51 protein-coding genes and 7 pseudogenes (2 of these 58 running past the window's edge) are annotated in these 55,918 nt (G+C 63.6%); 37 read left to right on the forward strand and 21 right to left on the reverse strand.

What is annotated here, in order from left to right:
- The 4 genes in view from ACVMIM_RS09035 to ACVMIM_RS09050 are tightly spaced (at most 43 nt apart) and all read left to right on the forward strand, a layout consistent with a single transcriptional unit that may run on beyond the window.
- On the forward strand, positions 1-223 hold the 3' end of the coding sequence (locus ACVMIM_RS09035; protein WP_476111659.1) for an ATP-binding cassette domain-containing protein. 590 nt of this gene lie to the left of the window's left edge; the window shows 223 of its 813 coding nt (coding positions 591-813); its start codon lies off the left edge, out of view; its stop codon occupies positions 221-223.
- Positions 220-1,233, forward strand: coding sequence for an ABC transporter permease (locus ACVMIM_RS09040; protein ID WP_476111660.1), 1,014 nt, complete (start codon positions 220-222; stop codon positions 1,231-1,233). The genes ACVMIM_RS09035 and ACVMIM_RS09040 overlap by 4 nt, the downstream gene beginning before the upstream one ends.
- Positions 1,230-2,300 (forward strand): phosphotriesterase family protein, encoded by a 1,071-nt coding sequence (locus ACVMIM_RS09045; protein WP_476111661.1) that lies wholly within the window; start codon positions 1,230-1,232, stop codon positions 2,298-2,300. Before ACVMIM_RS09040 ends, ACVMIM_RS09045 begins: the two co-directional genes overlap by 4 nt.
- Positions 2,301-2,343: 43 nt before the next feature.
- On the forward strand, positions 2,344-3,117 hold the full coding sequence (locus ACVMIM_RS09050; protein WP_476111662.1) for a glutamine amidotransferase: 774 nt from the start codon (positions 2,344-2,346) through the stop codon (positions 3,115-3,117).
- A gap of 2 nt (positions 3,118-3,119) precedes the next feature.
- Here the strand turns inward: ACVMIM_RS09050 and ACVMIM_RS09055 are convergent, their stop codons facing one another.
- Positions 3,120-4,019 carry a ribokinase gene (locus ACVMIM_RS09055; protein WP_476111663.1) on the reverse strand — a complete coding sequence of 300 codons (900 nt, stop codon included), beginning with the start codon at positions 4,017-4,019 and terminating at the stop codon, positions 3,120-3,122.
- Between the two features lie 25 nt (positions 4,020-4,044).
- Here ACVMIM_RS09055 and ACVMIM_RS09060 point away from each other — a divergent pair, with 25 nt between their 5' ends.
- On the forward strand, positions 4,045-4,887 hold the full coding sequence (locus ACVMIM_RS09060) for a BtpA/SgcQ family protein (RefSeq protein ID WP_476111664.1): 843 nt from the start codon (positions 4,045-4,047) through the stop codon (positions 4,885-4,887).
- Between the two features lie 6 nt (positions 4,888-4,893).
- Positions 4,894-5,547, forward strand: a complete 654-nt coding sequence (locus tag ACVMIM_RS09065) for a TenA family protein (RefSeq protein WP_476117154.1) — start codon at positions 4,894-4,896, stop codon at positions 5,545-5,547.
- Between the two features lie 130 nt (positions 5,548-5,677).
- Here the strand turns inward: ACVMIM_RS09065 and ACVMIM_RS09070 are convergent.
- Positions 5,678-6,934: pseudogene (locus ACVMIM_RS09070) on the reverse strand (DUF2130 domain-containing protein).
- 987 nt (positions 6,935-7,921) lie between these two features.
- On the reverse strand, positions 7,922-8,173 hold the full coding sequence (locus ACVMIM_RS09075; protein ID WP_476111665.1) for an SDR family oxidoreductase: 252 nt from the start codon (positions 8,171-8,173) through the stop codon (positions 7,922-7,924).
- Between the two features lie 74 nt (positions 8,174-8,247).
- On the opposite strand from ACVMIM_RS09075, the gene ACVMIM_RS09080 reads away from it, so the two are divergent.
- The 12 genes from ACVMIM_RS09080 (at position 8,248) to ACVMIM_RS09135 (ending at position 20,808) form a co-directional block, all read left to right on the forward strand.
- Entirely contained in the window at positions 8,248-9,783 is a 1,536-nt protein-coding gene (locus ACVMIM_RS09080) for a sugar ABC transporter ATP-binding protein (RefSeq protein WP_476111666.1), read from the forward strand.
- Complete coding sequence (locus ACVMIM_RS09085; protein ID WP_476111667.1) at positions 9,780-10,772, forward strand: ABC transporter permease; 993 nt, start codon at positions 9,780-9,782, stop codon at positions 10,770-10,772. The genes ACVMIM_RS09080 and ACVMIM_RS09085 overlap by 4 nt, the downstream gene beginning before the upstream one ends.
- A gap of 20 nt (positions 10,773-10,792) precedes the next feature.
- The gene (locus tag ACVMIM_RS09090) at positions 10,793-11,797 is read left to right on the forward strand and encodes an ABC transporter permease (RefSeq protein ID WP_476111668.1); all 1,005 of its coding nucleotides are present in this window, start codon (positions 10,793-10,795) and stop codon (positions 11,795-11,797) included.
- A gap of 104 nt (positions 11,798-11,901) precedes the next feature.
- A complete protein-coding gene (locus ACVMIM_RS09095; protein WP_476111669.1) occupies positions 11,902-13,122 on the forward strand; it encodes a sugar ABC transporter substrate-binding protein in 1,221 nt (406 codons plus the stop codon).
- Between the two features lie 65 nt (positions 13,123-13,187).
- Positions 13,188-14,477 (forward strand): histidinol dehydrogenase, encoded by a 1,290-nt coding sequence (gene hisD, locus ACVMIM_RS09100; protein ID WP_476111670.1) that lies wholly within the window; start codon positions 13,188-13,190, stop codon positions 14,475-14,477.
- A 23-nt stretch (positions 14,478-14,500) separates the two neighbouring features.
- On the forward strand, positions 14,501-15,544 hold the full coding sequence (locus tag ACVMIM_RS09105; RefSeq protein WP_052467832.1) for a LacI family DNA-binding transcriptional regulator: 1,044 nt from the start codon (positions 14,501-14,503) through the stop codon (positions 15,542-15,544).
- Positions 15,537-16,151 (forward strand): hypothetical protein, encoded by a 615-nt coding sequence (locus ACVMIM_RS09110; RefSeq protein ID WP_476111671.1) that lies wholly within the window; start codon positions 15,537-15,539, stop codon positions 16,149-16,151. The genes ACVMIM_RS09105 and ACVMIM_RS09110 overlap by 8 nt, the downstream gene beginning before the upstream one ends.
- Entirely contained in the window at positions 16,123-16,998 is an 876-nt protein-coding gene (locus tag ACVMIM_RS09115) for an N-acyl homoserine lactonase family protein (RefSeq protein WP_040988847.1), read from the forward strand. Before ACVMIM_RS09110 ends, ACVMIM_RS09115 begins: the two co-directional genes overlap by 29 nt.
- A complete protein-coding gene (locus ACVMIM_RS09120) occupies positions 16,998-17,936 on the forward strand; it encodes a 3-hydroxyacyl-CoA dehydrogenase (protein ID WP_476111672.1) in 939 nt (312 codons plus the stop codon). Before ACVMIM_RS09115 ends, ACVMIM_RS09120 begins: the two co-directional genes overlap by 1 nt.
- Before the next feature lie 13 nt (positions 17,937-17,949).
- A complete protein-coding gene (locus tag ACVMIM_RS09125; RefSeq protein WP_476111673.1) occupies positions 17,950-18,699 on the forward strand; it encodes an SDR family NAD(P)-dependent oxidoreductase in 750 nt (249 codons plus the stop codon).
- Positions 18,700-18,739: 40 nt separating this feature from the next.
- Positions 18,740-19,744 (forward strand): 4-hydroxythreonine-4-phosphate dehydrogenase PdxA, encoded by a 1,005-nt coding sequence (gene pdxA / locus ACVMIM_RS09130; RefSeq protein WP_476111674.1) that lies wholly within the window; start codon positions 18,740-18,742, stop codon positions 19,742-19,744.
- Entirely contained in the window at positions 19,741-20,808 is a 1,068-nt protein-coding gene (locus ACVMIM_RS09135; protein ID WP_476111675.1) for a four-carbon acid sugar kinase family protein, read from the forward strand. The genes pdxA and ACVMIM_RS09135 overlap by 4 nt, the downstream gene beginning before the upstream one ends.
- A gap of 1,604 nt (positions 20,809-22,412) precedes the next feature.
- Here ACVMIM_RS09135 and ACVMIM_RS09140 read toward each other — a convergent pair.
- Both ACVMIM_RS09140 and ACVMIM_RS09145 read right to left on the reverse strand, forming a co-directional pair.
- Complete coding sequence (locus ACVMIM_RS09140; RefSeq protein ID WP_476111676.1) at positions 22,413-22,835, reverse strand: BA14K family protein; 423 nt, start codon at positions 22,833-22,835, stop codon at positions 22,413-22,415.
- A 30-nt stretch (positions 22,836-22,865) separates the two neighbouring features.
- Positions 22,866-23,288 (reverse strand): EF-hand domain-containing protein, encoded by a 423-nt coding sequence (locus ACVMIM_RS09145; protein ID WP_476111677.1) that lies wholly within the window; start codon positions 23,286-23,288, stop codon positions 22,866-22,868.
- 224 nt (positions 23,289-23,512) lie between these two features.
- Here ACVMIM_RS09145 and ACVMIM_RS09150 point away from each other — a divergent pair, with 224 nt between their 5' ends.
- The 5 genes from ACVMIM_RS09150 (at position 23,513) to ACVMIM_RS09170 (ending at position 25,885) form a co-directional block, all read left to right on the forward strand.
- Positions 23,513-23,947 carry an EF-hand domain-containing protein gene (locus ACVMIM_RS09150; RefSeq protein ID WP_476111678.1) on the forward strand — a complete coding sequence of 145 codons (435 nt, stop codon included), beginning with the start codon at positions 23,513-23,515 and terminating at the stop codon, positions 23,945-23,947.
- Positions 23,948-23,975: 28 nt separating this feature from the next.
- Entirely contained in the window at positions 23,976-24,359 is a 384-nt protein-coding gene (locus tag ACVMIM_RS09155; RefSeq protein ID WP_476111679.1) for a hypothetical protein, read from the forward strand.
- Positions 24,360-24,450: 91 nt separating this feature from the next.
- Entirely contained in the window at positions 24,451-25,047 is a 597-nt protein-coding gene (locus ACVMIM_RS09160; RefSeq protein WP_476111680.1) for an RNA polymerase sigma factor, read from the forward strand.
- Positions 25,044-25,484, forward strand: coding sequence for a hypothetical protein (locus tag ACVMIM_RS09165; RefSeq protein ID WP_476111681.1), 441 nt, complete (start codon positions 25,044-25,046; stop codon positions 25,482-25,484). Before ACVMIM_RS09160 ends, ACVMIM_RS09165 begins: the two co-directional genes overlap by 4 nt.
- A complete protein-coding gene (locus ACVMIM_RS09170; RefSeq protein WP_476111682.1) occupies positions 25,481-25,885 on the forward strand; it encodes a periplasmic heavy metal sensor in 405 nt (134 codons plus the stop codon). Before ACVMIM_RS09165 ends, ACVMIM_RS09170 begins: the two co-directional genes overlap by 4 nt.
- Before the next feature lie 909 nt (positions 25,886-26,794).
- On the opposite strand, the gene ACVMIM_RS09175 is transcribed toward ACVMIM_RS09170, so the two are convergent.
- Both ACVMIM_RS09175 and sdhD read right to left on the reverse strand, forming a co-directional pair.
- Positions 26,795-28,093, reverse strand: a complete 1,299-nt coding sequence (locus ACVMIM_RS09175) for an NAD(P)/FAD-dependent oxidoreductase (protein ID WP_476111683.1) — start codon at positions 28,091-28,093, stop codon at positions 26,795-26,797.
- Positions 28,094-28,365: 272 nt separating this feature from the next.
- Positions 28,366-28,758 (reverse strand): succinate dehydrogenase, hydrophobic membrane anchor protein, encoded by a 393-nt coding sequence (sdhD, locus tag ACVMIM_RS09180; protein ID WP_476111684.1) that lies wholly within the window; start codon positions 28,756-28,758, stop codon positions 28,366-28,368.
- Between the two features lie 85 nt (positions 28,759-28,843).
- Between sdhD and ACVMIM_RS09185 the strand changes: the two are divergent.
- Both ACVMIM_RS09185 and ACVMIM_RS09190 read left to right on the forward strand, forming a co-directional pair.
- Positions 28,844-29,071 (forward strand): annotated as a pseudogene (locus ACVMIM_RS09185) (cupin domain-containing protein); the annotation flags it as partial.
- Positions 29,072-29,077: 6 nt separating this feature from the next.
- Positions 29,078-29,254, forward strand: coding sequence for a hypothetical protein (locus tag ACVMIM_RS09190; RefSeq protein ID WP_476117460.1), 177 nt, complete (start codon positions 29,078-29,080; stop codon positions 29,252-29,254).
- A gap of 39 nt (positions 29,255-29,293) precedes the next feature.
- On the opposite strand, the gene cyoD is transcribed toward ACVMIM_RS09190, so the two are convergent.
- The 5 genes and pseudogenes from cyoD to ACVMIM_RS09215 all read right to left on the reverse strand — a co-directional run.
- Complete coding sequence (cyoD, locus tag ACVMIM_RS09195) at positions 29,294-29,704, reverse strand: cytochrome o ubiquinol oxidase subunit IV (RefSeq protein WP_476111685.1); 411 nt, start codon at positions 29,702-29,704, stop codon at positions 29,294-29,296.
- Complete coding sequence (locus ACVMIM_RS09200; protein ID WP_476111686.1) at positions 29,701-30,369, reverse strand: cytochrome (ubi)quinol oxidase subunit III; 669 nt, start codon at positions 30,367-30,369, stop codon at positions 29,701-29,703. The genes cyoD and ACVMIM_RS09200 overlap by 4 nt, the downstream gene beginning before the upstream one ends.
- Entirely contained in the window at positions 30,366-32,369 is a 2,004-nt protein-coding gene (gene cyoB, locus ACVMIM_RS09205; RefSeq protein WP_476117156.1) for a cytochrome o ubiquinol oxidase subunit I, read from the reverse strand. The genes ACVMIM_RS09200 and cyoB overlap by 4 nt, the downstream gene beginning before the upstream one ends.
- Before the next feature lie 2 nt (positions 32,370-32,371).
- The gene (gene cyoA / locus ACVMIM_RS09210) at positions 32,372-33,277 is read right to left on the reverse strand and encodes a ubiquinol oxidase subunit II (protein ID WP_476111687.1); all 906 of its coding nucleotides are present in this window, start codon (positions 33,275-33,277) and stop codon (positions 32,372-32,374) included.
- Positions 33,278-33,412: 135 nt separating this feature from the next.
- Positions 33,413-33,621 (reverse strand): annotated as a pseudogene (locus tag ACVMIM_RS09215) (hypothetical protein); the annotation flags it as partial.
- Between the two features lie 901 nt (positions 33,622-34,522).
- Between ACVMIM_RS09215 and ACVMIM_RS09220 the strand changes: the two are divergent.
- A pseudogene (locus tag ACVMIM_RS09220) lies at positions 34,523-34,664 on the forward strand (IS6 family transposase); the annotation flags it as partial.
- Positions 34,665-34,843: 179 nt separating this feature from the next.
- Here ACVMIM_RS09220 and ACVMIM_RS09225 read toward each other — a convergent pair.
- Genes ACVMIM_RS09225 through ACVMIM_RS09235 form a run of 3 tightly spaced genes read right to left on the reverse strand, consistent with a single transcriptional unit; the run spans position 34,844 to position 38,011 of the window.
- The gene (locus tag ACVMIM_RS09225) at positions 34,844-35,677 is read right to left on the reverse strand and encodes a TIGR01459 family HAD-type hydrolase (RefSeq protein WP_476111688.1); all 834 of its coding nucleotides are present in this window, start codon (positions 35,675-35,677) and stop codon (positions 34,844-34,846) included.
- Positions 35,678-35,691: 14 nt separating this feature from the next.
- Entirely contained in the window at positions 35,692-36,966 is a 1,275-nt protein-coding gene (locus tag ACVMIM_RS09230; RefSeq protein WP_476111689.1) for an FGGY-family carbohydrate kinase, read from the reverse strand.
- A 4-nt stretch (positions 36,967-36,970) separates the two neighbouring features.
- Positions 36,971-38,011 carry a class II aldolase/adducin family protein gene (locus tag ACVMIM_RS09235; RefSeq protein WP_476111690.1) on the reverse strand — a complete coding sequence of 347 codons (1,041 nt, stop codon included), beginning with the start codon at positions 38,009-38,011 and terminating at the stop codon, positions 36,971-36,973.
- A 189-nt stretch (positions 38,012-38,200) separates the two neighbouring features.
- Between ACVMIM_RS09235 and ACVMIM_RS09240 the strand changes: the two genes are divergently transcribed.
- The 8 genes and pseudogenes from ACVMIM_RS09240 (at position 38,201) to ACVMIM_RS09275 (ending at position 47,902) form a co-directional block, all read left to right on the forward strand.
- Positions 38,201-38,983, forward strand: coding sequence for a DeoR/GlpR family DNA-binding transcription regulator (locus tag ACVMIM_RS09240; protein ID WP_476111691.1), 783 nt, complete (start codon positions 38,201-38,203; stop codon positions 38,981-38,983).
- The gene (locus tag ACVMIM_RS09245) at positions 38,980-40,359 is read left to right on the forward strand and encodes an FGGY-family carbohydrate kinase (protein ID WP_476111692.1); all 1,380 of its coding nucleotides are present in this window, start codon (positions 38,980-38,982) and stop codon (positions 40,357-40,359) included. The genes ACVMIM_RS09240 and ACVMIM_RS09245 overlap by 4 nt, the downstream gene beginning before the upstream one ends.
- A complete protein-coding gene (locus ACVMIM_RS09250) occupies positions 40,356-41,912 on the forward strand; it encodes a sugar ABC transporter ATP-binding protein (protein ID WP_476111693.1) in 1,557 nt (518 codons plus the stop codon). Before ACVMIM_RS09245 ends, ACVMIM_RS09250 begins: the two co-directional genes overlap by 4 nt.
- The gene (locus ACVMIM_RS09255) at positions 41,909-42,907 is read left to right on the forward strand and encodes an ABC transporter permease subunit (protein ID WP_476111694.1); all 999 of its coding nucleotides are present in this window, start codon (positions 41,909-41,911) and stop codon (positions 42,905-42,907) included. The genes ACVMIM_RS09250 and ACVMIM_RS09255 overlap by 4 nt, the downstream gene beginning before the upstream one ends.
- Before the next feature lie 83 nt (positions 42,908-42,990).
- Positions 42,991-43,929 carry an ABC transporter substrate-binding protein gene (locus ACVMIM_RS09260; RefSeq protein ID WP_476111695.1) on the forward strand — a complete coding sequence of 313 codons (939 nt, stop codon included), beginning with the start codon at positions 42,991-42,993 and terminating at the stop codon, positions 43,927-43,929.
- A 70-nt stretch (positions 43,930-43,999) separates the two neighbouring features.
- Complete coding sequence (locus ACVMIM_RS09265) at positions 44,000-44,893, forward strand: sugar phosphate isomerase/epimerase family protein (RefSeq protein WP_476111696.1); 894 nt, start codon at positions 44,000-44,002, stop codon at positions 44,891-44,893.
- Between the two features lie 384 nt (positions 44,894-45,277).
- A pseudogene (locus ACVMIM_RS09270) lies at positions 45,278-45,403 on the forward strand (ABC transporter permease); the annotation flags it as partial.
- Between the two features lie 339 nt (positions 45,404-45,742).
- Entirely contained in the window at positions 45,743-47,902 is a 2,160-nt protein-coding gene (locus ACVMIM_RS09275; RefSeq protein ID WP_476111697.1) for an amylo-alpha-1,6-glucosidase, read from the forward strand.
- 324 nt (positions 47,903-48,226) lie between these two features.
- Here the strand turns inward: ACVMIM_RS09275 and ACVMIM_RS09280 are convergent, their stop codons facing one another.
- The 3 genes and pseudogenes from ACVMIM_RS09280 to ACVMIM_RS09290 form a co-directional block, all read right to left on the reverse strand.
- The gene (locus ACVMIM_RS09280; protein WP_476111698.1) at positions 48,227-48,400 is read right to left on the reverse strand and encodes a hypothetical protein; all 174 of its coding nucleotides are present in this window, start codon (positions 48,398-48,400) and stop codon (positions 48,227-48,229) included.
- Positions 48,397-48,771 (reverse strand): annotated as a pseudogene (locus tag ACVMIM_RS09285) (ABC transporter permease subunit); the annotation flags it as partial. The gene ACVMIM_RS09280 and the pseudogene ACVMIM_RS09285, both read right to left, overlap by 4 nt.
- A 736-nt stretch (positions 48,772-49,507) precedes the next feature.
- Positions 49,508-49,990: an IclR family transcriptional regulator domain-containing protein gene (locus ACVMIM_RS09290; protein WP_476111699.1), complete on the reverse strand. Its 483-nt coding sequence runs from the start codon at positions 49,988-49,990 to the stop codon at positions 49,508-49,510.
- Here ACVMIM_RS09290 and ACVMIM_RS09295 point away from each other — a divergent pair.
- Positions 49,953-50,273: a hypothetical protein gene (locus tag ACVMIM_RS09295; protein WP_476117461.1), complete on the forward strand. Its 321-nt coding sequence runs from the start codon at positions 49,953-49,955 to the stop codon at positions 50,271-50,273. The two genes, ACVMIM_RS09290 and ACVMIM_RS09295, sit on opposite strands and share 38 nt — an antisense overlap.
- Positions 50,197-50,367 (forward strand): annotated as a pseudogene (locus tag ACVMIM_RS09300) (FMN reductase); the annotation flags it as partial. The gene ACVMIM_RS09295 and the pseudogene ACVMIM_RS09300, both read left to right, overlap by 77 nt.
- Positions 50,368-51,038: 671 nt before the next feature.
- Here the strand turns inward: ACVMIM_RS09300 and ACVMIM_RS09305 are convergent.
- From ACVMIM_RS09305 to ACVMIM_RS09315, 3 genes are read right to left on the reverse strand one after another with little or no spacing between them, the layout of a single operon-like run.
- Positions 51,039-52,964 (reverse strand): (Fe-S)-binding protein, encoded by a 1,926-nt coding sequence (locus tag ACVMIM_RS09305; protein ID WP_476111700.1) that lies wholly within the window; start codon positions 52,962-52,964, stop codon positions 51,039-51,041.
- Between the two features lies 1 nt (position 52,965).
- The gene (locus ACVMIM_RS09310) at positions 52,966-53,934 is read right to left on the reverse strand and encodes an electron transfer flavoprotein subunit alpha/FixB family protein (RefSeq protein WP_476111701.1); all 969 of its coding nucleotides are present in this window, start codon (positions 53,932-53,934) and stop codon (positions 52,966-52,968) included.
- 3 nt (positions 53,935-53,937) lie between these two features.
- Entirely contained in the window at positions 53,938-54,702 is a 765-nt protein-coding gene (locus ACVMIM_RS09315) for an electron transfer flavoprotein subunit beta/FixA family protein (protein WP_476111702.1), read from the reverse strand.
- Positions 54,703-55,038: 336 nt separating this feature from the next.
- Here ACVMIM_RS09315 and ACVMIM_RS09320 point away from each other — a divergent pair, with 336 nt between their 5' ends.
- On the forward strand, positions 55,039-55,918 hold the 5' portion of the coding sequence (locus ACVMIM_RS09320; protein ID WP_476111703.1) for a substrate-binding domain-containing protein. Its footprint extends 281 nt past the window's final position; only the first 880 of its 1,161 coding nucleotides appear in the window; it begins with the start codon at positions 55,039-55,041; its stop codon lies beyond the right edge, outside the window.

A 55,918-nucleotide genomic window follows, 5' to 3' on the forward strand; every position in this document is an offset into this window, starting at 1 on the left:
GCTCGCCGTGGCGGAAGTTGAAGCAGTGCTGGCGCTGATCAACCGCGTCAAGGCGCGCGGCGTTTCGGTCATCCTCATCACCCATCGCCTTCAAGACCTGTTTCGGGTCTGCGACCGCATCGCCGTCATGTATGAAGGCGCCAAGGTTGCCGAGCGGCGCATCGGTGAAACGGACCTCGAGGACATCGTCAAGCTCATCGTCGGAGAAGGCGCACATCAATGACCGTCTACACCGAAAGAGCGAAAGGCTCGCCATGGGCCGACGTCCTGGCTGAGAACGCTCAGATCCTCTCCATCGCGATCTTCTTCTTCGCCTGCATCGTCTTCTTTGCCCTCGGCACGAGCACCTTCCTCACCATAGGCAACATTCTCAACATCCTGCGACAGGCTGCCCCCATCTTGATCGTCGCGGTGGCGATGACCTTCGTCATCATCACGGCGGGCATCGACCTATCGGTCGGCTCGCAGGTGGCATTGGTCAATGCGCTTGCTGCCATCCTGGTGGCGGCAGGCCTGCCGTGGCCCGTCGCGGTGTTGGCGATGCTGGTGCTCGGCGTGCTGATGGGGCTTGGGCAAGGGTGGTTCGTGGCCTATCAGGACGTGCCGGCCTTCATCGTCACGCTCGCCGGCCTCTCAATCCTGCGCGGGCTCGCACTTTACCTTACCCAAGGCTACTCGATCCCGATCGAGAACGCTCCGGGCTTCCTCATGCTCGGCCGCGGCCAAATCCTCGGCATCCCCGTTCCCGCGCTCATTGCTGTGGTCGTCGCCATCGTCGGCTATGTCACGATCCGCTCGACCCGTTACGGCCGGCAGGTGGTGGCGGTCGGCTCCAACATGGAAGCGGCGCGTCGCGTCGGCATGCCGGCGCGCTGGGTCATCGCTTCGGTCTATATGATCTCGGGCATCTCCTGTGCCGTCGCTGGCCTGCTTATCGCGGCTCGTCTCGGCTCGGGTTCGTCCAACGCGGCTGTCGGCTTCGAATTGCAGGTGATCGCAGCGGTCGTCCTTGGTGGCACCTCGCTCATGGGCGGGCGCGGCACCATCCTCGGTACCCTGCTTGGTACGCTCACGATCGCGGTGATAGGCAATGGCCTTATCCTGATGCACATTTCGCCCTTTTTCACCCAGATCGTCACTGGCGCCATCATTCTGATCGCCATCTGGCTGAACACCCGCATCTTCACTGCCAAGTTCCGGCTGCCGGGCAAAGCGGGAGGCAAAGCGAAATGACGGCTGCCCCGCTCTCCGAGGCGCATGTGCGCTCGGGCAAGGTGATGACGGTGGCCGGGCCGGTTCCGGCGGCCGACCTTGGCATGACGCTCATGCACGAACATGTGCTCAACGATTGTCTTTGCTGGTGGCACAGGCCGAAAGAGCCCGAACGGCAATATCTGGCCGGCGGTTTCGTATGCATGGAAATCTTGTCGGAGCTGCGCCAGGATCCTTTCGTCAACCGGCACAACATCAGGCTGGATGACGAGCCCCTGGCCGTGGAGGAGCTGAAGCAGTTCGCCGCCGTCGGGGGCCGCACGCTGGTCGAGCCCACCTGCCAGGGCATCGGTCGCGACCCGCTTGCCATGCGCCGGATTTCGGCGGCGAGCGGGCTCAACATCGTCATGGGCGCGGGCTACTATCTTGCATCCTCCCACCCGGCCAGGGTTGCGTCGATGTCAGCCGACGATATCGCTGCCGAGATCGTACGCGAGGCAGTGGACGGTGTTGACGGCACTGGAGTGAAGATCGGGCTGATCGGCGAGATCGGGGTTTCCGCAGACTTCACGAAAAGCGAGGAGAAGTCGCTCCGCGGAGCCGCCCGCGCCCAGCAACAGACGGGACTGCCGCTGATGGTGCATCTGCCTGGCTGGTTCCGTTTCGGCCACCAGGTGCTCGACATCGTTGAGGAGGAGGGCGCGGAGCTGCGCCACACGGTGCTGTGCCACATGAATCCTTCGCATGACGATTTTGCGTACCAATCGTCGTTGGCCGCTCGCGGCGCGTTCATCGAATACGACATGATCGGCATGGACTTCTTCTATGCCGACCAGCAGGTGCAGTGTCCGAGCGACGACGAGGCGGCGCGCGGCATCGTGCGCTTGATCGACGCCGGTTATCTGGATCGCATCCTGATCTCCCACGACGTGTTCCTTAAGATGATGCTCACCCATTACGGCGGCAACGGCTATGCCTACGTGCCGAAGCACTTCCTTCCGCGCCTGAGGCGACATGGCGTGGCAGAAGGCGCGCTCAAGCGGCTTATGCACGACAATCCTCGCTCGGTCTTCGACGCCACGGCCTGATGCTGGAAGGCCCTAATTTCCACTAAAGAAAGCGAAAGACGACATGACAAAGAAGGTTCTCCTGGTCGGCGAAAGCTGGGTAAGTTCAGCCACCCACTACAAGGGCTTCGACCAGTTCGGCTCCGTCACCTTTCACCTCGGCGCCGAGCCGCTGGTGGAGGCGCTTGAAGGCTCAGAATATGAGCTGACTTACATGCCAGCCCACGAAGCGGTGGAGAAGCTGCCCTTCGAAATGGCGGGGCTCGACCGCTATGACACCATCATCCTGTCCGACATCGGGGCGAATTCGCTGCTTCTGCCGCCAGAGGTGTGGCTGCACTCGCGCACCGTTCCGAACCGGCTGAAACTGCTCAAGGCCTGGGTTGAAAAGGGCGGGGGCCTGCTCATGGTCGGCGGCTACTTCTCTTTCCAGGGTATCGACGGCAAGGCCCGCTGGCGCCGCACGCCGGTGGAAGACACACTGCCGGTCACCTGCCTGCCCTATGACGATCGCGTCGAGATACCCGAAGGCACAGTGGCCGAGATCGTTGCCAGGGATCATCCGGTCATGGCTGGGCTGACCGGCCAGGCATGGCCGCCGCTGCTTGGTGTCAACGAGGTTGAACTTCGCTCCAATTCGAACGTCGAGCTGCTCGCGCGCCTGCCGCAGGACCAGGGTGGCTTCCCCCTGCTGGTGGTCGGCAGCTACGGCAAGGGCCGCACGGCGGCCTGGACGTCCGACATCGGCCCGCACTGGCTGTCGCCGGCCTTCTGTGCCTGGGAAGGCTACGGCAGGCTCTGGAAGAACATCCTAGGCTGGCTGACCGCCGAGCGCTGACCTCAAAGGTGCCCCAGGATCGCTCTCATCTCCTCGATGCTCGGAAAGGCGCCCAGCGCGCCTTTCCGCGACACGGTGAGTGCGCTCGCTCGAGCCGCATGGATCAGCGCCAGCTCGTCAAGGCGGGTGCCGCGCAGGAATGCGGAGGCAAGGGCTACGCCCATGAACGTGTCCCCGGCTCCGGTGGTGTCCACGACGTTGACCGACATCGCGGGCACCCGCAGTGGAGCGCCGCCGCCGCTGAGCAAGGCGCCGGCCGCTCCGAGCGTCAGCACCACGTCACCGACCCCGCGCGCATGCAGCACGGCGGCAGCCGCCTCTCCCTGCGCGCCGGTCAGTGCCTTCGCCTCCCCGGCATTGAGGAAGGCGATGTCGACCAGCTGCCACAGGTCCTGAAAGGAAGGTCTGAGCGGCGAGGGATTAAAGGCGGTGACGATGCTGCGCCGACGCGCTTCGCGCAGCAGCGCCTCCGTCGTCGCCTCGCTCAGATTGCCCTGCAAGACCGCCAGGTCACCCGGCCGAGCTTCACGGATGGCAAACAGGGCATCGGCGGGCCGAAGGTTCTCGGCCGCGTCCGTCGTCGTGACGATTGCGTTCTCCCCGTCGGGAGTTGTGAAAATGATGGAGAAGTCGCTGCTCCGGCCCTCCTGTCGCAGGAGCCTGCATTCGACTGGCTCGCCAGCGAGCCGTTCGGCAATGCTCTGGGCGCGGAAGTCCACACCCACAGGCGCTACGAGAGTAGTGCTCAGGCCGCAGCGGGCCATGACCACCGCCTGGTTCGCGCCCTTGCCGCCGATATCGCTGGAGCCGTGGCTGCCGAAGATCGAGGCACCGGCCATTGGCCACTGTTCGACCCGGATGGTCTCGTCGACCGCCACATTGCCTATGACATAAGCATGCATGAACACTCTTCCGAAGGACTTTGAAATGCAGCAAATTTCGGACAACCCCGCCAGCGCCATAAGGGAAATATTCGGGCGCGACAAGGCGCTGATCGGCATGATCCATTGCCCTGCCTTCCCCGGCGCGCCCCGCTATCGCGGCGCCGACATGAACACCATCTACGATGCCTGCATGTGGGATGCCGAAGCCCTTATCGATGGCGGAATGCATGGCCTGATGATCGAAAATCATGGCGATGTGCCCTTCTCCAAGCCCGAGGACATCGGCTACGAGACGGCTGCTTTCATGTCGGTCGTCACCGACCGCATAGCGCGTGCCGTCGGCGTGCCGCTGGGGATCAATGTGCTAGCCAATGCACCGATACCGGCCTTTGCGATCGCCCTGGCCGGGGGGGCGAAGTTCATCCGCGTCAACCAATGGGCGAACGCCTATGTCGCCAATGAGGGCTTCATGGAGGGCCGCGCGGCGGAGGCAATGCGTTATCGTTCGCTTCTCAGGGCGGAGCACATCAAGGTCTTCGCCGACAGCCACGTCAAGCACGGCAGCCACGCCATCGTCGCCGATCGCACCATTGCCGAGTTGACGCGCGACCTCGCCTTTTTTGATGCCGATGTCGTAATCGCAACCGGGCAGCGGACCGGAAACGCCGCGACCATCGAGGAGATCGAGGAGATCGCCGCCGCCACGCAACTGCCGCTGCTGGTCGGCTCGGGTGTGGACAAGATTAACGTCGTGGAGATCCTCAAGCGCACAAGCGGCGTCATCGTCGCCTCATCGCTGAAGGCGGGCGGCGTGTGGTGGAACCCGGTCGACGTCGAGCGCGTGCGTGCCCTCCGCGCCGCTGCCGAGCCGGTCCTGGGAGCCTGAGTGGTGATGGGCGAAACGCTGTCGGAGCGCATTCTGCGCGAAAACGAGATCATCTTCGACGCCATGGTTCGCCACCGCTTCACCAAGGATATCGAAGGCGGCCATCTGCCAAGCGAGGTGTTCGACCGCTATCTGGTCTACGAAGGCGGCTTCGTGGACACGGCCATCTCCATCTTCGCACTTGCCACTGCCAAGGCCAGCACGATCGAGCAGAAGCGCTGGTTGATCGGGGTGCTTGATGATCTGGCCAACCAGCAGATCGCCTATTTCGAACGGACGCTGGCGGCCCGCGCCATCGATCCCAGCACCTTCAATCTGCGCGATGCACGCGTGAAGGCGTTCTGCTCCGGGATGCTGGACATAGCCGAGAAGGGAGTATTCCTCGACGCCATCGTTGCGATGTTTGCGGCGGAATGGATGTACTGGACCTGGGCGAAGCGTGTCGCGGCCGCGGCCATCGCCGATCCTCTGCTCAAGGAGTGGGTGGCCATGCATGCCGGCGATACTTTCGCCAAGCAGGCTGGATGGCTGAAGCACCAGATTGACCAGGCAGGGGCCAGCCTCGTCGACGTAGAGCAGGCCCGGCTCAGCGCCATCTTCGGCCGCGTGCAGGCGCTGGAGATTGCCTTCCATGATGCCGCCTATGGAAGCGGTTCATAAGCGGCCTCGTGTAGACGTCGAGCGTCGGCCAAATGCTGTCGCCGGGACCGGCGCGACGCCCACGGGAGATGCCTACTGCCGGGCGCCTGGCTGGGGTGATGCCATTATCAACGTGAGCGCGGCAATGGTTTCAGCCCGGGAGGGGGCCTGCAACACTTAGTACTTCGAGGCTTTCAATCTCTTGCATCACCTTTCCAGCGATCCCTTGCAAGTCGCCATACATGCCGACTGTCGACTCGATCACCCCTTGGATTTGCGCTTCCCGTTTGGCCCACAGTCGGACGGTGGCTTTGCGCTCACGGGCAAGGTCGTCCTGCATATCGGAGAACTTCTCGACAATGGCCTCGATACGCTGCCTGAAACGCGGCCCGGTCAAATATTCATAGACCAGCTCCTTTTTTGAGGCTTGGCCGACCTGCACGAGCCGGGATTTACTCAACTCAATCAGCGACTGCCGTAGCATAACTGCGATCGGAATCGCGCACTTGGGATGAGCGACGTACACGCCCTCGACCAAGTCGAATGTCTCGACGCGGCGGGCAGAACCTCGGAAATCAGCAAAGCGATGTCTGCCTTCGCGGCTCGCTGATCAGTTCTCAACTTGGCCAGCCAACTCTGACTCCAATTCTTGGTGCGCTTTGACTCCCAAAGTATGGATCCGCATGGCTGACCGGCCGGACCCACGACCCGCTGGAGGAGGTCACCGCCGAACTCGCCTTTCGCCACCGGTTCGATCACATCAACCGGGAAACGACTGCTGATCAGTCCTTCCAGTTCCAGCTCCAGGGCTTCACCTTGCAATTGCTGGGAGCCCTGTTCAGCGCGGCGCTTTAGGTCCTCAATCTGGCGCTGCATGCCGGCGATCTGTTCCTCCTTCTCGACGATCTTCATTTTGAGACCGTCTCCGGCTTCAGATTTCGCCTTTGCACGAACAGCGTCTAATCCTTCCCGAACCTTCCGCTCGACCGTGAGAGCCAATTCCCGCCGCTCGTCCTCCAGCGCGCGCTGCTTCGTGAGACAACTCTGCCTGCTGCTTTTGCGCCTGCTCAAGCTTGGCATTGCGAGCCTTCAGAATCTCCTCCAGCTCGGCCACCTTGCGGTTGCGCTCGTCCAAGTCGGTGGAGAGCAAAAGCTTGGCCTTGTGATCCTCGTCGGCCGCGATGTGACCGCGCTCGATCCTGACTTTTTCGGCAACGAGGCGTTCGACGTCTTCTTTGGCAGCTTCAATTTCTTGGCGCTGACGCTCAAGTTCTTCCTCTCTGACGGCGATGGCTGCATTCGTCTGAGCGATGCGTTCTTCATGCTCCTCGCGCGTGGCGGCGATCAGCGGCGCCGCCAGAGATTCGTTGAGCTTGATGTCAGTCTTGCAACTAGGGCAGGTGATCATCGGCTCGTTGAAAAGCTTATCGCCGTGCAGAGTCTTGCTGACCGATTGATCGTCATTGGACGTCGCCTCGAAAGAATCGGTTTCCCATAGGCGATAGTATAGTGGATATGGCGCGGCCCGAACAGAACAAACTAAGAACACCGCTGACCATGTCGCTTGTCAAAACATGGCCGATTTCCGCTGGCGGCCCGCTGCGAGATCAAAGAGATGTGATCATTGCCAAGAGGAATTTCTTGACTTGCTATCGAGCGGGGCCGCGGTGAACGAGCGTGGGTTCGGGTAAGGCTTGGCGCCTAGCGCCGCGCGCGTGCGATACTGGTTGTCAGACCGATGCGCTTCTGTGGCCACTTCTCCGATCTCTTCAGTTGCACCGTATTCACAGATGCGGTGACCTATACGCGCTCCCAATGGTTCGAGACGATGAGAATACATTGAGAGGAACGACGATCACCGAACGGGCGGGGGCTTGGGGATGTCGGCGATCGTCGGAGCGCAGGGGGCCATGGAGGCAGCAAACTGCGTTGCGATAGGCCCTGGCTCAGTATGTTGTTGATTCGGCTCGGAAGTACACAAAAACTTCGAAGGGCGCGTCACTCGGCCGTTCTGCGAAGCGCAATCATCAAACGGGTTAATTCGGCCAGGCGCGCGGTGCCGGCGAGAAAGTCAAAGCTGCGTCGGGGTCTCAGCCGGTTTGCAGCGCTGCTCGTTCCATCTTGCTCAGGGAGGTGCTGAGGAAGCGCTTTCGACTTGTTCCGGACGAATCCGGGTTGGATCGCGTGGTGGACATGCTCGCGTCGTGATCATAGCGGCCTTCGAGCCCCGCCGAGCAGAACGCCTGGGGAAGCTGCCCCGAGTCCCGGCCTGGCGCCTACGTCCTTGGGCCGTCACAGCGACAGCCTTGAGCAATGCATGGCAAAGATTCCGCCGCGAGCCCCCTCTGAGCGATCATTGATTGGGGCAGTGGTGAAGATCAGGCGGGACATCTACTCACCGGCAGGTGTGTCCGCCATCGATGGGTAGATGGATCCCGGTGATCATCGACGCCGCGTCGCTGAGGAGGAACACGATCGGGGCGGCGACCTCATCCTCGGTTGCCCAGCGTCCGAGCGGCATCTGCTTCAGGAAAGAGCTTGAAGTTCCCGGAGGGATCTTTTTGGACGCCGGGGGATGGACGGCTACGCGCTGGGGCACTGCCTTGCCCCACGTTCTGTTCCGGCGAATCAGGTCGACGAGGAGCATTCCATTGTGAAACGGTGAGAACGTTCTCAGAGAACGTTCTCACCTGCAGCTGCGACCTTACCTTGGGAGGAGGTATGAGCACCGACGAGACCCGGCTAGCCGTCCGCATCGCCAAGATCGCGAAGTCCTACGGGCCGACCGTGGCGCTCGATTCCGTTTCCATCGATCTGCGCCCGGGCGAGGTCCATGGGCTGCTGGGCGAGAACGGCGCCGGCAAGTCGACGCTGGTGAAGATCCTCAGCGGCGTGGTGAAGCCGGACAGCGGATCAATGTCGATCTTAGGCTCGCCCTACACGCCGCACGGCATCGTCGATGCGCGCACGCAAGGCGTGGCGACGGCTTTCCAGGAGCTCAGCCTGCTGCCCAATCTCAGCATCGCCGAAAATCTGATGCTGCCGAAAATGCCAAGGGGCATGCTCGGCCTCGCGTCGCATCGCTCGGCCATGGCCTCCGCCGGCAGGATCCTCAGGGATTATGGTCTCGCGCATTTCGATCCCGACACGCCGGTGGGCGTGCTCTCGCTGTCGGACCGTCAGCGGCTCGAAATCGTCCGCGCCTTCACCCATGCCGCGAAATTGCTGATCCTCGACGAGCCGACGGCGGCGCTGGCCGACGTCGAATGGCTGTTCGAGCTCGTGCGCCGTCAAAAAACCCTGCAGACCGCCATCCTCTACATTTCCCATCGCCTCGGCGAAGTGCGCACCTTGTGCTCGCGCGCCACCATCCTGCGCAACGGCCGCAGCATCGGCACCGTCGAGCTTTCGGGCGCCTCGGACGAGAACATCTTCGAAATGATGGTCGGCCGCAGCGCGCGTGAGACGATCAATGCGCTGCCCAAAACCGGTGAGGCCGCGCCCGTCGCGCTCGGCGTCAAGGGCCTCTCGGGCGGCATCCTGAGCGACGTGTCGTTCGATGTCAGGCAGGGCGAGATCGTCGGCATCGCCGCGCTCGAAGGGCAGGGCCAGCGCGATTTGTTCAGGACGCTGATCGGACTTGCCAAGGCCAGGGGCGGAAGCGTCGAGATCGACGGCGTGCGCGCCCAGATCTCCAGCCCGGGAGCCGCGCTCCATTTCGGCAACGGCCTCGCCTACCTGCCCGAGGACCGCAAGTCGGAAGGCATCCTCGCCGGCCTCACCACGGCCAGCAACATGGTGCTGCCGATCATCTCCCGCATGGCGCGCGGCGGCATCGTCTGGCCGGCCGGCGAGCGTCGCGCCGCACGCGAAACGGCGGCCGTGGTCGACCTGCAGGAACGCTATCTGCATTTCAAGATCGACGAGTTGTCCGGCGGCAACCAGCAGAAGGCGCTGCTGGCGCGCGTCATCATGACCGGCGCGCGCACGCTGCTGCTCTTCGATCCGACGCGCGGCGTCGACGTCGGAACCAAGCAGTCGATCTACGAGGCGATCCGCAAATTCGCCGCCGATGGCGGCTCCGTGCTCTTCTATTCGTCGGAATTGCCGGAACTCGTCCACCTCGCGCATCGCTGCATCGTGCTCTATGGCGGCCGTATCTTCGCCGAGTACCAGGGCGACGCCATCGACGAGCAGACGATCCTTGGCGCGCTGATCGGCCACGCGCGCGGCGCGAAGACGGGAGTGGCGGCATGAGCGCGATCGCTGCAAATCCGGCACCCCGCCGTTCGCCCTTCTGGCGCGCTGTCATCAGCGGCACCGGCATCGTCGCGCTGATCTATGTGCTGCTCTACGCGCTCTATGCGTTCTGGCAGCCCGATGCGCTCTCGGTCTACACATTCACCGACCTCGTCAACAATTCGACGCCGCTGGCGCTGGCTGCGGCGGGCGAGACGCTGGTCGTCATCAGCCGCGGCTTCGACCTGTCCGTCGCGGGCGTCGTCTCGCTGACCAACGTGCTGATGGCCGTCTATCCGCTCGACGGCCCGGGCGGAGCGCTGGTCAGCCTCTTGATGTGCTGCGCCATCGGCGCCGTCGTCGGCATGATCAACGGCATTCTGGTCGCCAGGCTCGGGCTACAGACCATCGCGGCGACGCTGGGCACCATGATCGTCTGCCAGGGGCTGGCGCTGGTCATTCTCGACGCGCCCGGCGGCATGGTCGCCGACTTCGTCACCTATACCCTGACCGACACGCTCTTCGGCGTCGTCCCGATCGCCGGCCTGTTCCTGGTCGCCGCCATCGCGCTGTGGCTGGCCTTCCGGCGGACCAACACCGGCATCGGCCTTTATGCGATCGGCGCCGACGAGCAGTCGGCCCGTTTCTCCGGCGTCGCCGTCTCGGGCGTTCGCATCACCGCCTTCGTCGGCGCCGGCATCCTCTATGGCGTCGCCGGCTTCATGCTGAGCGCCCAGACCGCCACCGGCAATCCGACCGCGGGCACGCCGTTCCTGATGCTCACCTTTGCCGCCGTGGCGCTCGGCGGCACGCCGCTCAGCGGCGGCCGCGGCAGCCTCGTCGGCTCGATCCTCGGCGCCGGCACGCTCATGCTTCTGCAGAAGGTGCTGTTCTCGGGCGGCGTGTCGTCTTTTTACACCGGCATCTTCCAGGGCTTCGTGCTGGTGCTCGCGATCGTCTTCGGCAACACCGTGGCGCGCCTGCTCAGGAAGGACGACGCCCGGTGAACGCGCACAAGGACATAGCAATGCCATCCGAGGCCTCTTCCGACCAGCGCGGCAGGCAGAAGCTCGACCGGGAAACGGTGAACACGCTCGTCGTGTTCGGCTTGAGCATCGTGCTCATTGTCTGCTCGCGCTTCATCAGCCCGGCGCTCGGCTCCTGGAGCCAGGTGCTCACGGTGCTGATCCTCGCCTCGTTCCTGATCATCCTGTCCTTCGGGCAGGGCCTCGTCATCCTGATCGGCGGACTGGACCTCTCCATCCCGGCCCTCATCACGCTTGGCTGCGTGCTGACCACGACCTGGGTCGGCACGGGCGATGCCGGCGTCTGGTACATGTTGCCGGCAATCCTCGCCATCTGCGCCCTGGTCGGCGCGGTCAGCGGCATCGGCATCGTCTGGTTGAAAGTGCCGCCCTTCATCATGACGATGGCGACCTCGATCGTCGTCGCCTCGGTGGCGCTCGGCTATACCAGCGGCACGCCGCGCGGCGGTTCGCCATCGGCCCTCCTGTGGCTGATGAAGGCATGGTTCCTCGGCGTGCCGGTGGTCATCTACTTTACCCTCGCTTTCATCCTGTTCGGCTGGCTCCTGCAGAACTTCACCGCGCTCGGACGTCGGCTTCGCGCGCTCGGCACCAACAGGAACGCAGCACTTATCGCCGGCGTCGGCGTCAACCGGCTCGAACTCGTGCCCTATGCGGTCAGCGCCGCCTGCGCCGGCTTCGTCGGCATGATGCTGGTCGGTTATTCGAACGGCGCGACGCTCAGGATGGGCGACAGCTACATGCTGCCCTCGATCGCCGCGGTCGTGATCGGCGGCTCCTCGATCCTCGGCGGCAGCGGAACCTTCATCGGTACGGTCGGCGGCGCAATCCTTTTGACCACGCTGGGCACCATGATCTCCGCCATCGGGCTGAGTGAAGGATGGCGCACCATCATCGAGGGTGGAATCATCGTGGGAGCGCTGCTGGTGCTGCGCGGCGAGTTCCTGACCCACATCGGAAACCGGATGCTGACGCGAGGAAAATGACCATGCGCCCGCATGCCAATGATTTTTGTCCAATTGTGAGAACGTTCTCACAAGCTCTGGTCCGGCACCTGAAAGGGCCAAATTCCAAAGGGAGGTTGATGGAAATGAAGCTGTTGAAAAGACTGGGACTGGCCGCGTCGCTGACGCTTGCCACGACCGCGGGCGTAGCGACGGTCGTCGATCATGCCGAAGCGCAGGACAAGAAGCTCAAAGTCTACCTGTCGCTGAGCTACAGCGGCAACTCGTGGCAGTCGGAGGCCGCGAACATCGTCAAGGCGCTGGCGCAGACGCCGCCCTACGACAAGACGGTGGAACTGAAGGAGGTGATCTCGGGCACGGATCCGCAGGCGCAGATCTCCGCCTATGAAAGCATGATCCAGGATGGCGCCGACGGCATCATCAGCTTCCCGATCTCGTCGACGGCATTGAACCGCACCATCCATCGCGGCTGCCAGAAAGGCGTGCTCTTCTTCATGTATGACGCGACGGTCACCGAGCCCTGCGCCTACAATGTCAGCTACATCACCGCTGGCTTCGGCGAGAACACCGCCCAGGCGCTGGTCAACATCCTCGGCGGCAAGGGCAATATCTTCCTCAGCCGCGGCGTTCCGGGCAACTCGGTGGACAAGCGCCACACCGACGGCGCCATGCACATCTTCAGCCAGTATCCCGGCATCAAGGTGGTCGCTGAATACTATTCCTACTGGGATGACCGCACCACGCAGCAGGAGACGGCCAAGGCGCTCGCCGCGCATCCGGACGTCGACGGCATCTGGGCCCAGGCCGGAGAATACGGCGCCATCCAGGCGCAGCTCGACAAGGGCAACAAGCTGGTGCCGATGACCGGCGAGAACTCCGATGGCTTCCGCCTCGGCCTGGCCGATCCGAAGATGCAGGGCATGGGCCTCAAGGGCGTCTCGGCCGGCTCGCCGCCCGCCACCTCCGGCTACGCCTTCAAGCTGATGATGGAGATACTGACCAAGAAGCGCGAGCTGAAGCCGATGAACATCGAGTACCCGCTGCCGTGGGTGCCTGCCGATCAGGTCAAGCCTTGCAAGGGCGATACCTTCGCCGACGGCTGCAACGTCTTCCCGACCGACAAGGTGCCGTCTTCCTTCGTCACCGAGGTCTTCAATCCCGAGCTTCTGCCGGAACTGTCGCTGCAGTCGGCGCTGGAAGGCAAGCCGACGCCCGGAGCGACCATCCGGCCGCTGCCGGCGGATGTGAAGCAGGCGCCCGACGCGCCCGGCATCAACTGCTCGTCCTGCAAGGCCCCGGCCGACGAATACAAGCTCACCAAGATCGAGCCGACGGTTAAGCCCTGACGATCAGCAATGCGACAGATGGACGGCATCCTGCCGTCCATCCCACCCAAGACAAGGATGAGAAAATGCCGACCTTTCTGAAGCGGGGCAGGGATCCCGAAGCCGTCGCCCAGGGCGACGCGGTTGTCCGCACGACCGTCGAGACGATCCTCGCCGATATCGAGAAACGGGGCGACGCCGCCGTCCGGGAATTGTCGGAGCGTTTCGACAAGTGGTCGCCGGCAAGCTTCCGGCTGAGCGACAGCGACATAGAAAAGGCCATCGCCAAGGTCTCGCCGAGGGATCTGGAGGACATTCGTTTCGCCCAGGCGCAGGTGCGCAATTTCGCCGAGAAGCAGCGCGCCTGCCTGCAGGATCTCGAGGTGGAAACGCTGCCCGGGGTCGTGCTTGGCCATAAGAACATCCCCGTCGGGACGGTCGGCTGCTACGTGCCGGGCGGCAAATATCCGATGGTCGCCTCCGCGCATATGAGCGTGGTCACCGCAAGGGTCGCCGGCGTGAAGAAGATCATCGCCTGCGCGCCGCCGTTCCAGGGCGGGCCGCATCCGGCCATCGTCGCCGCCATGCATATGGGCGGCGCCGACGAGATCTACGTTCTGGGCGGCATCCAGGCCGTCGGCGCCATGGCGCTCGGAACCGAGACCATCGGCCGCGTCGACATGCTTGTCGGCCCCGGCAACGCCTTCGTCGCCGAGGCCAAGCGCCAGCTCTACGGCCGCATCGGCATCGACCTGTTCGCCGGCCCGACCGAAACGCTGGTGATCGCCGACGACAGCGTCGACGGCGAGATCTGCGCGACCGACCTGCTCAGCCAGGCCGAGCACGGCCCGACGAGCCCGGCGGTGCTTCTGACCAATTCGGAAAAGCTCGCTCGCGACACCATGGCGGAGGTCGAGCGCCAGCTGAAGACCCTGCCGACGGCCGAGATAGCCGCCAAGGCCTGGGCCGACTATGGCGAGGTGATCGTGTGCGATTCCTACGAGGAGATGGTCACGGAAGCCGACCGGATCGCCTCCGAGCACGTGCAGGTGATGACGCGCGATCCGGACTATTTCCTGAACAACATGCGCAACTACGGCGCGCTGTTCCTGGGGCCGCGCACCAACGTCGCCTATGGCGACAAGGTCATCGGCACCAACCATACGCTGCCGACCAAGAAGGCGGCCCGCTACACCGGCGGTTTGTGGGTTGGCAAGTTCATCAAGACCTGCACCTATCAGCGCGTCTTGACCGACGAAGCGAGCGCCATGATCGGCGAATACTGTTCGCGCCTGTGTGTCCTTGAAGGGTTTTACGGGCATGCCGAGCAGGCCAACATCCGGGTCCGCCGCTACGGAGGTCGCAACGAGGCCTAAGGCCGCGCGCCAACGGAGTTTTCATGTCGATCGTCGCCCGCAACAAGAACAGCAAGCCCCGCGTGACCGTAAAGGATCTGGCGCGCGATCTGGGCATGTCTGTTTCGACCGTCTCCAGGGCTTTTCACGCCGATGCCGTGATCGCCAAGGACACGCGGGACGTGGTGCTGAACCGCGCGCGGGAGATCGGCTATTCGCCGAATCCTTTCGCGCGCAGTCTCATCACCAAGAAGACCCGCATCGTCGGCGTGGTCGTGGCCGACATCACCAACCCGTTCTATCCGGAAGTGCTCACCCGGCTCACCACCGAGCTGCGCGCCATCGACATGAATGTGATGCTGGTCGCGGCCGACCAGTCGGGAGAGGTCGACCAGGCGCTGCGCCTTCTCCTCAATTACCAGCCCGACCTCGCCATCATCCTCGCGGCGACCTTGTCCTCGGAAGCCGCGCAGGAATGCCGCAAGGCCGGCACGCCGGTGATCTTCTTCAACCGGCTGTCGGCCGACGACCACGCCTTCGGCATCTCCTGCGACAACATCCTCGGTGGCCGCAGCATTGCCGATTATCTGGTCGACACCGGCCACCGGCGCCTGGCCTATATCGCAGCACTTGCGGATGCCTCGACCAATGTCGCCCGTCACCGCGGCTTCAGCGAGCGCGCGGTCGAACGGGGCCTTGCCGCGCCCGTCGTCATCGAGGCGGGGCAGTTCAGTTACCACGCCGGCTACGAGGCTGCCCGCAAGCTGCGCGACCTCAAGGAGATGCCCGACGGCGTGTTCTGCGCCAACGATATTCTCGCCATCGGCTTTCTCGACGGCGTGCGGCGAGAGCTCGGCCTCGGCGTGCCGGACGACATCTCGATCGTCGGCTTCGACGACATCGAGATGGCTCACTGGCCCTCGCATGGGCTGACGACCGTCCAGCAGCCCATCGAAAAGATGCTGGAGGCGACGGTCTCGCTGGCCAAGGAGCTTGGCACGAATGCCGGCAAGGAGCCGGTCGTGCAGATGATTCCGCCGGGCTCCGTGATCGAGCGCGCGACGACGCGCCGGAGGCATCATGGCTGAGATGTCGGGGAAACTGTTCTTCGAGCGCGCGGTCACCGTCCACCGCTACGATTGCGAGGTGACTGCGTCGCCGCCGTCGGACGTCGAAGGCGGGGAAGCCAGGCAGGCGATCGAGAACAATCCTGCAGCCGACGAGGTCGTCGTCCGCTACGTGATCGCCTGCCGCCCCGTCTATGACGGCTTGCGCCGGCTGATCGGGCAGGTCGCCGGCCTGCTGGTCCTGGCCGAGGCCGGCGGCCGCCGCGACGTGCTCGACCTGCCGGATATCCCGGCCGCACGCGAACGCTGGGCCGAGGTCGAGCAGCGGCTTCGCGCCTTGCAGGCGCCGAGCGGCCTGAAGGGTCATCTCGACCGCCTTGCGACCGCGCATGCGACGCTCGGCGAAGTGCTCGAGCATTTCGGTCTGGCCCGGCTGCAGCGCGACTGGCAGCAGCATCTCGACCGGGCAGGAGACAGGATCAAGCACGCCTGTGCCTGGCTGCAGGCGGCGTCGGAACCACGCGCCGGCATGACGCCGGTCGACTTCAATCACGCCTGCTGCAGTTGTGCGCAGCGCTGGCGACATCAGGGAGGAAACGATGGGCCAATATTCGATCTGGGTGCTTGAGTACAGCTACGTCACCAACTACCACAAGAGTGGCGTGCTCTACGGCGCCCACAACCAGGGCTACGTCAAGCTTCCCTACTGCTATGCGCTGATCAAGGGCAACGGCCACGTCGCCATGGTCGATGTCGGCTACAACAACAAGGATTACGGCAAGCATCTCGGCGACAAGTTCGGCGTCGAGAACTGGCATTCGCCCGAGACCGTCCTCGGCGAGATCGGCCTGGCGCCGAAGGACGTCGACACTGTCTTCATCACGCACGCCCATTTCGATCATTTCGGCAATGTCGAGGACTTCCCCAAGGCAACCTTCTACATCCAGGAGAAGGAGATCGCGAAATGGGTCTGGGCGATGTCGTTGCCGGACCGCATGCGCTGGATGAACGTCGCCGTCGATCCGGGCGATATCGTGCGCGGCGTCGACCTTGCCCGGCAGAAGCGGTTGGTGACGCTCGATGGCGCCAAACAGGACGTGCTGCCGAATGTCGATCTCAATCCCGCCTTCGACAGCCACACCTATGGTTCGATGTGGGTCACTGTGCGCAACGGCAAGGAAGACACCTGGGTGCTGGCGGGCGATCTGGTCTATGTCTTCGACAATATCGAGGGCTCGGGAGCCGCCGTCGATATCGAGACGCTCTATGTGCCGGTTGGGCTTGCGGTCGGCAGCCAGACCAATCTCGTGCTGGCGACCGAGGAGATGATGAAGCAGGTGAATTACGAGGCGCGCCGCGTCATTCCCATCCACGAAGAACGGCTGAAGGACCGCTTCCCGTCGCGCATCACCAAGGATGGCCTGCGCATCACTGAAATCTGCCTCGCGGACGGCGAGAAATCGCGGGTGCAGTAATGGAGGCAATCCGCAAGGTCGCCATCGTCGGGGCGGGGCTTGTCGGCCGCGGCTGGGCGATCGTCTTCGCCCGGGCGGGGCATGACGTGGCCATCTACGATGGCAGCGCCGATATCCGCGCGGCGGTGATCGAGAGCATCCGCGCCAGTCTCGCCGACATGCGGGAAGCCGGGCTGGTCGACGCCACCGATCCGGTCCTGCGGCGGTTGCGCATGGTCGACACGCTGGAGGCTGCGGCCGCCGGCGCCGACTATATCCAGGAGTCGGTGCTCGAACGGCGCGATGTCAAGCAGGCCGTCTGCCTCGAAATCGACCGGGCGATGCGGCCGGACGCGGTCGTGGGCAGCTCGAGCTCGGGCATTCCGGCCTCGGCTTTCACGGAGGGATGCGTCAACCGGGCCCGCTTCCTCGTCGCGCATCCCGTCAACCCTCCGCACCTGATCCCGCTGGTCGAACTTGTTCCGGCGCCATGGACCGACGCCGGCATTGTGCCGTGGCTGCGGGCGCAAATGGAGCAGGTGGGCCAGGCCGCCATCATCGTGCGCAAGGAGGTCGACGGCTTTGTCCTCAACCGGCTTCAGGGGGCTTTGCTCAACGAGGCCTGGGCCTTGTTGGAGGAGGGCGTCGCAAGCGCCTCCGACATCGACCTGACCGTGTCGCACGGGCTCGGCTACCGCTGGTCCTTCATGGGTCCGTTCGAGACGATCGACCTCAACGCGCCGGGCGGGATCGCGGATTACGCGCGGCGCCTGGGGCCGCTCTACCATGCGATCGCGCTGGCAAGGCGCGATCCGGCGCCGTGGTCCGAAGCGCTTATCGCCAAGGCCGAAACCGAGCGCCGCGAGAAGCTGCCGGCATCCGACTTGAGCGAGCGCAGCGCCTGGCGCGACCGCAATCTCATGGCGCTGGTCGCCCACAAGCGACGCACCGGCGTCTGACACGGAGACCGTCATGGCGGCAATGCTGCAAGACAAGGTTGCCCTGGTGACCGGAGCGACCGGCGGAATCGGGGCGCGGATCGTGTCCAGGCTCGCGCAGGAAGGAGCCTCGGTCGTCGTCGGCTACAACAGCTCGCGCCAGGCGGCCGAAGCGCTGGTCTGGACGCTGGCGCCCGGCGATCACATGGTCGCCGAGGCGGCCGTCACCGACAGCGGCTGCCTTGCGCGGCTGGCCGGCCAGATCGGGCAAAGATTCGGCCAGCTGGACATCCTGGTCAATTGCGCCGGCATAACCCGCTTCGTGCCGCATCCAGACCTCGATAGCCTGGATGACGCCTTGATCGACCGCATCCTCAGCGTCAACGTACGCGGCGTCATCGCTGCGACGCGGGCGATGCGGCCGCTGCTCGACCGCACCGGCAACGCCATTGTCGTCAACATCTCGTCGATCGCGGGCGTCACCGCCATGGGCAGCAACATCGCCTATTGCGCGTCCAAGGCCGCGGTCGACAATTTGACCAAGTCGCTGGCGCGCGCGCTCGCGCCGAAAATCAGGGTCGTCTCCGTTTCACCGGGCGTCGTCGACACCGATTTCATCAAGGGCCGCGGCGAATCCTGGCGCGATGAACAGGCGAGCCGGACGCCGCTCGGGCGATTGGGCACTCCCGACGACGTCGCCGAGGCGGTCCTGGCGGCCGCGGCGCAGCTTCGCTTTGCGACGGGCGTTATCATTCCGGTCGACGGCGGGCGGCCTTTGGCGTGATTATGTCTTCAACGCTCGTACGGCCCCTGGAGAGAACTGAATGACCGCAACCATTGCCATCACCGTCGGCGATCCGGCGGGCGTCGGACCCGAGATCGCACTCAAGGCCGGCCGGCATTTCGCGCCGCAACTCGAGACCGGCGCCTTTCGGCTGCGCCTCATCGGGTCGCTGGCGGCGCTGGGCGAAGTGGCCCGGTCGCTCGACCTGCCGTTGCCCGCCGTCGCGCAAGCGGACGAGCCGCTCGGCGTCTGGCCGATCGAGGGCTCCGCCGTCGCGATCGGCCAGGTATCCGCGGAAGGTGGCAGCCAGGCCTACAAGGCCGTGGCCGAGGGCGTAAGGCGCACGATGGCGGGCGAGGCGTCGGCCATCGTCACCGCGCCGCTCAATAAGGAATCGCTGCACCTGGCCGGTCATCGCTTCCCAGGCCACACCGAGCTGCTGGCGGCGCTGACCAGGGCGCGTGACAGCGCGATGATGCTCGCGCACGGGTCCTTCCGCGTCAGCCATGTCACCACGCATATCGCGCTTGAAGATGTGCCGAAACGGGCGACGGAGCCACGCATGCGCCGGGTTCTCGACCTGACCATCGAAGCCTTGAAGCACCTTGGGATCGCCGCCCCCCGCGTCGCGATCGCCGCGCTCAATCCGCATGCCGGTGAAGGCGGCATTTTCGGCACCCACGATATTCGCGTCACGGAGCCGATCGTCGCCGACTACCGGGCGCGCGGCCATGATGTTCATGGTCCCGTCCCGGGTGACACCGTCTTCGTGAAGATGCGCGGCGGCGCCTATGACGCGGTCGTGGCCATGTATCACGACCAGGGTCATATTCCGGTGAAGCTGCTCGCCTTCCAGATCGACCCGCAAACGGGGGAATGGCTCGGCCTGAGCGGGGTCAACATCACGCTCGGCTTGCCGATCGTGCGGACCTCTGTCGATCACGGCACCGCCTTCGACATAGCCGGCCGCGGCATCGCCCGCGAAAGCAGTCTCATCGAGGCGATTGACTACGCCTTGTCGCTGACCGCGGAGAAGGCGGCGTGAAGCTTGGCCCGATCGGGCGCGGCGTCGGCAAAGATGTCCTGATCGTCGCGGACGACATCACCGGCGCGCTCGACACGGCCGGCTATTTCGCCACGCCCGAAAATCCGATCCAAGTCTGGCTCGATCCGCCGCCCGCCATTTCCGGCGGCAATGCGATCGACCTCGATACACGCGATCTCGACGAGGCGGCGGCTTCTAGACGTGTCGCCGATATTTTCGCCGGCCGCGAACGAGGCGTGCTGTCGTTCAAGAAGATCGACAGCGTCATGCGCGGCCACCCGATCGCGGAGGCCGCCGCCGCCTTTCGCGCCGGACGGTTCCGGCGGGCGCTTTTTGCTCCCGCATTTCCGGCGATGGGCAGGGTCACGGTCGACGGGCGGCAGCTTGTGCTTTCGCCGGACCGCAAGGCGCAGCAGGTCGGGCCGGCCCTGGTCGATGCATTGTCGCGCCACGGCATCTCGGCCGCGATGCTGGGCAAAGGTGCTGCGCCGGGCGGATTTGTTGTCGCCGATGCTTCCAGCGACACCGAGCTTGCGGATGCGGTCGCTGCGTTCGGGGCGGGCGACGACGATCTCTGTATAGGCACCGGCGGGCTAGCCTCGGTGCTGGCCGGGTGGGTTTCTCCCGGTCCGCAGCCGCCGGCGCTCGATCTCGCGATTTGTGGGACAAATCACCCGGTGACGCTGCGCCAGATTGCGGCGGTTCCCCGGCTGCGGACGCTGGTGATGGACGGCGGTGGCCCCATGCTGCCCGAGTCGCCGGTCGTGCTGGCTGCTCCCTCGAATGCGGTCTCGGTTCCGGAGGCGCGCGCCGTGATCGAGCGGTCGCTCGATCGGCTCGTGGCTACGATCCCCCGACCTCAAGCCGTGCTGGTGACAGGCGGTTGGACTCTTCGATTGCTGGCCAGCATTTGCGGAGCCGCTTATCTGCGATGTGAGGGGCTCTATGAGCCTGGGGTCGCGATAAGCCGGATGGTTGCGGGCGCGTGGAATGAGACGATTATTGTCTCGAAATCCGGCGGCTTCGGGCGCGACGACCTCCTGGTTCGGCTGCTTGCCCCATGACAACGATAGCAAGACCGCAGGCACCAGGTGCCTCGCGCAGGCGAGGAGTTCGGCCACATCAATAATCTTCAGAGTGCCGCAGCGTAGAGCGCAGCCCACCGGCGATGTACACCTTATCCTCCCAACAGGCCACGACGAGTTACCGGTCCTATTTCATCGGCCCTCGATCGAGCGGTCGACATCCCGTAGGTGCAGCCACGACCTGAGAGTCGGGTTGCGGCCCCAAACAGGACGCTTACCACCTCGACGTTTAGCAAGGCCATGGCGGACTAAGCGTCTTTTGCACGGGTACGGTCTTGGGAGCTACGTGCTTCTGCGGAGGCACTGGATGTCGGTGGTGAGCACATCGAAGTGCCCTTGGACAAACGTGTTCTTGATCTCCGAAGGCGCTATATTCAAGCTTCTGCTGCGGAGGCCGTTCTGGTGGAATCGAAGGCACAGTTTGGCAAGTCGCCAACCTTATTGATTTGCGGTCCGCGCGACTCTCGGCGGTTCAGTGCCAAATGTAAGGTTTGGCTTATATTTGTATTAGCTTATATTAAGTTCTGTAAATCCGAAACAATTCAATTAACCTCTTCTGAAATTCAATTAACCTCTTTCTAAGTTGCGCCGTGTGTGATGTTCTTAACAGAACTGTTTTGCAGTACCGATTCGGCTGTCCGTGGAAAGCTACGTTCTCCTCCGGAGAGACAGGGGCGATCATGGTTGGGGAGGCGGGAAGGGTGAGGAGAGGGCATGCTGGGCCGGATCAAGCCAGCAGCGGGGGACCGCAGAAATAGTCGACTCTGGCGGAGCCGATTTAGGCGGGCTGCGATCCGTGGCGTTTGGTCAGCAGGCTGTGCAAGGACCTAGCGAAGATCATTCCTTTGCAGATTTGACAACGCAGGCTGGAAGCCAGCTTGCCGGCGCCTCATGGGCAATCCTTTCCCGCAAGCGCGAGCTTCGCACCAGCCCGATTGCGGGCCTCATCATGGGTCGGATCAGCCGGGCGGTCCAGCCTATCACATCTAAGCGAAATGCAGGCGCCGTGATGGTCTCCATCGGGCGCGGCCGCCGTCAGTTTGTCGCCGGGGGGATCGAATGATCGAAATGCTCTGCAATCCCGAGACTACGGGCCGATCGACGAGGCTATCGGCGGCACAGTCGCGCTACACTACATCTCGCCTGCTGCGCGGCGGCCGCATTACGAAGTGGAAAGGCGAGGCGGCGAGTTGCGCGCCCTGTATGGCGCAACCGGTTCGGACCGTTTCGCGGGCCTGGGCGAGTCGACTGTTTCCCGCCGTGGCGGTCGCTGCGCCATTACGTGCACGGCACGGTCATGGTGCGCGTCGACGGTTCGGAGACGCACCATGACAGTGATCGGGCAACCGGCCGGTATCTGCTCCCCCGCCTTAAACTCCGTCACCCCGACGACCCCGCCGAATCCCGGCTTGGCGCGATGGTTGCCGATCGTCAGCCGCATTCGGATCCGAATCCCTCGCGAAGCCAAAGGCTGGCCGCACTCACGACTTGGTAGGAAGCAGGGGCTATGACCGCACTGGCGGGCATGGAGGGGTTTTTTGCACGAGGGCTCCTTCCGAGGCTGATGATCGGCGCGCTTGTTTTCAGCTATAGGGCGACCAGCATTGGCGCCGAGGCCCCTGGAGAGGCTGGTAGCTGTTGTCCCAGGCGCGATAGGAGCGGTAGCGGTCAAAGCACCAGCGCACATGGGCGGCCGCCAGGCGCGCCGCGGGCGGCCGCGGTGGCGCGACCGTGGCGGCCGCCCCGCCGGCCGCGAAGGCGGCGGCCGGGAACCAGTAGCCATTGTAATAGCGATAGCCGGGCCGCGCCCGCCAATAGCCCCGGTAACCATTGTAGTAATAGGCGCCGCCGACGACGTAGAAGCCGCGGCGGTACCCGACGGGCGTCGCCTGGCTGGTTACGGATGCCTTATCCGGGGCGGGCACGATCGGAACGGCTTCGGCCGGCGAGGTCAGCATCGATGCGCCGAGCACCAGGCCGCAAAAAGCTGTCGCTATCCATTTCATCGTCTCTCTCCTTGTTCTGTGTGGTGGGGATCACTTGCGCTTCAGCGCCCGAAGTTCGGAAATCGAGAGCGCGCCGTCGCCATCGGTGTCCGCCTGCAGCAGCCGGTCGGGAATGGCGGCCGTGAATTCGTCTCGCGAAATCTTGCCGTCGCCATTTCGGTCCATGCGGCTCGCCTCGGCCTGCAGCCCCGCGAAGCGCGCGGCCTGGATATCGTGCTTCGCCTTGACCTGCGCCACGGCCGCGCGCACCTCGTCGGGGTCGAGCACGCCGTTGTGATTAGCGTCCAGCCGGCCGAACATCCGCGCCCGCGCCACCTGGATCTCACTGAATTCGAGCTTTCTGTCGCCATTGGTGTCGGTGCGCCGGAACGCTTCCCGGGCGCCCTGGTCGGCGGCGAAGGCGCTGCAGCCGCACAGAAGCAGCCCGGCGAGGGCCGTCACAATCTTGGTCATCTGGGTCTCCGCTGTAATCGACGGCCCGCCGCGGGCCGTCCTTGCAGCGCCTCCTACGCACGAGTTCGAAGGCTCCTACGCGCCGCCCGCGAATTTTCGCGGCGCGCGGGCGCCGCGCTATGGCGGCCGCCAAAAAAATCCGGACGCCGGCGTAGGAGCACGAACCGGGCTGCGTATTGGCCGACAGTCGCCCCCCGCGACGTGACATTTCGAAAGGATCAACCATGAAACACCCAGCAATTCTTGCGGGTCTGCTTCTCGGGCTCGCTCCGGTCTGCGCCGCCGCGGCGCAGGACATGCCCGGCCACCGCATCCTGCAGCGCCTCGACACCAACGGCGATGGCTCGATCTCGAAGGACGAGATACTCGCTGCCCGCGAACGTCTCTTCAAAAGGCTCGACCGCAATGGCGACGGCGTCATCGACGAGAACGAGATCGGGACCGCCCGCCAGGCCATCGATGACCGAGCCCTGGCAGCCGAGGCCCGCCTCGGCAATCGCTGGCACCGCATGGACAAAAACACCGACGGCAAGGTCACCGAGAGCGAATTCCAGGCCAGCACGCCGCTCTTCGATCTCGCCGACCGCAATGGCGACGGCAGGCTATCCGCCGATGAGATCGCGGCGGTCCGCAAGATCGTGGCTGCGCACGCCAATTGACCAACCTGCCTTCCAGAAAGGAAATGACATGCTTTCAAGATTCAAACTTCCGCTGCTTTGCCTCGGCGCGATGGTCGTCTGGTCGGCCGCTTCCCCGGCCTCGGCCGAGGAGTGGACGCGCAAGACCGTGCATGGCGGCGAACTGAGCCGCAGCGTCAGCAAGGACGGCAACGTCTATACCGGCTCGACCACGCGGACCGGACCGAATGGCGGCACCTACACATCGAATTCAACCTGCAAGGCCGGCGTTGTTGACCGCTGCTCTAGGAGCTATTCTGCCACCGGGCCCAACGGCAAGACCGTTTCAGGTCAGCGATACAGCGCGGCCGGACCGTTTCGCGGCCGTTCCGTAGGCAGCTTCACGGGCCCGAACGGCAACACGGTTCACGGCTTCCGCCGTTGGCGCCGCTGACATCTGGTGGGGGATTTGACGTCGGAATTCGTTTTTCTGCCGGGCCGGATCGTCGCGGATTTCGCTCTCGCCGCCGGAGGCCCCTCGACCGGTGCCCGCTGTCGTGCGGGATGAAGCCTCCAAGGGCGACGAGGATCTGCTGGCCCGCATCGCTGCGGGCAGCCAGGCGGCTTTGTCCGAGCTCATGGCCCGCCACGGCCGTGGGCTGCGGATATTCGCCACGCGTTATCTCGGCCATGCCGCCGATGCCGAGGACGTGGTGCAGGAGGTGTTCGTGACCGTCTGGAAACAGGCCGCGCGCTTCGATCCCGGCAGGGCGCGCGCCTCGACATGGCTCTACCGGATCACGGCCAACCGCTGCATCGACCAGCGCCGGCGTCGCACGCTGCGCAATTTCTTCGGCCTCGATGACATCGCTGAGGAGTCGGCCGCGCCGGAAGCGAATGCCGAGACCGCGACGGCGGCGAGGCAGGAGCTGGCGATCGTGCGCGATGGCCTGTCGCGCCTGCCGGAGCGCCAGCGGATGGCGCTGCTTCTGAGAGCCGTGGGCGAGCTTGACGTCGCGGCGATAGCCGAGGTGATGGGCGCCAGCGCGGGCTCGGTCGAACAGTTGCTCGTGCGCGGGCGCCGCGCGCTCAGGGATCATTTGGCAGATGCGGCCGGGGGCCGCGAAAGGAAGTCCTCATGACACGCGAGGAATTCGAGATAAACCGGCGCCGCTTCGGCGACGACATCGATGCCTGGCCGGCGCCCTTGAGAGGGCCCGCCCTGGCATTCATGGCGCTTGACGACGATGTCGGCGCCGACGCGGCGCTCGACAGGCTCGTGCGGCAGGCCGCGCTGGTCGAGGGCGACGATCGCGCTTTGGCGCGCAAGGTGCTGGCTCGCATCGATCGCGGCGCGGCGCGTCCTTCGCTCCTGCCGCGCTTCCTCGTCGCGCCAGCCGGCATCGCCGCTTGCGCCGCGGCCTTGCTTGTCACCGCGACAATCGCCGGTTACCAGGTGGCGCGTCTTCAGGACCAGTCGCAGGATTTCGAACTTCTGGCGCTCGCCGCGGGCGCCAGGCTGCCCGATGACGGCGGACCGCCGATCGCCGGCGATGTGGGTGAGGGGGACGCGCTATGAACGGCCGTTCGTGTATCTGGACCGCGGTGCTGGTCGTGCTCGCCCTTTCGCTCGCGCTCAACTTCTTCTTCGTTGGCTATGCCGCGCACGGCCTGCGCCAGGCGGCGGTCGCGCGCGGGTTGCTTGCGGAGGTCGCGGGCGCCTACTCGCCAGAGGTGCGCAAGGAGTTCCGGACGGTCATGCGCGACAACCGCGCTCGCACGTTCGAAGCCCTGCGGCAGCTGCGCACGGCGCGCGCCGACCTGGCTGCGGCCGAGAAGGCGCAGCCTTTCAACGAGGCGGCAGTCAGGCACGCAATGGCCGAGGTGCGCGCCGCCACCACCAATCTCCAGGCAACGGTGCAGGACTACCTGCTTGCCGCCATGAAGAACGTCAACGCAAAGCCGGCCGGGGGAGGGTGAGCCATCGCCCGGCTACGCAAGAACGATCCTCAATGGCCGCGCCGCTCTACAGATGGGCCACGATCGAAGACCATTGTCCGTCCGGCGTGCTGATCAGCGAAGACCAGGTGAACGGCCATTACGCCCGGAGCCGCTCGCCGAGGCCGAGGCGATACTCTTTGAGATGCCCGGGTCGATCTCGCCAGCTGAGTGAGTTGCGACGAGAAGCGTTCAAGGCCTTCATGATCGCATGACCGAGGCATCGCCGGCGAAACTGCTGCGGGGGAGTGAGTCGCACACACCCCGGCGGCTCTTCCCATTGGCCACGAGCCGCGCTGCCAATGGGGAACAATTCGCCCCAGCCGAACTTTGGTGACTTCGTTGTGAAGGTGCCGCATGGAAAGTGAATTCGACCAAGTTCCGTCAGTCGCGAAGGCTGTGGAAGCCTTCGTCACCTCAAGGAGACGGAGTTCCGTGGTGTCAACCGGGGATGGAATAGCAATGGTCCGAAGGTTGGCGTCACTATGTGAGCATACGGATAGTGAGCTCGCCGCGTTGGTGGCGGCGGTAGCGGTTAGGCATGGAAGGATGGTAGCGTTCGATCACGAAGAGAACGTCCCAGAGCAGACCTGTGCATGGTAGAGCTTATCGGGGCCTCCTTGGCTGCATCAGGAGATGCTGCTGGAATGTGCTGCGGCTTCCGCCGGCGTCCCACTGCTTGCTTACTCGGTCTATCCGCTCCTGGACAGTTGGGACTGGGAGACGGCGCTGTCGGTGCCCCGGCCGCAAACTCTCCTGAACCCAGGCGGCATCTTCACGCTGTCTCTTCAACCGCGACCGTTTATCAGGCCGCTCATTCACTCGCTGAAGGCCGGTTTCCAGCCCTAAAACGCACTCTCGAGGAAGAGCACATCTGGACCGCTCGGCTCCCTAACGGATCGACCGATCCAGCAAGGCCCGCTCCTCGGCAATCAACCGGGCCCCGCGCTCATAGGTAAGATAGCGCCAGAGCCATTGGATCGAGACCTGGACGCGGTGCTGAAAACCAACGAGGAGGTAAACATGAACGATCGCCCAAGCGGACCAAGCTAGCCAACCTTTCAGTTTCAGTTTGCCGGATTCAAAAACTGCGGCGTGACGCCCCACAATCGCTGTGTTGCCGCGGTTCCTAAACGCAAAGGCGGGAAGCTTCTCACCGGTGTCTATCGCCCGGGCCAATGCCTTGCCGAGATGTGCGCCCTGCTGCTTGGCTACTTGAGCAAGTCCCGGCAATGGCCGTTCGTTCTCGTCAACAAAACGCGCGATATCACCAACCGCATAGACATTCTCATGCCCGACCACCTGCAGGTCCGGTCCAACTTGTATGCGGCCGTTACGATCGAGCTCGGAACCAAGCTGGGTAGCCAGGGGAGAGGCGGCTACCCCGGCCGCCCAGAGGGTCAAGGCAACTGGGATGACCGCGCCGGCGACCGTGATTTGCCGATCTTCGATCGCTTCGACACGCTTGCCCAACGTCACTTCCACCCCAAGCCGCTGCAGGCGCAGCCGCGCATATTCGGAAAGCTCCGCGGCAAACCCGCCAAGAACCCGGTCGCCGGCTTCTACAAGTATGATTCTTGCCTTCTCAGGCCGAATGTTTCGGAAGTCGCGAGCCAGGGTGTGCCGACTAAGTTCGGCGATCGAGCCTGCGAGTTCCACGCCCGTCGGACCACCGCCGATTATGGCAATCGTCATCAGGCGCGATTGCTCGATCGGATCGGTGGTACGTTCGGCGTGCTCGAAGGACATCAGGAGGCGTGAGCGGATCGTCCGCGCGTCTTCGATGGTCTTCAAGCCGGGGCAAACCTGTGCCCAACGTTCCTGGCCGAAATAGAAGGGTTGCGAACCAGTGGCAAGGACCAGGAGATCATAAGGAACCGTGCTGCCATCGGCCAACATCAAAGTGCGGGCCTCGGTATCGATCTCGGTAACATCTCCGAACAGCACCTGAACCGAGCGGTAGCGTCCCAGGATCTTCCGGATTGGCTCGGCGATGTCAGGCGCCGATAAGGCGGCGGTTGCAACCTGATAGAGCAACGGCTGGAAGAGATGATGATTGTGGCGGTCTATGATAGTCACGCCGATGCCGGCCTTGCCAAGCGCCTTGGCAACCTCGAGCCCGCCAAAGCCACCGCCGACGACGACGATCCTGGGCACCATGCCTTGTCCGCTCTCGGTGGGGAGCTTCATCTTGGGTCACTCCGTAGGATTATCCAAAAGGTCAGGTCGCAGTGCCAGCCGCTCAGTGATCCCCCCTTTCTGTCCGCGACATGCAGGAGCCCTGTCGGGGCTGGCGAAGCCCTCTAGAGCCGTCGGCAATGTCGCATTGCGCTCCCTTGGCCGACGATTGGAATGATACGGCGCTACCAACCGAAGAAAGGTATGGACGCTGGCCTTTAAAAGCGTTCGCAACGACGACAATCGTTCCGTGCGTGCGCATGGCTTGGCAGTGTGGACCCCGCCTATTTGAAGGCAATAACGAGAACGGCGAAGGTACTCACGAGCGCTACTGCCCAGCAAAATGACCAATTCGCAATCAGCAGCAAAGATTTCAGCGTGGTTGCGTGGCAGTAGTCTTCGATAATTGATTGCATGCCCAGTCGCATGTGTATGGAGTTGACGAGAACGAAGGCAATTACCGCCGGTGCGACGTAGATTGACCCTATTGTTGCGATCACGACCTCCCGAGGTTCGCCTATCAAAGTGATAGCGACCGCGACAACATAAATCCCGATGATCAGCAGCACCGCCGACGTGAGCCGCTCCATAATAAATGTCTCGGTTCCGTGTTTGGCGGATCCCAAGCCCCGAACACGAGAGATCGGCGTTCTGATTGGAATGCGTTTTCCTGCCATGTCTTTTCCAACACTTGTGGGAGGCGCCAATTCTGCCCGTCACAGCGAGCGCCCAAATCGAAGTTGGGAGCTCTCTTGGTCAATGATGCCGCCGAACCCCGCATATAGACAAAGGTTCCAAGGCAAACCGCGACCCGGTTTGAAGCCGCTCCGCCATCACGTGGGCGCGTGGCGTCGAGAGACCGAAACCTTCCGGGTCATCCGCGGTACATATCGTTTCTGGTGCGGGGAGGACCAGTTCGACGCAGTTCCTGGAACAGTTGTGCACCCCCCGAACGTTCGCCACGCCTGGAGAAACATCAGCGATGAGCCTGGGCAGATGTTCGGGATCGTGACGCCAGGCGGCTGTGAGCAAATGTTTATCTATCGAGCAGTCCCGAGCAGACACCCCGAGAAGATAGCGGCTATTGAGGCAAGCTATGGCATCGAGAATGACGAGACGATTGCGCTCGCAATGACGCTCCCCGAAACTGACGCTCCGGCTTCGGATGATTGACCGAACGACACCCACTTAACCTCCGTTGGATTTCTGGCCCTATGGCATCATCTTGGCTTGGTGGGCACTCATCGGAGCCATATTGTGGTTGAGGTGGGTCATGATCCACACGGAACCGAGCACGACAAGGGCTACAATCAAAACGCCGAAAGCGAGGGCGAGGACATTGTTCGTATTGTCGGGCCCCGTGGTGATGTGCAGGAAGAAGACGAGGTGCACGCCCATTTGCGCGATGGCTAGCACCGTCAGGGCCGAGATCACCGCTGGCTGGTAGATCAGGTCGGTTTGCGCGGCGAAAAATGAAGCGACGGTCAACAGGGTCGCCAAGCCGAAGCCGAGCAGGTAACCCGCAAGGCCTCCGACGAGCTCGTGTTCCTCCATGCGCTCTTCACCCGGTGCCGCGTCGCGATGATCGAGTGCCTGCTCGTTTCGAGTGTCCGTTTCGCTCATGGTGATGCTCCCAGGAGGTAGACCAGCGTGAAGATGGCGACCCAGATGATGTCCAGCGCGTGCCAGAACAGGCTGAAGCAATGCACCCGGCGCAATATTTCGGGCCGGAACCCCTTCACCCAAAGCTGAGCCATCATTGTGCCGAGCCAAAGCAGGCCGAGCCCGACATGGGTGCCGTGGCAGCCGACGAGGGCAAAGAAGGCGGAAAGAAAGGCACTGCGCGACGGGCCGGCCTGCTCGTTCACCATCGCTGCAAACTCCTGCACTTCCAGGAACAGGAACGCCGCGCCAAAAAAGCCGGTGACGAGTAGCCAGAATTGCGCGGCGGCCATCGATCGGCGATGCGTCGCAAGCATTGCCAGGCCGCCGGTGAAGCTCGATGTCAGCAGCAGACCGGTCTGCGCCGCGACGCGCGTGAGCTCGAACAGATCCTTGCCTGTCGGTCCGTCCGCCGTCGCCTTGGAGAGGACAGCGTAAGCGGCAAAGAAAGCCGAGAACATGATGATGTCCGACAGGAGGAAGATCCAGAATCCGTAGGCCACGGTGACGAATTTCGAGGCCGGTCCGCCTTCGCCATGCCCGGTCGCCGAGAGCAGGCCATGGCCGTGGCTGCGGCCCAGCCGATACGGATCGCGTGGTACGCTGCCGGCCGTGATGTCACTCATCCCGGGCGCTCCCGTCTACGCATCCATGCAAGCTGCGCCGCCCGGCTGGCGCGATCGATGCGCTCGACCTCGCTGGCGGGAATCTCATAGTCGCCATGCTCGCGCCATGCGAACACGACGAAGGTGATATAGGCGCCGATGAATCCGACGATCGCCAGCCACCAGATGTGCCAGATCAGCGCGAAGCCGATCAGCGTGCTGAAGAAGGCGGTGACGAACCCCGTCGGGCTGTTGCGCGGCATCTCGATCGGTTCATAGTGCTCTTCGGTTTCCGGCGTCTGGTCGTCGACCGCCCTTTGCTTGATCGTCCAGTAGGGCTCCTCGTTTTCGACATGCGGCAGCCGCGCATAGTTGAACACGGGTGGCGGCGAGGGCGTCGACCATTCCAGCGAGCGACCATCCCACGGATCCCCCGTCTCGTCGCGCAACGCGTCGCGATGCCTGATCGAGACGACGAGCTGCGTGACCTGGCATGCGGCGCCGACGATCATCACCGCAATGCCGAAAACCGCCACCATCAGCCACGGTGTCCAGAGGTCCATGTCGATGTGCTGCAGGCGGCGGGTCATGCCGAGCAGGCCGACGATGTAGAGCGGCACGAAGACCAGCATGTAGCCGGCGAGCGTGAACCAGAATGCTGCCTTGCCCCAGCCTTCATGCAGGCGGAAGCCGAAGGCCTTCGGGAACCAGTAGGTGAAGCCGGCAAAGGCGGCGAAGAGCACGCCCGAGATGATGACGTTGTGGAAATGCGCCACCAGGAAGAGCGAATTGTGCAGCATGAAATCGGCCGGCGGAACGGCGAGCAGCACGCCGGTCATGCCGCCAATGATGAAAGTGGTAACGAAGCCTAGCGCCCACAGCATCGGCGTGTCGAAGCGCACGCGCCCGCCATACATGGTGAAGAGCCAGTTGTAGATCTTGACCCCCGTGCCGACAGCGATGATCGAGGTCGCGATGCCGAAGGCTGCGTTGACGTCGGCGCCGGCGCCCATGGTGAAGAAATGATGGAGCCACACCATGAAGGAGACAATGCAGATGAACATGGTCGCGGCCACCATGGAGCGGTAGCCGAAGAGCGGTTTCGACGAAAAGGTCGAGAAGATTTCCGAGAAGATGCCGAACGCGGGCAGTACTAGGATATAGACTTCCGGATGGCCCCAGGCCCAGATGAGGTTGACGAACATCATCTGGTTTCCGCCGCCTTCGTTGGTGAAAAAGTGGAAGCCGAGATAGCGATCGAGCGTCAGCATGGCGAGCGTGGCGGTGAGGATAGGGAAGGCAGCCACGATCAGCAGGTTGGAAGCGAGCGAGGTCCAGCAGAACATCGGCATGCGCAGATAGCTCATGCCCGGCGCGCGCATCTTGAGGATGGTCGTCACCAGGTTGACGCCGGTGAGCAGGGTGCCCACGCCCGAGATCTGGATCGACCAGAGGTAATAATCGACCCCGACGCCCGGCGAATAGGTCGTCTCGGAAAGGGGAGCGTAGGGCAGCCAGCCGGTGCGCGCGAACTCGCCGACGACGAGCGAAATGTTGACGAGCAAGGCGCCGGTCGCGGTCAGCCAGAAGCTAACCGAATTCAGCGTCGGGAATGCGACGTCGCGAATCCCGAGCTGGAGAGGCACGGCGAAGTTCATCAGCCCGATGACGAAGGGCATCGCAGCGAAGAAGATCATGATGGTGCCGTGAGCGGAGAAGACCTGGTCGTAATGCTCCGGCGGCAGGTAGCCCGGCCCGTGAATGGCGAGCGCCTGCTGGGTGCGCATCATGATGGCGTCGACGAAGCCGCGCAGAAGCATCAGCGCCGCAAGCACGATATACATGACCCCGATGCGCTTGTGGTCGACGGACGTTATCCACGCGCGCCAGAGGTAGGGCCAGTAGCCTTTCACCGTTATCCAGACCAGCACCGCGGCGGCCGCCAGGAAGACGACAATCGCGGCACCCAGCGGGATGGGCTGATCGAAGGGAATGGCAGACCAGTCGAGCTTGCCGAGCATCGTCATCCTCCCATTTTCGGCTGCGGCTGTTGGGCAGGCGCCGGCATCCCCGCCTTGGGCTCGGCCTTGGGGCTCACCTGCGGCTCGCCGCCGGCCGTTTCGGCGGGACCCGGACCGGGGGGGAGCGTCTGGCGCACGATCGCGTCGAACAGGCCATCCTGCACAACACCGAACGAGGCCGGCGGAGCGTTGATGCTCTGCCGGGCAAGCTCGCCATAAGCGTGGGCGTTGAGCACGCCGCCGCCGCCATGCAACGAAGAGGCCCATCGCGCAAATTCGTCGGGCGACACGGCGCGCACGCGGAAATTCATGTCCGAGAAGCCGTCGCCGCTGAAATGCGCCGAGAGGCCGAAATAGTCGCCTTCATGGTCCGCCTGCAGATGCAATTCGGTCTGCATGCCGTTCATGACATAGACCATGCTGCCGAGCTGCGGCACGAAGAAGGTGTTCATCACGCTGGCCGAGGTCAGCCTGAAATGCACAGGAACACCGGCAGGGATCACCAGCTGGTTGAGCGTTCCCACACCCTGGTCCGGATAGAGGAACAGCCATTTCCAATCGAGAGCCACCACCTGGACATCCAAGGGCCGCTGGCCGGACTTGATCGGCCGGCGCGGATCGAGATGGTAGGATCCGTAATAGATCAGTCCGCCAAGGAAGAGGATGGTGAGCGTCGGGATCGACCAGACGATCAGCTCGATGCGGCCGGAATAGGTGAATTCCGGATCGTACCGCGCCCTGCGGTTCGTGGCGCGGAATATCCACGCAAAGGCCAGCAATGCGACCAATGTCGGGACGACGATGACCAGCATCACGACAAGCGAGTTCAGAAGGATGGTCCGGTTGCCGGCGCCGACCGGTCCCTGCGGATCGAGCACGCCTCCAGCGCAGCCAGCCAAAAAAGACAACGGAGCTAGTACGGCTCCGAGGCCCTTTGTCCCACTAGCTTTCGATAATAACACTGGACGATGCCGGGATATCTGGACGAGGTTTCACGCGCCGGGACTAACCTGGCGACGTGCCGAATGTTCCCTAGGCCGGCGTTAGCCCGGAAGCGCGTAGGCAATTATAGCGTCTCCCGCCTTTGTGCCGGTCGATCCATGTCCGCCTGCAACAACTACCAGATATTGCCGGCCGTTCGCGGCTTGGTAGGTGGATGGTGTCGCTTCCCCGCCCGCTGGCAGGCGGCTGCGCAGATCTCGAGCCCCGTTCGTAGATCATAGCCGCGAACATAGTCGTCCATCGTACCGCTCCGCTCGGATGGTGAGTTTTTGTTGCGTGAATCCTTAACCGGAATAGGAATTAGCGAAAGACAATCGGCGAGGGGGCTCGTGCCGATTTACCAACAAGCTAAAGGAGGCGGCATCTTCAGTTCTTCAGATCTCGCCCTGCTCGGCCGCGAATTCGATAAATTGAAGAACGAACATCAATCCCCGAGCGACGTGAAGCTCTGGCGTCTCGCCTTCTGGCCAACTACCTGCCAGGCATCAGAGACGAGGCGGAGCTGCTCTCGGTATCCAAACTGCCGCTCGGGCGCTAGATCATCTGAACGCAAACCAGAACTCAGCGGAGTCGGCCTCGTCGGTACCTCGTATTCACTCCATTTCTTCCTGTTCCTCGCGGACTTCGCGACCGGTCCCTAAGCGCGCGGCATCCAGGGCGTTTCTGCGACCGCAATTTGGTGGCCTCTGACCACTTCGCCTTCCATGATCTCCACCACAAAGCTCTTCATACTGCGCTCCGTTCGTCGCAGATGAACGACGACTTCCAAAGCTTGTTCCTATGTGGACTGGCTGGCACAGGACCGAATAACTGGAAGCGGTGTTCCCTCAGGTCGCTTTGTCGACCAGCGGAATCGTCCGCTTCGGAGGGATGTAGCGCGTGACCAGCTTGAGGGTGTCGGCATTCACCGTCACGGGCGCCCCGGGATTGACAGCCACCTGGCTCCCATCGACTCGCGTCACGTCGCCGTTCTATCGGCTGGCCTTTCGTCACATTCCTCAAAGAGATGTGGCTGCGAAGAACCGCTATCAACATGGGGCGAGTCTGTGTTGGATCGCATCGTGGAGGGTCCTCGAGAACGCGAGCGATAGACCGGCATCGATAATAGTATGCTCGCGCGGGCTCGATCCGCGACAGTTGGAGACGGCGTTCGCCCGGCGCGGCCGATGCTCGGCTTCAAGTCGTTCGCAAGCGCGACTGCAACCTGGCCGGGTCGAGATGTTCCATATGATGCGCAAACGACAGGCGAGATACGCCTACAATCCTGATCCGTCTATCGCTGGACAGTTTGAATCATTGCCGCGGCGTCAAGCTCTTGGTGCCAGTTTCTGTGCCGGGACTGAAATTTGCAACGGAGCCGAAAAGCTCGCCACCGCTACCATCAGCCGAGGCTCGCCGTCTGGCAAACACTCTCGCCGGGAGACCGCGAATAGCCGTCTGGATTGGATCAAAATCGATGCTGCAATTCCCCGTCAACGCCAGCGAAACGCGTCCAGTATGTAGTCGGGCCACGCGCCCAGCTCTTGGAAAAGTCCGGCAAGGCCGCCGCTGTCGGCCAATATCCCGGACAGAACCAGCGCGGTCGCCACGCCGGCGGCTTGTCCGCCGGCGATATCGTGCTCGACACTGTCGCCGACACAGATCACGTCGCCACGATCCGGATTTCCCGCAAGCGCGAGCGCCGCTTTGTAGATCGCCGGATAGGGCTTGCCGATACGGGTGACGTTGCCGCCGAGGCGTTCGTAAAGGTCGGCGATTTCGCCGGCGCCGAGGCGCGGCCCGACTGCGGTCAGCATTATCCGATCCGGATTGGTGCAGAAGCACGGCACCTTCCGCGCCGCCGCCGGGCCGAGAAGCCCGCGGTAGTGATCGATGCCGTAGCGGTCGCCTTCGCTAGCCGCGATCAGCACCAGTTCGGCGTCGTCGCCGCGCTCGGTCAGAACGAGCGGCAGGCCCTCGATCGCAGAGCGGTCGCCATCGCGGCTGATCAGCAGGCATCTTGTGCCGGCCCGCAGCGTGCCTCCGCGCGCCATGTCCGTGAAGATGCTCCAGGCCACTTCGCCCGATGAGACGAAATGGTTCCAGCTTCCCGCCTCGAAGCCAAGCCTCAGCAGCCGCCTCTCATTGGGCTCCGCCCGCTTGCCGGAGTTCGAGATCAGCGCGACCGTCTTGCCGGCCCGCTTCAGCGCCGACAGTGCTTCGACCGCGCCAGGGTAAGGCTGCTGCCCATCATGCAGCACGCCGAACTGGTCGAGCAGGAACACGTCGTAGCGCTCGGCGAGCGCGCCGATCCCGTCTAGATGCATGGCGTGTTTCAGACTCACAACAGCCCCGCTTCGCTTGCACCCTTGAGCGCCAGCCGTGCCGTACCGGCCGCTGCCTCGTCGGAGAGCGCAGGCCGGAATTCGACGCCGAGCTTTCGTTGTCGGATTGCGGTCCAGGCGGCATTGGCGGCGCCACCGCCGACGCTGCGCACCGATGTCAGCCGGGGTGCGCCGAGTTCGGCAAGCCTCCGGTAGCCGAGCTCTTCGACGGCCGCGATCCCCTCGAGCATCGCCTTCAGATAGTCGGCGTCGGATTGTGGTCGGGGCAGGAGCTGCGGCTGCAGCGCCGGATCGGCAATGGGAAAGCGCTCGCCGGGCGAGCCGAGCGGATAATAGTCGAGGCCGGTCTCCGTGGCGGGATCCATCGTCGCGCTGAGCTCGATGATGCGGGCAAGCGAAAAATGCTGCGCCAGCACCTTGCCGCCGGTGTTCGAGGCGCCGCCCGCCAGCCAGGCTTCGCCAAGCCGGTGGCTGTAGATGCCGTAGCGCGGCGCCGAAATCGGCCGGTCGGACAGGACCTTGATGGTCAGCGACGATCCAAGCGCGGTGACGCCGTCGCCAGCGGTCGCCGCGCCCGTCGCCAGGAAAGAGGCGCAGCCATCGGTTGTGCCGGCAACCAGCGCGACGTCGCGCGGCAGCCCGAACAGATCGACGGCGGCGGCCGTAAGCCTGCTGGTCACGGCGCCTGGCCTGACGACGGTCGGCAGAAGCTCCATGCGCATGCCGGTCGCCGCGATCCATTCCGGCCAGCGGCGCGCCTCGGCGTCGTAGCCGGTCTTCAGGCTGTTGTTCTCGTCACTGACGTCGAAGCGGCCCGAGAGTTGTCCGGCGATCCAGTCTGCCTGGTGTAGCACGGCATGGATGCCTGGCAGGCGCTGGAACCAGAGCGCCTTTGCGAGACCGGATGTCGCCCCATGCGCGGCGCTTGCTTCCGGCGCCGCGCCGTCGATCGCGGCAAGGATGGCCGCATCCGGAACCTTGTCGTTGTACATTAGCGGCTCGGCCAGAGGCCGACCGGCGGGGTCGATCGGAAGCAAGGTGCCGGACGTGCCGTCCACCGCGATTGTCCGCACCGCTCTGCGATCGATTTGCGAGAATAACTCCTGCAATGTCGCTCCGACCGCGGACCACCACACGGCGGGATCGCGGCCGTTCGCTCCTAAGCGCTCGAGCGGCGCGGCGGCGGTCGCGGCGATGGAGAAGTCCGGACGCATCGCAACGGCGCGCGATCCGGACGTGCCGATGTCGATGCCTATTGCAAGCGGCACCATTCACCTAACCCGCGGCGTTGAGTTTCTGGCGATACTGCTCTGCATCCCAGTTGACCAGCTCGTCATTCTCGGCGGCGGTGAGATAGTTCAATCGCGCCGCGATGTCGATGCGCGCTGTCACGTCGGCGAGGCAGCGCTGCATGGCGTCAGCGCCGGAGCTGGCGTCGCCGCGCATCAGCACGCCGGCGCCCGAAAAGAGGATCGCGACGGGGTTTGCGCCCAGCCGCCTCACGACGTCGGCGACCTGTTCGCCGGGCCTTGCCACCACGGAGCCCCGGCCAAGGAAGATGACGTGGTCCGGATAGAGGCTGCCGGCTTCTGCGATGCGGCAGCTGTCCGGGTCGAGCGCCACCGCATGCGCCTCGACATCCGCCGGTAATCGGTAGCCGCTGCCGCCGGCAAGCGCCGTCAGCGCCGCGATGTCCGGAACCGCCGCCTGCCGCGTCTGGCGGGCCAGGAGCGATCTTACCCGATGCAGCAGGCGCTCCGCCTCGGCCACGGTATCCGCCGCGACGACCAAGCCATGATTGCCCAGGATCAGCACGTCGACCCCCGGCCGGAGGCGTTCGGCAATGCTCTGGGCAAGCGGCAGGCCCGGCCGGCGATAGGGGACATACGCCCACGCGATCCCCTGAAGACGCCGCCCGACCTCGGCCTCGCAATCGGCCTGGACGGCAAGTGAGATCGTCTCGACGCAGTGGACATGCAGCACCACCCGCTGCGGCATCAGCGCATGCACGGTGGTCTCGATCGATGGCCGCAAACCGCGCGGATTGAGGGCATCGATCGCGAAGGCTTGCGGCTTGTCGGCGCTCGGATCGCGTCTTTCCACCGCCTCGATGAGCGGACCCATCGCCACCGGCACCATGATGTCGTCGGTCAGCGCGTCCTTCAGCCATGTGCCGGAGGCCTTTATCCACAGTGTGTCGCCTGCCTTCAGCGACGTGTTGCCGCCGGCTGCCTGGGTCAGGTGCGGATCGGCGCCGATGCCGGCCGAAAGCGCCCGCAAGGCATCCAGCTCCTGCGCATCAACTGTGGTCGCCATGGCGATCTTCCCCCAACGGCTCGGTCGGTCTCGCACGATCTCCCGTCAAGGGAGAACGATGCTGATATCGCAGATGCGATCGATCTACGTCAACTGTGATCTACTATCATCAAAACTGGCTTGCAATCCGCCCGGTGTTGAGTAAGTTGCGCCAATTGCCGTGCAAATGGCATTGTCGGGAGGAAAAAATTGAGCGACTCCGGCCGCCAGCGTCAGATCGTCGAGCTATTGCGGGACCGGCCGTTCGCTTCGGTGCGCGAGCTGCAGGAGCGGCTTGGCGTCTCGGCGGCGACGATCAGGCGCGACATCGACAAGATCGACGAGGCCGGCGAGGCCAGGAAGGTCTATGGCGGCATCTCGGCGCTCGATGGCGCCTCGCAAGCCGGCATCGCCTATGCCAGGCCCTATGACGAGAACCGAGATCTGGCGGTCGATGCCAAACGGCAGATCGCCGCTGTCGCCGCCACCATGGTGCGCGACGGCGATGCGGTCATCGTCCATGGCGGCTCGACCTGCTTCCATCTCGGCGTCAAGCTCGCCGACCGCAACATCCGCCTCTTCACCAATTCCATGCCGCTCGCCGCCTATCTCAGCGACCATGGCCACTGCAGCCTGACCATCGCCGGCGGCGATCTGCACCGCGAGCCCGGCATCATCCATTCGCTCACTCAGGCCACGCCCTTCTATGCCTCGAAGTTCTTTCTCGGCGCGCAGGGCCTCGGCCATGAGGGCGTGCTGGAATCGCATCCGCTGCTGGTGCGCTCGATCGTCGATCTCAGTCTCTGCGCCGACCAGATCGTGGTGCTCGCCGACAGCCGCAAGCTGTCGATCCATGCTCGCAACGTCGCGCTGCCGCTGTCGCGCATCGGCACGCTGGTGACCGACGACGGCCTTTCCGACGCCGATGCGCGCATGCTGGAAGATGCCGGCGTCACCGTGCGTATCGCCTCGCCTTCGGGAGCCGTCCAGTGAAGTTGGCGGTGCTCGATTTCGGCAAGACCAACTCGAAGCTGTTCGTCTTCGGCCAGGACGGGCGTATCCTCGACGAACGGCGCACGAAGCCCGACTGGATACGCAAGAACGGCCTCAGCGTGCTTGACGAATCGGCCCTACGTGACTGGGCACTGGAAGCCGTCGACGAAGCCGCCGATGCCCACGGCATCGAAGGTCTGATGGTGTCCGGCCATGGCTGCACCTTCGCGCTGGTCGACGATACGGCGCTGACGCATCCAATCCTCGACTATGAGCAGGAGCCGCCGGCCGCTATCGCGGCGCGGATCGATCGCCGCATTCCCGATTTCGCCGAGACCCTTTCGCCCCGCCTTCCGCTCGGCTTCAACTATGGCCGCCACATGCTGTGGCTGAAGGAAGTGGAGCCCAGCGCCTTCGCGTCGGCGAAGGCGATCCTCGGCTATCCGCAATATTGGAGCTGGCGCTTCGGCGGGCGCGCCGTTTCGGAAGTGTCCTATCTCGGCTGCCATTCGCATCTGTGGGCGCCGCGCAAGCGTGACTTCTCCTCGCTGGTCGATGCCGAAGGCTGGCGTGGTCAAATGCCTGCCTTCGCGCGCGCCGGCGCCGTCACCGGCGAGCGGCGCTTTGGCCGGGCCGGCAAGCCGGCCGCCATTCACAACGGCGTCCATGATAGCAACGCCGCGCTCCATGCCTATCGCCGGCAGGAACTCGGGCCGCTCACCGTAGTGTCGACCGGCACCTGGGTGATCGTGCTCAACCCGGACTGTCCGCTCGAGGCGCTCGACCGCGAACGCGACATGCTGGTCAATGTCGACGTCGACGGCGGCCCGGTGCCCACGATCCGCTTCATGGGCGGGCGCGAATTCGCAGCGATCAGCGGCAACTGGCAGGGCGCGATCGCGCCGGCCTCGATACAGCGCGCGATCGACTCCGGCGCCATGGCTCTGCCGAGCTTTGCCCCGGGCGGACCGCTGCCAGGCCGGACGGGCGAAATCGTCGGACCGGTTTCAGATGCCGGGGAGCGGGCGGCCGTGGCACTGCTCTATGTGGCATTGATGATCGATCTGTCGCTCGATCTGATCCGTTCAATCAACACCGTCATCGTCGACGGCGGGCTGAACACCGGCGGTCTGCTTGCTGCGCTCCTGGCTGCGCTGCGGCCGGGCCAGGCCTTCATACAGGGCGCCACCCTGGAAGGCAGCGCCACGGGCGCCGCGGCGCTCGCCTTCGAGAGCGTTGGCCGCGAGTTCGCCGCCGAGACTCCGGAGCCGGTACGCGCCGCGGACTTCAAGGGTCTGGACCGCTATCGCAACGACTGGCGCGGCCTCGTTGCCGGGCGCGATCTTGCTGGCGCAGCGGCAGGAGGTGCGCAATGAGCGCCGCCGCCCGCATCGAGACGCCGCAAAGTCCGGTGCTGGAGATGCGCCACATCTCCAAGACCTTCGGTCCCGTCCGCGCCTTGCAGGACGTGTCGCTCACCGTCAATGCCGGCGAGCTGCATGCGCTGATGGGTGAGAACGGCGCCGGCAAATCGACGCTCATGAAGGTACTGTCCGGCGCCTATCGGCCGGATGCCGGCGGCGAGATCCTGATCGACGGCGCGCCGGTCGCCACCGGCGATCCGATCAAGGCCCGCGCCCAGGGCATCGCCGTCATCTATCAGGAGCTGTCGCTGGCGCCAAACCTGACGGTGGCGCAGAACATCTTCCTCGGCAACGAGCCGCGCAGGTTCGGCGTCGTCGATCGCGACCAGTGCAATCGCCGCGCCAAGGAAATCATCGAGCGGCTCGGCGTCACCTTTTCCGCGCGCGCTCTGGTCTCCAGCCTGTCGCTCGGCGAGCGCCAGCTGGTCGAGATCGCCCGCGCGCTGTCGACCAGCGCCCGCATCATCGTCATGGACGAGCCGACCACTTCGCTGACCTCGCGCGAGACCGACCGCCTGTTCGAAGTGATCGGGACGCTGAAGGCGCAGGGCATCGCCATCATCTACATCAGCCATCGCATGGAAGAAGTGTACCAGCTCGCCGACCGCGTCAGCGTACTGCGCGACAGCGGCTATGTCGGCACGCTGGAACGTGCCGATCTCAACGCCTCGCGCCTGGTCTCGATGATGGTCGGCCGCGATCTCTCGGCCTTCTACAAGAAGGATCACCGGCCGCCGGACAGCCGGCGCCGCGTGGCGCTGTCGGTGCGCGGCATGTCGGACGGCCGATTCCTGAAGGACTGCTCGTTTGATCTCTACCACGGCGAGGTGCTGGCGCTTGCGGGACTGGTTGGCTCCGGCCGCACCGAGCTCGCGAGGCTGATCTTCGGGGCCGACCGCCGCAGCGCGGGCACGCTGGAGCTCGACGGCAAGCCGATTGCCATCGCTTCACCGCGCGAGGCGCTGGAGGCCGGCATTGCTTACCTCACCGAGGACCGCAAGGAACTCGGCCTGTTTCTCGACATGTCGATAGCGGACAACATCAATATGGGTGTGCTGGCGAAGGACGCTCGCGCCGGCGGTTTTCGCGACTTCACCGCCGCCGATAGGCGAGCGGCAAAGGCCATTGCGGACCTCTCGATCCGCGCCCGCTCGGCGCAGGCCATTGCAGGCTCGCTGTCGGGCGGCAATCAGCAGAAGGTGCTGCTTGCCCGCCTGTTGGAGACCGAGCCCAAGGTCGTCATCCTCGACGAGCCGACGCGCGGCGTCGACGTTGGCGCCAAGTCGGAAATCTACCGGCTGATCGACAGCCTTGCCGGCAGGGGCATCGCCATCCTGATGATCTCCAGCGAACTGCCCGAAGTGATCGGAGTGGCCGACCGCGTGCTGGTGATGCGCGACGGCGCCATCGCCGGCGAGGTGACGGCGTCGGAGGGCATGCCGCTGCGCCAGGAAGAGATCATGGAACTTGCGACGGGTGCGGCCCAGGAAGGACCGACAAGATGACCGACAGCTCAACAGTGGCGAAAGCGGCGGATCAGGCAGTGGTCAGGAGCCGGCGGCTGCGCACGGCCTTCGCAGCGCTCGGCATGTTGCCGGTTCTGGTCCTGCTTGCCGTCGGCTTCCAGTTCATCAACCCGCGGTTCCTTACCGGCACCAACCTGCTCATCGTCAGCCAGCAGTCGTCGATCAATATCGTGCTGGCCGCCGGCATGACCTTCGTCATCCTCACCGGCGGCATCGACCTCTCCGTCGGCTCGATCCTTGCGGCCTCGGCGATGGTCGCGGTGCTGGTCTCGCTGGTGCCGGACTGGGGCATGCTGGGCATTCCGGCCGCCATTCTGCTCGGCCTCGGCTTCGGCGTCATCAACGGTGTGCTTGTCGCCTACATCAAGCTGCCGCCCTTCATTGTCACGCTGGGCTCGCTCACCGCCGTGCGCGGCGTCGCCCGCCTGCTCGGCGAAGACACCACCGTCTTCAACCCCGACCTGCCTTTCGATTTCATCGGCAATGGCTCGCTGTTCGGCATTCCGTGGCTTGTCATTATCGCGCTGACGGTGGTGGTGCTGTCCTGGCTGGTGCTCAAGCGCACGGTGCTCGGCACCTGGATTTATGCCGTGGGCGGCAATGCCGAGGCGGCGCGCCTCACCGGCATCAAGGTGCCGCTGGTGCTGCTGTTCGTCTATGGCGTGTCTGGCCTGCTCGCGGGTCTCGGCGGCGTCATGTCGGCGGCCAGGCTCTACGCCGCCAACGGCCTGCAGCTCGGCCAGTCCTATGAGCTCGACGCCATCGCCGCCGTCATTCTCGGCGGCACCAGCTTTGTCGGCGGCGTCGGCTCGATCTGGGGCACGCTGATCGGCGGGCTGATCATCGCCGTGCTCTCCAACGGGCTCATTTTGGCCGGTGTCTCGGACATCTGGCAGTACATCATCAAGGGTTTGGTCATCATCGTGGCGGTCGCCCTCGACCGTTACCGGCTCCAGGCCGGAGCAAGAACGTGATTGACCTTGGTCGCCGGCCAAGATGAGCCGGATTGTGTGTAACGCACCGTGAGAGGCGCGGGGCAATTGGAGGAAGCAAGTAAATGAAGACCATCGCCAAACTTCTCTGCGGCGTAGCCCTCGCGGCCCTCGCCATCGCGCCGGCATCGGCCAAGGACCTCAACAAGGTCGGCATCTCGGTCGGCCTGCTCGGCAACCCCTTCTTCGTGGCCACCATCAAGGGCATCGAGGACGCGGCCAAGAAGATCAATCCGAAGGTCGAGGTGACGTCGGTGTCGGCAGACTACGACCTCAACAAGCAGGTCTCGCAGATCGATTCCTTCATCGCCGCCGGCGTCGACGTCATCATGCTCAACGCCGTCGATGCCAAGGCGATCGCGCCCGCGGTCAAGAAGGCGCAGGCGGCCGGCATCGTCGTCGCGGCCTTCGACGTCTCGGCGCCGGGCGCCGACGTCACCGTGATGACCAACAACGTCAAGGCCGGCGAGGAAGCCTGCCAGTATCTGGTCGACCACACCGGCGGCAAAGGCAACTACGTCATCCTCAACGGTCCGGCCTCGTCCTCGATCCTGGAGCGCGTCAAGGGCTGCAAGAACGTGCTTGCAGAGCATCCAGACATCAAGATCCTGTCCGACGATCAGAACGCCGAGGGCTCGCGCGACGGCGGCCTGAAAGTGTTCCAGTCGCTGCTCACCCGCTTCGATAAGATCGACGCGGTGTTCGCCATCAACGATCCGACGGCGATCGGCGCGCAGCTCGCCGCCAAGCAGCTCAATCGCTCGGAATTCATCATCACCGCGGTCGATGGCGCACCCGACATCGAGAAGGAGTTCGCTTCCGGCACCTCGCTGATCAAGGCCTCGGCCTCGCAGGATCCCTATGTCATGGCCGGCCAGTCGCTGACGATGGCGGCCGACGTGCTCGCCGGCAAGAAGCCGGCCGAGCCGACGGTGCTGCTCGATCCGAAGCTGATCACCGCCGAGAACCTGAAGGACTACAAGGGCTGGACGGCGGTCCGCTAAAAAGCCTGCTCCCAAGGCTGGCGCGGCCGGATCGGTCCGGCCGCGCCTCATTCATCGGACGGAGATGATCATGTCGCGCATTGGAATTCACTCTTTCGTCTGGTCTGCGAGTTCGGCGCAGGCGGATCTCGAACGGACCCTGGCCAACACGAAGGAAGCCGGCTTCGACCTGATCGAGTTCTCCTACCTCGATCCGGCCGATGTCGATATCGGTAGGCTGGCCAAAAGCATCGCCGATCTCGGCCTGGGCGTTGCGATCAGCATCGGCCTGCCGGCCGACGGCGACATCTCCAGCGCCGACAAGTCGGTCGCCGCCTGCGGTGTCGAGATCCTCAACCGCACCATCGCGCTCACGCGGGATCTCGGCGGCCAAAAAGTCGGCGGCATTCTTTCGACAAGCCACGGCCTACAAACCAAGCCGCCGACGCGCGATCAGTGGAACCGCAGCGCCGCAACACTTGCGAGGGTCGCGGAAACCGCCAAGGCTGCCGGCGTCACGCTCAATCTCGAGATCGTCAACCGCTTCGAGAGCAACCTGCTCAACACCGCCGCGCAGGGACTCGCTTTCATCGAAGACACCGGGTCCGACAACATTTTTTTGCATCTCGACACCTTCCACATGAACATCGAGGAGGCCGATGTTGGCCTGGCCATCCGTCATGCCGCGAAAAAGATCGGCTATGTCCATATCGGCGAGAGCCATCGCGGGTTCCTGGGCACCGGCAGCATCGATTTCGCCGCGATCTTCGATGCGCTGACAGCGATCGGCTACAGCGACGACCTTAGCTTCGAGTCCTTCTCCTCGGAGATCGTCGACGAGAACCTGTCGAGGAAGACGGCGATCTGGCGCAATCTGTGGACCGACAACATGGAGCTCGCCCGCCACGCACGCCGCTTCATCGCAGTTGGGATGGAGACGGCACGCTTGAAGGCGGAGCTTGTTTCGGTATCGCAGAGGCCGTGAGGTATCATTCCACGCGGGTATTCACCTGGCCGTAGGGGTCGATCAGTGTTCAATACAGTCGCAACAGCGGGGTGATACCGAAAGTCTGGCAGCGCGATTGAACAAAGCTGGTGATGAACGGCGTCGACAGAGGACCAAAATGCCACGAAGGCCCAGCCTGCGGCTACTTCTGCCCGAGACCTTAATGCCGAGCAAGTCCGTGCTCGGCATCAGTTCGGATTTCGAACTTCATATAATCGGCCGCCAGAAGGACCTTCCGGTAAACGCGATCACTGTCATCTCACGTCGCCGCTGCTGGAACGGCTGGCGCGGAAGGCCGCGAGCATTGGGTGCGGGTTGGCTGAGACGATCTCGCGCGCGAGCAACTCGCCGTCAATCAGTCCGGCGCTGACGCGCATCTTCCACGGCATCCTGCTGTTCTTCCTGCTGGCCGCCGACTTCTTCATATTCTATCGCATTCTCCTGGTGCGGCTGGTCAGGGATGCGCCTGCGCTCGAGACGGCACGGTAGGTGAGTCGATGGACCTGTTCATCGACGCCAGCGTCTTCGACCGCTGGCGGCAGGACACCTCCTGTCGACCGCCGAATCTCGAGGCATGGGGCGACGCGCGGAGGTGGATCCGGCGGCTGTGAGACAATCCGTCTTGGCGGCCGATCCCAAGCGGCTCGGCCGGGCTGATTCCTCGGACAATCACCCGGTTGCTGGTTGCAACGGCGATCGGTCTAATGGAACGGGATGAGGCGAAGCGACGAACAACTCGGGCCATCCCATGTGTCGCAGCGTTCCCCAAACTTGCCTGCGCCCCCTTGGACACCAGATTTATCTAGTGCCAGCTAAGTCTCGCTTCCCATGACCCTCGAAATCGCAATCGGCCCGCCACGCTTGGCTATTAATCAGGGCCGTAGCTTTTTGGTGACGGAACAGGACGGGCAGATCAATTGGCCGTCACATCAGGGCCTCTACGCTTCCGACACCCGGCTGGTATCGAGTTGGCAGCTCTATGCCAACGGCGAGCCATGGGACCTGCTTAACTCCGGAAACATCGCGCACTTTGCGACCAGAATTTATCTCGTCAACCGCGCCTTTGCCACCGAGACCGGGCCTGTGATGGCCGGCGACCTCGGGCTGCTGATCGGACGGGCCTTGGACCAGGGTGGCTTGCACGAGGATTTCGACATGGTCAACCATGGCCGCGAAACTGTCCAGTTCAACCTGGAAGTCGGGATTCGCAGCGATTTTGCCGATCTTTTCGAGGTCAAAGGCAACGACATCGTGCGCCGGGGCCGCATCACCACGACGTGGAACAACCGGAGTTCACGTCTCAGGACCTCCTACGCCAATCAGGACTTTCGCCGTGACGTCACTATCACGGTTCGTCGGACCCCGGCGAAGCCCGTTTATGCCAACGGCAGGATCAGTTTCGACATCAGACTGGAACCGGGTGCAACTTGGCACGCCTGCCTTCTCTATGACTTTGGGCAGGATCACGGAGCATTCGGCGCGCCCCGCGACTGCGTCGACAAATGCCTGACATCGAAGGCCGCAAAGCGCGTGGCCGGGTGGCGCCACCAAGCTTGCAAGCTCCACACCGCCAACAACGAGTTCCAGCAGCTCTATGACCAGGCGATCGACGACATGGCGGCTTTGCGTCTTCCCATCGAAGGCACCGACGAACTGGAGTATGTCCCGGCAGCCGGTTTGCCTTGGTTCGTAGGGCTGTTCGGCCGCGACAGTCTGATTGTCTCGCTCCAGAATGCCTTGGCGTATCCAGATTTTGCCCGGGGTGCTCTCGACGTCCTCGCTCGGTTTCAAGCCACCGCGAGCGATGATTACCGCGACGCCGAGCCGGGGAAGATCATGCACGAGCTCCGCACGGGGGAGCTCGCTCATTTTCAACTCATCCCCCATACGCCCTATTATGGCACGGCCGATGCGACGCCTCTTTATCTGATCGTGCTCCACAACGCCTGGCGCTGCACGGGGGACGCCAGCTTGATCGAGCGGCACCTTGCCACCGCCGAGAAGTGCCTGGATTGGATCGACCACTACGGTGACCGGGACGGGGACGGCTTCCAGGAATATGAGACACGATCGAAGCTGGGCTACGAGAACCAAAGCTGGAAGGACGCGTGCGATGCCCTCGTCTATCCCGACGGGACGCTGGTCAAGGGACCAAAAGCTCTCTGCGAGCTGCAAGGTTATGTCTATGATGCCTGGCAGCGCATGGCAGAGATCTTCGACGCTAGGGGCGATTTGAGACGTGCCGCGCAATTGAGAGCCAAGGCCAAGGCGTTGTTCGAACGGTTCAATGACGCCTTTTGGGATGAGGCATCCGGCTTCTATGCTTTCGCCCTCGATGGAGACAAGAAGCCGGTCTTGAGCGTCGCCTCGAACCCCGGCCATTGCCTCTGGTCCGGGATTGTGCCGCAAGAGCGCGCGGGCAGGGTGGTCGAGCGGCTTATGAGGCCGGACATGTGGAGCGGCTGGGGCATTCGGACGCTCTCGGCAGACCATCCCGCGTTCAATCCAAATTCCTATCAGAATGGCTCAGTGTGGCCGCACGACAACGGGCTGATTGCCTTAGGCTTCAGGCGCTATGGGTTCTTTGAGGAGGCTGCCCGCATCGCCGGCGACGTCAGCGGTGCGGCAAGCTATTTCATGCAGCATCGAATGCCCGAGCTCTACGCCGGCGCCACGCGGACGCCCACCACGTTTCCGGTTCAATATATCAAAGCCAATGTGCCCCAGGCCTGGGCGGCTGGATCCACCTTCGCTTTTCTTCAGGCCATGATCGGGTTCCAACCTGATGCCCCCAATGGGAAACTGCACCTGGATCCCTGGCTGCCAGATTGGATGCCAGAGCTTGTGTTGAAAGACATGCGCTTAGGCGCTACCCGGCTCGACATCCAATTCTGGCGCCAGGGAACCGAGACACATTGGGAAGTCATGAGAGGCGACTCGGCACTCGTGGCGCCGCGGTCCTGTGCAAGGGGGCCTCGCTTGACGTGAGGCGCCTCCGGTAAAAGCTGCTGTGGATGCCGGGGCGATTGTGTTTGTCAACTTGCGGTAGCCTTGGCAGCCTCATAGAACCGGCTTGAGCCCGGGCGACGTGACGAAGCTCCCGGCGCCGGTCCGCGATGGCCACTCACGAATGTCGAGTTGCTCGACTTATGCCGGTCCCGTGCTGTCTTTTTTCCGCCAGGCGAAAAGACGAGGCGTTCGGCACGGGCATGACTTCCTGTGATGTTGCTTCGGCCTTCCGCGCCTGGCTCCCGAATGCCTGCCTGGCGAAGGTGTGGTCGCATACCCCATCTGGGCAATAGATCGAGCCGATCAGATTGCCAGCCAACTCGCAACATGGTCGACTTGCCCGATCGCGAGGAGCCGAGGATCGAGATCACCTCGCCTTCCAATCGCCTCCAGTGAGATTCCCTTCAGCACCTCGAAGGCGCCGAAGCTCTTGCGCAGATCCGTCAGACGCACGGCCGGTCTGATTTGGTCGGTCACAAGGCTCCTCCTCTCCCGGTCGCCGCAGCCGCCCGAGGCGGCCGCAGTTCGGCGCTCAGGTATTCCGCCAATCGAATGAGCCGCGTGACGACAAAATTGATGAAGCGATGGATAGCGGCCGCCACGATCGTCAAGGTGATGACGGAGGCCAGTGCCGTCGACTTTATCATCAAGATGAACTCGTTGCGCCGGGAAGCGTGGCGCAAGGCGAGCGGGAACACGATCCGGTAGTACAGGGTGAAACGCGACATGCCGCATGCCTGCGCCGCCTCGACCTGGCCGGAAGGAAGCGACAGCAACGAGCCTCGAACGATTTCGCTGGAATAGGTAGCGGTGTTCAGGGTGCACCAATAAGGTTCGCGCAGGACAGGTTATAGAAAGCTGGCCCGCACGGCGCCCCGAAGCGGAATTGGCCTGCCGCGAAAGGTATGCATGTGGTGGGTCCGACCGTATGGAGGCTACGCATCTCTAGCTAGCAGATCGCTGCCTATTCCAAATCAAGCGTCGCCGCATAAGGGGTCAGGTACATGTTCAGGATCTCACAACTGGCGAGTGGACCGGCTCGGAGGCTCCGACAACATCAACCCGTCCGATACCAGTGATGTGGTCGGGCGCGATGCCAGCTTTAACTGCCTGACCTGCGAAACTGACATGATGGAGCGGAATGAGAACCGCGGCTCCTGCCGCTCGTGTAGGTGAAGGGCAACTTTAGAGGTTATCTACTCCCTCAGGTTCTTGAAAGCTTTCGAAATTTCTGCGCCTCACCTCTGCAACGTTCTCTCGCGCTGCACTATGGCCAAGGCTCCTCGCCAGCGCCCGTCGCTTGCTCGGCCAGCAGGGCACACCCCACGCTGCAAACGAACTCGAAGTGAATAGAAACTGGCGCCCTGCACGTTGCGAGAATCGGTGACCTTAGTTGTGCCGCGACTTTGCGGGTGGATTACGGTCTGGGCGTACGGACAGGATCGTTTGGCGATCCGCGATATGACCTCGGGTCGGGGGTCGGCTACCACCGATCTCCCGTGGGAACAACTCTTTGTGCTCGAATTAGAGCGGATCCTTGCAGTGCAAAAAGCTGTTTCGGGGCTCCGGCCGCGCTTAGGCTTTTTAAATATAGGGGATATAGCTTGTGGTTCTTTGGCCGGCATCGCTAGAGATATCGCGGGCCAGAGACTTTATCGCCATAGCGTTTGGCCCTGCCAGATCGTCATTCAGGATTCCACGCAGGCCCATTACCGTTATCCCCGCAATGATTGTGCCGGTATGGTCAAAAATGGGAGCCGAAATCGCAGTGTAGTCAGATAGTAGGTTGGCTCGGCTGCGACTAATCCCTTTCTCTCTGATTGTCGCGACGAGTTCGCGTACTTCCTTCCAACTGCGCGGGACGTCGACCAACTCGGTCGGCGAAGGGCGCTGGGACAGGTCCACCAGCTCCGCATCAACCTGGGCGGATGTCATGCCCTCCGGAAGATACGCCAGGAAAAGCCGTCCTAAAGCAGACCTCAGGATCGGAAGTAACACTGCCGACGCGGAGTTCGAAAACGGAGCGACTGTGGATACCATCGGCCCGAAAGACGATCGTCGGGCCATGATTGCCCCAAACGCCGAGAAAGACGCTGTGCCCGATGTCGTTTGCCAGTCCGACGAGCCGATCGCGGGAGGCTGTGAAGATGTCGAACTGCTCGAGGCCGGCGATTCCAAGTTTCAGCGTATATGGACCAAGGCCATAGTGCCCGGTGTTGGCATCCTGATGAACCACTCCGATGCCGAGCAGGCTGACAAGATAGAAATGCAGTTTGCGGCCGCTGTTCGGCTTCTTCGAAGCCTTCACGCTGCCGAAGGCTATCTATGCGACCGACAAGGATTTCATTGATGGTGTGCTCCGGTCCGAGCTTATCCTGAAGCGGGCGGCGCAGGCCGTCGATGGGATCGCCGTTCTACTCGCTGACAATCCGGGGTCGGAATAGCGGCCGAGTAGTCATGCGGCGGTGCTGCAGCGGTAAGCCGTAGAGTCTCGCTTGCATGGCCAAGGACCGCATTAGGGCGGATGTAAGGTCTGCCATGCTGTTGATCACCGCAAAAGCGGCCTGACTGCGTGCGGCCCCTAACCAGTCGCGTTCATACCAGGTCCACAAGCAATCAGTGCCACTTCTTGGGAGGTGAGGCCTGACCCGATTGGATTGAAATTAGCCCTCCTCCTGGTCCGTAGGTTCGCCAGACCATACGAGAGCATACGAAGGAAATGGGCTGGCGAACCATCCGCTAATGTATTGATTTTCCGTCGAAAACGATGACCCTCAGAGACTAATATCGTCGTTGTTCGCCAACGGGTTGCGAAGCAGTTCGCCAAAGTTGATTCAAGAAGCTGATTCTGCCACTGTGCATCGCATTTATCCCCGGAACGGCAGCTTTGCGCGCCTCAAGTCGGATTTTAGGCGCAGTTCCGCGCAGCCTGAAAGCGGACATTGTGAGCCACACGGCTAGCAGACTTGCCCAAAGTTCATCCCGACTACGCGGGACTTCCCATCTCCGGCATTGAGCGGTGCCTGAATGGGACGATGATCGTCTCGAATCGGGCGGCTTCGGGCGCGACGGTCTGGTTGCCGGAATGCTGGTTCGGCATCAAACCAGAAAACCATCAGGCACTAGATGCCTCGCGCAGGTTGATCAATTCGGCCACATCGAGGATCCTCAAACTGCTTGCCACGCCAAGCGCGTCGGTGGCGGCGGTGTACATGACCTTGTCCTTGGGACAGGCGACGACGAAGATGCCGACACCCAGGCCAAGCGCCTCGCGGATGCGATTTTCGCTGGGACGTTCCTTGACGCCGTCGTCGCCCTGCCAGATGCGGCCGCCCCCGGCGCCGCAGCAGAAGGAATTCTCGCGGCAGCGCGGCATGTCCTGAAGAGTATAGCCCGCCGCCTTGATGAGGTCGCGCGGTGCATCGAAGCCGCCATTGTAGCGGCCGAGATAGCAGGGATCGTGATAGGTCACCGTGGCGCCGCCGGCCTGGGCGATGTCAAGCCTGCCCGCCGCGACCAGTTCGGCAAGCAGCGCCGTATAGTGAAGCACCTCGAACTCCTCGCCAAAATGGCGATAGTCGTTTTTCAGCGCGTTGAGGCTGTGCGGATCTGTGGTGACGATGCGGTTGAAGCTGCATTCGCGGATCGCGTCGATGTTGGATTGGGCGAGCGTCTCGAACAGGCCTTCCTCGCCGGCGCGCCTCACGTCGTTGCCGCTGTTGCGCTCGGCATCGAAGAGGATGCCGAAATCGACGCCGGCGGCCGTGAAAAGCGCGGCGACCTTGCGGGTCACGTCCTGGACGCGCGGATCATAGGATGCATAATCGCCGACGAACCACAAAACGTCGACCGGTTCGCTGCGCGCGTCCTTGACCGGAAAGCCGAGCTCCTTCGTCCAGCGCGCCCGCATCTTCGACGGCTTGCCCATCGAGTTTCCCAGCCGTGTGAGGTTCGACAGCGCGTCCTGAAACATGGGGCTGACATGGCCTTCGTCGACAAGGTGGCGCCGCATGTCGATGATCTTGGGCAGATGCTCGATCTCGACCGGGCAGGCCTCCATGCAGGCGCGGCAGGTCGTGCAGGCCCACAGCGTCTCTTCGGCGATCACGCCGCCGACTAGCGGGCCGGCCGCATCGTTCGCCAGCGCGTCGCGCATGTCGGTGATCAGCATCTTGGGGCTGAGCGGCAGGCCCGAGGCGTAGGCTGGGCAGACCGCCTGGCAGCGTCCGCATTCGGTGCAGGTCAAGAGGTCGAGCTGCTGCTTCCAGTCGAATTGGCCGAGTGAGGCGACGCCCGGATTCTCGCGCTCTGCAGGCACGGCGGGCACGGTGCCGGCCGGTTCGAGATTGCGAAAATAGATGTTGGGCGCGGCCAGGAACATGTGCCGGTGTTTCGAGCCCGGAATATAGACGAGGAAGGCGAGGATGGCGCCGACATGGATCCAATAGGCGATCCGCTCCGCCGGATGGGCCGGAACGTACAAGGCGCGCAGCAGGTCGGCCATCAGCGACGCGACCGGCCGCCATGCTCCATCCGCTCCGCCGACGATCCGTGCGCCGGCCTCGATCAGCAGGGATGAGACGATGACCAGGATGAGCACATAGATGATCGCCGCATCGGCACCGCTCGATCCCCTGAACCGCGCCGGCTTCAGGACGTAGCGCTGGTAGACGGCTAGGCAGAGGCCCGCCAGCATCAGCACCGCGAACACATCCTGGAGCAGCGCGATCCAGCTGTCACCACCGATCGGCGCCAGCGAAAAGCCGGGGAACAGGCGCGAGCCGAACGCCTCGATCGTAACGGTGAACAGGACGAAGAACGAAACGAAGATCAGCGCGTGCAGGATTCCCGACAGCGGCTTGCGCAGCATCTTGCGATGCAAGCCGATCGCGATAGCCACGCCTTCCAGGCGGCGCCAGGGCTGGTCGAAGCGGTTTGCGCCAGGCGCCTGCGCCAACGCCACGATGTAGCGGCGGGAGCGCCAGACCGTCAGCGCGATAGCCGCCAGCGTGACGATCCACAATACAGGCGTTTCGCTCATGTCAGCGGTCGGACGCCGCCTGCAGCCGCTCGCTCAGATTGGCGACGAGATCGAACAGGTCGCAGGTCGCGCCGAAATGCGCGACGTTGAAGATCGGCGCCTTGGGGTCCGTGTTGACGGCGATGATGAGGTCCGACTTCGACATGCCTTCGAGGTGTTCGGGAGCGCCGGAGACGCCGAGCGCCAGATAGAGCTTCGGCTTCACCTTCTGGCCGGATTTGCCGACCTGCCGCACCTTGGGCAGCCAGCCGCTGTCCACCACCGGGCGGCTGCCGGCGATCTCCGCGCCGAGAATATCCGCGAGCCCGCGGGCTATGTCGATGCTGGCCTCGTCGCCGATGCCGCGGCCGACGCAGACGATCCGCTCGGCGGTCGTGAGGTCGACGCTGTCATAGTTGGGAATATCGACGCCGACGAGACGGACCTTGCCTTCGGCGACGATTGGCGTGGCGTCACGGTGCTGCACCTTGGATGCGTCGACCGCGCGCCGTTCCGCCTCGGCGAAGGCGCCGGGATTGACCATCAAAATGGCCGGCAGGGATACGCTGCATTCGGCGAGAATCTTGCCGCCATAGACCTGCGCGATGACGGTCAGCCGGTCGCCGTCGCGGCGAATTTCGTTGGCATAGGAGACCAGCGGCCAACCGGTGCGCGCCGCGAGATCGCCGGCGACATCGAGCCCATTGGCGGAGTAGGGCACCAGCACCAGGTCGGACTCTTCGGCGGCAACGGCATCCTTAAGCAGCCTCGTATAGGATTCGGCGGCGATGAGCTGGGAATCGCCGACGCTCGCCGCGATGAGCCTATCGGCGGCGCCGAGGTTCGAGACGGCGGGCTCAGGGTCCTGCCCGGCGAAGAAAGCGACAACCTCATCGTCGGCCGCTCCTGCCGTCCGCGCGGCCGTGATCATTTCCAGCGAAAAGGGCTCGAGCTTGCCGAACGAGCCTTCAGTGCAGGCGACAATCCGCATCGCTCAAACCCCCGCAAAGCCTTTGGCCGCCAGGATGCTGGCCAGCCTGTCGGCGACATTTTCGGGATTGTCTCCGAGATTTTCGCCGGTACCGCGCTGCCCAGGCAATCTCAGCGCGACGATCTCAGCCGATCGTTCGAACCCCGCAGGTTGGGATGGCGCCTTGCCTATGGCCGTCTTCGACGCCTCTCGTAGCTTGCTGCCCGAGACATAACGTGGCGCCTTGGAAGCGGTCTGCACGCCGATCACCGCCGGCAGCGCGATCTCGTAGGTCGCGGCGATGCCGGCGCCGCGTTCCTGCGTCACGCGAAGCGCCGAGGCGTCGATGCCGATCCGGCTGGAGCCGGAGACATGCGGCCAGCCGAGCAGGGCGCCGGCATAGGGCACCAGCTGGCCGAAGAGGTCTTCGGTCGACTGGACGCCGCACAGGACGAGATCGGCGGCCTTGGAGCGGGCGAGCGCGACGATCGAACCGGCAATGACGCGCGAGTCGATCATGCCATCCGCTTGCGCATCAAGCGCGATCGCCTCGTCCGCGCCGCGGGCAACCGCCATCTGCAGCACACGGTTGCTGCCCTCGCCAATGGCGACGGCCACGACCGTCGCGCCGACGGCTTCCTTCAGCAGGATCGCCTCTTCCAGCGCATGGTCGTCGAAATCGTTGAGCTGGAAATCCAGCCATTCGCGGTCGATTCCGCGGCCGTCGCTCGTCAGTTCGAGCTCGCCCGCGGAATCCGGAATCATTCGCAGCACAACGAGAATTTTCAAGCGTCGATCCTCCCCGGGCGTACCTCAACCTCCCGGTACCTGCGGCCTATTAGATCGCAACCGCTGCTGTGCCCAATCGAGAAAATCGTAATAGCAGCTATTACAACTCAGGTGATTGACCTTCGCGGCGATGCGTCCGCTAATCCGAAGCGTTGGGAGGCTTGGGCAAACGGTTGTCGCCGGGCGCTTTGTATTTTTCCATATAATTTGCGAAATATACTATAAATTATCCAGTTTTTACTTGGGGTAGGAATAATCGGCATCCGAAAAGGTGCCCAGGAGGAGGAAAATATGACTATAAAGAGCATCTTGGACCATAAGATATCTCGAGCGAGCTTGATCCGCAAAGCGCCTGCCGCTATGGCGGCCGCCGGCGCGGTCTCGGCCCTGGGGCTCGGCGCGACTGTCCCCGCCGCGGCGGAGGAAACCAAGCCGGGCTATTACGGCGTGCCGAGGACCTGGATCTGGAATCCGAACGCCAATTCGATGGTCGACACCTCGAAGTGGAAGAAGGAAGGGCCTTATACGATCGGCTTCTCCAACGCCTCGATATCGAATGCTTGGCGGGTGGCCTTCCAGCACGGCGTGTTCTGGGCCGCCGGCCAGCATCGCAACGAGATCGCGCATCTTCTGGCGACCGATGCCAATGACGATCCCTCGAAGCAGATCGCCGACATCCAGGACCTGATCAGCCAGGGCGTCGACGTGCTGTTGATCGCCGCCGCCACGGAGGACGCGCTGGACTCCGTCGTCGGCCGCGCCATGGAGCAGGGCATTCCCGTCATCATGGTCGACCGCAAGGTGAAGACGGCAAGCAACTACATCACCTACATCACCGCCTCGGACTGGGCGCTCGGCCGCCTCGAAGCCCTGTGGTTGTGCGAGACGCTCGGCGGAAAGGGCAATATCGTCATGCTGCCCGGCATCGCCGGCTCGAGCGTCGCCGAAATCCGCATCAAGGCGAATGAAGAGGTGTTCGGCAAATTCCCCGGCATCAAGGTGCTGGAGAAGCAGTATTGCGACTGGAACCCCGCGACCGGCAAATCGGTGATGGCGGCGCTCATCCAGAAGCACGGCAAGGAAATCAACGGCGTGCTGGCCGACAGCGCTCTGCAGGGCTCCGGCGCCATCCAGGCCTTCCTCGCGGCGGGCTACAAGGACCGTGAAATTCCGCCGATGACCGGTGGCGACATCGCCTTGATGTATCAACTGGCCT

The organism is Mesorhizobium sp. USDA 4413, from assembly GCF_056280365.1.

Excerpts from the sequence above, each read along its gene's own strand:
- ACVMIM_RS09150 (WP_476111678.1), top strand. The coding sequence starts at position 23,513 with ATGAAACACCCAGCAATTCTTGCGGGTCTGCTTCTCGGGCTCGCTCCG.
- ACVMIM_RS09105 (WP_052467832.1), top strand. The coding sequence starts at position 14,501 with ATGTCGATCGTCGCCCGCAACAAGAACAGCAAGCCCCGCGTGACCGTA.
- ACVMIM_RS09165 (WP_476111681.1), top strand. The coding sequence starts at position 25,044 with ATGACACGCGAGGAATTCGAGATAAACCGGCGCCGCTTCGGCGACGAC.
- ACVMIM_RS09090 (WP_476111668.1), top strand. The coding sequence starts at position 10,793 with ATGCCATCCGAGGCCTCTTCCGACCAGCGCGGCAGGCAGAAGCTCGAC.
- sdhD (WP_476111684.1), bottom strand. The coding sequence starts at position 28,758 with ATGGCAGGAAAACGCATTCCAATCAGAACGCCGATCTCTCGTGTTCGG.
- hisD (WP_476111670.1), top strand. The coding sequence starts at position 13,188 with ATGCCGACCTTTCTGAAGCGGGGCAGGGATCCCGAAGCCGTCGCCCAG.
- ACVMIM_RS09305 (WP_476111700.1), bottom strand. The coding sequence starts at position 52,964 with ATGAGCGAAACGCCTGTATTGTGGATCGTCACGCTGGCGGCTATCGCG.
- ACVMIM_RS09255 (WP_476111694.1), top strand. The coding sequence starts at position 41,909 with ATGACCGACAGCTCAACAGTGGCGAAAGCGGCGGATCAGGCAGTGGTC.
- ACVMIM_RS09065 (WP_476117154.1), top strand. The coding sequence starts at position 4,894 with ATGGGCGAAACGCTGTCGGAGCGCATTCTGCGCGAAAACGAGATCATC.
- pdxA (WP_476111674.1), top strand. The coding sequence starts at position 18,740 with ATGACCGCAACCATTGCCATCACCGTCGGCGATCCGGCGGGCGTCGGA.
- ACVMIM_RS09115 (WP_040988847.1), top strand. The coding sequence starts at position 16,123 with ATGGGCCAATATTCGATCTGGGTGCTTGAGTACAGCTACGTCACCAAC.
- ACVMIM_RS09045 (WP_476111661.1), top strand. The coding sequence starts at position 1,230 with ATGACGGCTGCCCCGCTCTCCGAGGCGCATGTGCGCTCGGGCAAGGTG.
- cyoD (WP_476111685.1), bottom strand. The coding sequence starts at position 29,704 with ATGAGCGAAACGGACACTCGAAACGAGCAGGCACTCGATCATCGCGAC.
- ACVMIM_RS09310 (WP_476111701.1), bottom strand. The coding sequence starts at position 53,934 with ATGCGGATTGTCGCCTGCACTGAAGGCTCGTTCGGCAAGCTCGAGCCC.
- ACVMIM_RS09055 (WP_476111663.1), bottom strand. The coding sequence starts at position 4,019 with ATGCATGCTTATGTCATAGGCAATGTGGCGGTCGACGAGACCATCCGG.
- ACVMIM_RS09095 (WP_476111669.1), top strand. The coding sequence starts at position 11,902 with ATGAAGCTGTTGAAAAGACTGGGACTGGCCGCGTCGCTGACGCTTGCC.
- ACVMIM_RS09175 (WP_476111683.1), bottom strand. The coding sequence starts at position 28,093 with ATGAAGCTCCCCACCGAGAGCGGACAAGGCATGGTGCCCAGGATCGTC.
- ACVMIM_RS09125 (WP_476111673.1), top strand. The coding sequence starts at position 17,950 with ATGGCGGCAATGCTGCAAGACAAGGTTGCCCTGGTGACCGGAGCGACC.
- ACVMIM_RS09235 (WP_476111690.1), bottom strand. The coding sequence starts at position 38,011 with ATGGCGACCACAGTTGATGCGCAGGAGCTGGATGCCTTGCGGGCGCTT.
- ACVMIM_RS09190 (WP_476117460.1), top strand. The coding sequence starts at position 29,078 with ATGTTCGGGATCGTGACGCCAGGCGGCTGTGAGCAAATGTTTATCTAT.
- ACVMIM_RS09225 (WP_476111688.1), bottom strand. The coding sequence starts at position 35,677 with ATGCATCTAGACGGGATCGGCGCGCTCGCCGAGCGCTACGACGTGTTC.
- ACVMIM_RS09170 (WP_476111682.1), top strand. The coding sequence starts at position 25,481 with ATGAACGGCCGTTCGTGTATCTGGACCGCGGTGCTGGTCGTGCTCGCC.
- ACVMIM_RS09085 (WP_476111667.1), top strand. The coding sequence starts at position 9,780 with ATGAGCGCGATCGCTGCAAATCCGGCACCCCGCCGTTCGCCCTTCTGG.
- ACVMIM_RS09060 (WP_476111664.1), top strand. The coding sequence starts at position 4,045 with ATGCAGCAAATTTCGGACAACCCCGCCAGCGCCATAAGGGAAATATTC.
- ACVMIM_RS09230 (WP_476111689.1), bottom strand. The coding sequence starts at position 36,966 with ATGGTGCCGCTTGCAATAGGCATCGACATCGGCACGTCCGGATCGCGC.
- ACVMIM_RS09140 (WP_476111676.1), bottom strand. The coding sequence starts at position 22,835 with ATGAAATGGATAGCGACAGCTTTTTGCGGCCTGGTGCTCGGCGCATCG.
- ACVMIM_RS09110 (WP_476111671.1), top strand. The coding sequence starts at position 15,537 with ATGGCTGAGATGTCGGGGAAACTGTTCTTCGAGCGCGCGGTCACCGTC.
- ACVMIM_RS09290 (WP_476111699.1), bottom strand. The coding sequence starts at position 49,990 with ATGGCCCGACGATCGTCTTTCGGGCCGATGGTATCCACAGTCGCTCCG.
- ACVMIM_RS09145 (WP_476111677.1), bottom strand. The coding sequence starts at position 23,288 with ATGACCAAGATTGTGACGGCCCTCGCCGGGCTGCTTCTGTGCGGCTGC.
- ACVMIM_RS09265 (WP_476111696.1), top strand. The coding sequence starts at position 44,000 with ATGTCGCGCATTGGAATTCACTCTTTCGTCTGGTCTGCGAGTTCGGCG.
- cyoB (WP_476117156.1), bottom strand. The coding sequence starts at position 32,369 with ATGCTCGGCAAGCTCGACTGGTCTGCCATTCCCTTCGATCAGCCCATC.
- ACVMIM_RS09040 (WP_476111660.1), top strand. The coding sequence starts at position 220 with ATGACCGTCTACACCGAAAGAGCGAAAGGCTCGCCATGGGCCGACGTC.
- ACVMIM_RS09080 (WP_476111666.1), top strand. The coding sequence starts at position 8,248 with ATGAGCACCGACGAGACCCGGCTAGCCGTCCGCATCGCCAAGATCGCG.
- ACVMIM_RS09155 (WP_476111679.1), top strand. The coding sequence starts at position 23,976 with ATGCTTTCAAGATTCAAACTTCCGCTGCTTTGCCTCGGCGCGATGGTC.
- ACVMIM_RS09275 (WP_476111697.1), top strand. The coding sequence starts at position 45,743 with ATGACCCTCGAAATCGCAATCGGCCCGCCACGCTTGGCTATTAATCAG.
- ACVMIM_RS09050 (WP_476111662.1), top strand. The coding sequence starts at position 2,344 with ATGACAAAGAAGGTTCTCCTGGTCGGCGAAAGCTGGGTAAGTTCAGCC.
- ACVMIM_RS09200 (WP_476111686.1), bottom strand. The coding sequence starts at position 30,369 with ATGAGTGACATCACGGCCGGCAGCGTACCACGCGATCCGTATCGGCTG.
- ACVMIM_RS09120 (WP_476111672.1), top strand. The coding sequence starts at position 16,998 with ATGGAGGCAATCCGCAAGGTCGCCATCGTCGGGGCGGGGCTTGTCGGC.
- ACVMIM_RS09250 (WP_476111693.1), top strand. The coding sequence starts at position 40,356 with ATGAGCGCCGCCGCCCGCATCGAGACGCCGCAAAGTCCGGTGCTGGAG.
- ACVMIM_RS09075 (WP_476111665.1), bottom strand. The coding sequence starts at position 8,173 with ATGCTCCTCGTCGACCTGATTCGCCGGAACAGAACGTGGGGCAAGGCA.
- ACVMIM_RS09260 (WP_476111695.1), top strand. The coding sequence starts at position 42,991 with ATGAAGACCATCGCCAAACTTCTCTGCGGCGTAGCCCTCGCGGCCCTC.